At 70.5% G+C, this 56,413-nt stretch carries 55 protein-coding genes and 3 pseudogenes (2 of these 58 running past the window's edge); 16 read left to right on the forward strand and 42 right to left on the reverse strand.

Translation table 11 applies throughout. The features are described 5' to 3' along the window. From QFZ82_RS09130 to QFZ82_RS09185, 12 genes and pseudogenes are all read right to left on the reverse strand, one after another. Positions 1-558 carry the 5' portion of a 4'-phosphopantetheinyl transferase superfamily protein gene (locus QFZ82_RS09130; RefSeq protein WP_307712673.1) on the reverse strand. The gene continues 180 nt to the left of window position 1, outside the view, so the window shows 558 of its 738 coding nt (coding positions 1-558); it begins with the start codon at positions 556-558; the stop codon falls past the left edge of the window. A gap of 1 nt (position 559) precedes the next feature. Continuing rightward, the gene (locus QFZ82_RS09135; protein ID WP_307712674.1) at positions 560-1,465 is read right to left on the reverse strand and encodes a hypothetical protein; all 906 of its coding nucleotides are present in this window, start codon (positions 1,463-1,465) and stop codon (positions 560-562) included. Between the two features lie 21 nt (positions 1,466-1,486). Further along, a complete protein-coding gene (locus tag QFZ82_RS09140) occupies positions 1,487-2,377 on the reverse strand; it encodes a diiron oxygenase (protein ID WP_307712675.1) in 891 nt (296 codons plus the stop codon). A gap of 58 nt (positions 2,378-2,435) precedes the next feature. Beyond that, positions 2,436-3,488, reverse strand: coding sequence for a class I SAM-dependent methyltransferase (locus QFZ82_RS09145; RefSeq protein WP_307712676.1), 1,053 nt, complete (start codon positions 3,486-3,488; stop codon positions 2,436-2,438). Further along, positions 3,485-4,324: an SAM-dependent methyltransferase gene (locus QFZ82_RS09150; RefSeq protein WP_307712677.1), complete on the reverse strand. Its 840-nt coding sequence runs from the start codon at positions 4,322-4,324 to the stop codon at positions 3,485-3,487. The genes QFZ82_RS09145 and QFZ82_RS09150 overlap by 4 nt, the downstream gene beginning before the upstream one ends. Before the next feature lie 42 nt (positions 4,325-4,366). Then, entirely contained in the window at positions 4,367-4,879 is a 513-nt protein-coding gene (locus QFZ82_RS09155; RefSeq protein WP_307712678.1) for a MaoC family dehydratase, read from the reverse strand. 110 nt (positions 4,880-4,989) lie between these two features. Next, complete coding sequence (locus QFZ82_RS09160; RefSeq protein WP_307712679.1) at positions 4,990-6,162, reverse strand: PLP-dependent aspartate aminotransferase family protein; 1,173 nt, start codon at positions 6,160-6,162, stop codon at positions 4,990-4,992. 127 nt (positions 6,163-6,289) lie between these two features. After that, a complete protein-coding gene (locus QFZ82_RS09165; protein ID WP_307712680.1) occupies positions 6,290-7,735 on the reverse strand; it encodes an MFS transporter in 1,446 nt (481 codons plus the stop codon). Positions 7,736-7,884: 149 nt separating this feature from the next. Further along, a pseudogene (locus QFZ82_RS09170) lies at positions 7,885-8,109 on the reverse strand (BlaI/MecI/CopY family transcriptional regulator); the annotation flags it as partial. 182 nt (positions 8,110-8,291) lie between these two features. After that, positions 8,292-9,029 carry an alpha/beta fold hydrolase gene (locus tag QFZ82_RS09175; protein ID WP_307712681.1) on the reverse strand — a complete coding sequence of 246 codons (738 nt, stop codon included), beginning with the start codon at positions 9,027-9,029 and terminating at the stop codon, positions 8,292-8,294. Between the two features lie 90 nt (positions 9,030-9,119). Further along, on the reverse strand, positions 9,120-9,398 hold the full coding sequence (locus QFZ82_RS09180; RefSeq protein ID WP_307712682.1) for a heavy-metal-associated domain-containing protein: 279 nt from the start codon (positions 9,396-9,398) through the stop codon (positions 9,120-9,122). A 553-nt stretch (positions 9,399-9,951) separates the two neighbouring features. Continuing rightward, positions 9,952-10,206: pseudogene (locus tag QFZ82_RS09185) on the reverse strand (S-adenosylmethionine-dependent methyltransferase); the annotation flags it as partial. Positions 10,207-10,331: 125 nt separating this feature from the next. Here QFZ82_RS09185 and QFZ82_RS09190 point away from each other — a divergent pair. Beyond that, entirely contained in the window at positions 10,332-10,556 is a 225-nt protein-coding gene (locus QFZ82_RS09190; protein ID WP_373429408.1) for a hypothetical protein, read from the forward strand. A 422-nt stretch (positions 10,557-10,978) separates the two neighbouring features. On the opposite strand, the gene QFZ82_RS09195 is transcribed toward QFZ82_RS09190, so the two are convergent. The 7 genes from QFZ82_RS09195 to QFZ82_RS09225 all read right to left on the reverse strand — a co-directional run bounded on the left by QFZ82_RS09195 (position 10,979) and on the right by QFZ82_RS09225 (position 17,702). After that, on the reverse strand, positions 10,979-11,548 hold the full coding sequence (locus QFZ82_RS09195; protein ID WP_307712684.1) for a hypothetical protein: 570 nt from the start codon (positions 11,546-11,548) through the stop codon (positions 10,979-10,981). After that, the gene (locus tag QFZ82_RS09200) at positions 11,545-12,699 is read right to left on the reverse strand and encodes an ROK family glucokinase (RefSeq protein ID WP_307712685.1); all 1,155 of its coding nucleotides are present in this window, start codon (positions 12,697-12,699) and stop codon (positions 11,545-11,547) included. Before QFZ82_RS09200 ends, QFZ82_RS09195 begins: the two co-directional genes overlap by 4 nt. Positions 12,700-12,776: 77 nt before the next feature. Next, on the reverse strand, positions 12,777-13,640 hold the full coding sequence (locus QFZ82_RS09205) for an ATP-binding cassette domain-containing protein (protein ID WP_307712686.1): 864 nt from the start codon (positions 13,638-13,640) through the stop codon (positions 12,777-12,779). Continuing rightward, on the reverse strand, positions 13,637-14,701 hold the full coding sequence (locus QFZ82_RS09210) for an ABC transporter permease (protein WP_307712687.1): 1,065 nt from the start codon (positions 14,699-14,701) through the stop codon (positions 13,637-13,639). The genes QFZ82_RS09205 and QFZ82_RS09210 overlap by 4 nt, the downstream gene beginning before the upstream one ends. Continuing rightward, entirely contained in the window at positions 14,698-15,714 is a 1,017-nt protein-coding gene (locus QFZ82_RS09215) for a sugar ABC transporter substrate-binding protein (RefSeq protein WP_307712688.1), read from the reverse strand. The genes QFZ82_RS09210 and QFZ82_RS09215 overlap by 4 nt, the downstream gene beginning before the upstream one ends. A gap of 152 nt (positions 15,715-15,866) precedes the next feature. After that, a complete protein-coding gene (locus tag QFZ82_RS09220) occupies positions 15,867-16,862 on the reverse strand; it encodes a sugar ABC transporter substrate-binding protein (protein ID WP_307712689.1) in 996 nt (331 codons plus the stop codon). A gap of 120 nt (positions 16,863-16,982) precedes the next feature. After that, positions 16,983-17,702 carry a GntR family transcriptional regulator gene (locus tag QFZ82_RS09225; protein ID WP_307717668.1) on the reverse strand — a complete coding sequence of 240 codons (720 nt, stop codon included), beginning with the start codon at positions 17,700-17,702 and terminating at the stop codon, positions 16,983-16,985. A gap of 155 nt (positions 17,703-17,857) precedes the next feature. Between QFZ82_RS09225 and QFZ82_RS09230 the strand changes: the two genes are divergently transcribed. Continuing rightward, on the forward strand, positions 17,858-18,862 hold the full coding sequence (locus tag QFZ82_RS09230; protein ID WP_307712690.1) for a Gfo/Idh/MocA family oxidoreductase: 1,005 nt from the start codon (positions 17,858-17,860) through the stop codon (positions 18,860-18,862). A gap of 415 nt (positions 18,863-19,277) precedes the next feature. Here the strand turns inward: QFZ82_RS09230 and QFZ82_RS09235 are convergent, their stop codons facing one another. The 8 genes from QFZ82_RS09235 to allB form a co-directional block, all read right to left on the reverse strand. Then, positions 19,278-20,474: a cytochrome P450 gene (locus tag QFZ82_RS09235; protein ID WP_307712691.1), complete on the reverse strand. Its 1,197-nt coding sequence runs from the start codon at positions 20,472-20,474 to the stop codon at positions 19,278-19,280. 60 nt (positions 20,475-20,534) lie between these two features. Then, on the reverse strand, positions 20,535-21,710 hold the full coding sequence (locus QFZ82_RS09240) for a cytochrome P450 (protein WP_307712692.1): 1,176 nt from the start codon (positions 21,708-21,710) through the stop codon (positions 20,535-20,537). A gap of 257 nt (positions 21,711-21,967) precedes the next feature. Beyond that, positions 21,968-22,894 carry a DMT family transporter gene (locus QFZ82_RS09245; RefSeq protein ID WP_307712693.1) on the reverse strand — a complete coding sequence of 309 codons (927 nt, stop codon included), beginning with the start codon at positions 22,892-22,894 and terminating at the stop codon, positions 21,968-21,970. 104 nt (positions 22,895-22,998) lie between these two features. Beyond that, on the reverse strand, positions 22,999-23,610 hold the full coding sequence (locus QFZ82_RS09250; RefSeq protein ID WP_307717669.1) for a dihydrofolate reductase family protein: 612 nt from the start codon (positions 23,608-23,610) through the stop codon (positions 22,999-23,001). A gap of 95 nt (positions 23,611-23,705) precedes the next feature. Next, a complete protein-coding gene (locus QFZ82_RS09255; RefSeq protein ID WP_307712694.1) occupies positions 23,706-24,092 on the reverse strand; it encodes a hypothetical protein in 387 nt (128 codons plus the stop codon). Next, the gene (locus tag QFZ82_RS09260; RefSeq protein ID WP_307712695.1) at positions 24,089-24,373 is read right to left on the reverse strand and encodes a hypothetical protein; all 285 of its coding nucleotides are present in this window, start codon (positions 24,371-24,373) and stop codon (positions 24,089-24,091) included. Before QFZ82_RS09260 ends, QFZ82_RS09255 begins: the two co-directional genes overlap by 4 nt. A gap of 196 nt (positions 24,374-24,569) precedes the next feature. Further along, positions 24,570-25,700, reverse strand: a complete 1,131-nt coding sequence (gene alc / locus QFZ82_RS09265; protein WP_307712696.1) for an allantoicase — start codon at positions 25,698-25,700, stop codon at positions 24,570-24,572. Between the two features lie 4 nt (positions 25,701-25,704). Further along, positions 25,705-27,060 carry an allantoinase AllB gene (allB, locus tag QFZ82_RS09270; RefSeq protein WP_307712697.1) on the reverse strand — a complete coding sequence of 452 codons (1,356 nt, stop codon included), beginning with the start codon at positions 27,058-27,060 and terminating at the stop codon, positions 25,705-25,707. Between the two features lie 341 nt (positions 27,061-27,401). Between allB and QFZ82_RS09275 the strand changes: the two genes are divergently transcribed. Beyond that, complete coding sequence (locus QFZ82_RS09275) at positions 27,402-28,202, forward strand: IclR family transcriptional regulator (protein ID WP_177149093.1); 801 nt, start codon at positions 27,402-27,404, stop codon at positions 28,200-28,202. 193 nt (positions 28,203-28,395) lie between these two features. Here QFZ82_RS09275 and QFZ82_RS09280 read toward each other — a convergent pair whose 3' ends face one another. Together QFZ82_RS09280 and QFZ82_RS09285 are read right to left on the reverse strand one after the other, a co-directional pair. Then, complete coding sequence (locus QFZ82_RS09280; RefSeq protein ID WP_307712698.1) at positions 28,396-28,707, reverse strand: DUF5955 family protein; 312 nt, start codon at positions 28,705-28,707, stop codon at positions 28,396-28,398. A gap of 132 nt (positions 28,708-28,839) precedes the next feature. Further along, positions 28,840-30,783: a serine/threonine-protein kinase gene (locus QFZ82_RS09285; RefSeq protein WP_307712699.1), complete on the reverse strand. Its 1,944-nt coding sequence runs from the start codon at positions 30,781-30,783 to the stop codon at positions 28,840-28,842. Between the two features lie 170 nt (positions 30,784-30,953). On the opposite strand from QFZ82_RS09285, the gene QFZ82_RS09290 reads away from it, so the two are divergent. Both QFZ82_RS09290 and aceB read left to right on the forward strand, forming a co-directional pair. Further along, positions 30,954-31,574: a nucleotidyltransferase family protein gene (locus tag QFZ82_RS09290; protein ID WP_307712700.1), complete on the forward strand. Its 621-nt coding sequence runs from the start codon at positions 30,954-30,956 to the stop codon at positions 31,572-31,574. Between the two features lie 260 nt (positions 31,575-31,834). Beyond that, on the forward strand, positions 31,835-33,466 hold the full coding sequence (gene aceB, locus QFZ82_RS09295; protein WP_307712701.1) for a malate synthase A: 1,632 nt from the start codon (positions 31,835-31,837) through the stop codon (positions 33,464-33,466). A gap of 58 nt (positions 33,467-33,524) precedes the next feature. On the opposite strand, the gene QFZ82_RS09300 is transcribed toward aceB, so the two are convergent. Further along, positions 33,525-36,119: an MXAN_6230/SCO0854 family RING domain-containing protein gene (locus QFZ82_RS09300; RefSeq protein WP_307712702.1), complete on the reverse strand. Its 2,595-nt coding sequence runs from the start codon at positions 36,117-36,119 to the stop codon at positions 33,525-33,527. A 257-nt stretch (positions 36,120-36,376) separates the two neighbouring features. On the opposite strand from QFZ82_RS09300, the gene QFZ82_RS09305 reads away from it, so the two are divergent. Continuing rightward, positions 36,377-37,489, forward strand: a complete 1,113-nt coding sequence (locus QFZ82_RS09305; RefSeq protein WP_307712703.1) for an NADAR family protein — start codon at positions 36,377-36,379, stop codon at positions 37,487-37,489. Between the two features lie 28 nt (positions 37,490-37,517). Here QFZ82_RS09305 and QFZ82_RS09310 read toward each other — a convergent pair whose 3' ends face one another. Further along, complete coding sequence (locus QFZ82_RS09310; RefSeq protein WP_307712704.1) at positions 37,518-38,843, reverse strand: penicillin-binding transpeptidase domain-containing protein; 1,326 nt, start codon at positions 38,841-38,843, stop codon at positions 37,518-37,520. 1,174 nt (positions 38,844-40,017) lie between these two features. Here QFZ82_RS09310 and QFZ82_RS09315 point away from each other — a divergent pair. The 6 genes from QFZ82_RS09315 to QFZ82_RS09340 all read left to right on the forward strand — a co-directional run bounded on the left by QFZ82_RS09315 (position 40,018) and on the right by QFZ82_RS09340 (position 44,999). Beyond that, on the forward strand, positions 40,018-40,365 hold the full coding sequence (locus QFZ82_RS09315; protein WP_307712705.1) for a hypothetical protein: 348 nt from the start codon (positions 40,018-40,020) through the stop codon (positions 40,363-40,365). Positions 40,366-40,423: 58 nt separating this feature from the next. Continuing rightward, complete coding sequence (locus tag QFZ82_RS09320) at positions 40,424-40,897, forward strand: hypothetical protein (protein ID WP_307712706.1); 474 nt, start codon at positions 40,424-40,426, stop codon at positions 40,895-40,897. 597 nt (positions 40,898-41,494) lie between these two features. After that, positions 41,495-41,980, forward strand: a complete 486-nt coding sequence (locus QFZ82_RS09325) for a hypothetical protein (RefSeq protein ID WP_307717670.1) — start codon at positions 41,495-41,497, stop codon at positions 41,978-41,980. A gap of 14 nt (positions 41,981-41,994) precedes the next feature. After that, the gene (locus QFZ82_RS09330) at positions 41,995-43,494 is read left to right on the forward strand and encodes a hypothetical protein (protein WP_307712707.1); all 1,500 of its coding nucleotides are present in this window, start codon (positions 41,995-41,997) and stop codon (positions 43,492-43,494) included. Positions 43,495-43,505: 11 nt separating this feature from the next. Next, on the forward strand, positions 43,506-44,123 hold the full coding sequence (locus tag QFZ82_RS09335; protein ID WP_307712708.1) for a hypothetical protein: 618 nt from the start codon (positions 43,506-43,508) through the stop codon (positions 44,121-44,123). Positions 44,124-44,594: 471 nt separating this feature from the next. Continuing rightward, positions 44,595-44,999 (forward strand): restriction endonuclease fold toxin-2 domain-containing protein, encoded by a 405-nt coding sequence (locus QFZ82_RS09340; protein ID WP_307712709.1) that lies wholly within the window; start codon positions 44,595-44,597, stop codon positions 44,997-44,999. 73 nt (positions 45,000-45,072) lie between these two features. Here QFZ82_RS09340 and QFZ82_RS39715 read toward each other — a convergent pair. Next, positions 45,073-45,360 (reverse strand): annotated as a pseudogene (locus tag QFZ82_RS39715) (penicillin-binding transpeptidase domain-containing protein); the annotation flags it as partial. A gap of 22 nt (positions 45,361-45,382) precedes the next feature. Further along, positions 45,383-45,751 carry a penicillin-binding transpeptidase domain-containing protein gene (locus QFZ82_RS09345; RefSeq protein WP_307712710.1) on the reverse strand — a complete coding sequence of 123 codons (369 nt, stop codon included), beginning with the start codon at positions 45,749-45,751 and terminating at the stop codon, positions 45,383-45,385. Positions 45,752-46,047: 296 nt separating this feature from the next. Here QFZ82_RS09345 and QFZ82_RS09350 point away from each other — a divergent pair, with 296 nt between their 5' ends. Beyond that, positions 46,048-46,554, forward strand: coding sequence for a hypothetical protein (locus tag QFZ82_RS09350; protein WP_307712711.1), 507 nt, complete (start codon positions 46,048-46,050; stop codon positions 46,552-46,554). Between the two features lie 70 nt (positions 46,555-46,624). On the opposite strand, the gene QFZ82_RS09355 is transcribed toward QFZ82_RS09350, so the two are convergent. The 4 genes from QFZ82_RS09355 to QFZ82_RS09370 all read right to left on the reverse strand — a co-directional run bounded on the left by QFZ82_RS09355 (position 46,625) and on the right by QFZ82_RS09370 (position 49,772). Continuing rightward, positions 46,625-46,984, reverse strand: coding sequence for a hypothetical protein (locus QFZ82_RS09355; RefSeq protein ID WP_307712712.1), 360 nt, complete (start codon positions 46,982-46,984; stop codon positions 46,625-46,627). After that, the gene (locus QFZ82_RS09360) at positions 46,984-47,535 is read right to left on the reverse strand and encodes a DUF6232 family protein (protein ID WP_307712713.1); all 552 of its coding nucleotides are present in this window, start codon (positions 47,533-47,535) and stop codon (positions 46,984-46,986) included. The genes QFZ82_RS09355 and QFZ82_RS09360 overlap by 1 nt, the downstream gene beginning before the upstream one ends. Before the next feature lie 280 nt (positions 47,536-47,815). Further along, positions 47,816-48,682 carry a PhzF family phenazine biosynthesis protein gene (locus tag QFZ82_RS09365; RefSeq protein WP_307712714.1) on the reverse strand — a complete coding sequence of 289 codons (867 nt, stop codon included), beginning with the start codon at positions 48,680-48,682 and terminating at the stop codon, positions 47,816-47,818. 136 nt (positions 48,683-48,818) lie between these two features. After that, complete coding sequence (locus QFZ82_RS09370) at positions 48,819-49,772, reverse strand: fibronectin type III domain-containing protein (RefSeq protein WP_373429259.1); 954 nt, start codon at positions 49,770-49,772, stop codon at positions 48,819-48,821. A 275-nt stretch (positions 49,773-50,047) separates the two neighbouring features. On the opposite strand from QFZ82_RS09370, the gene QFZ82_RS09375 reads away from it, so the two are divergent. After that, the gene (locus tag QFZ82_RS09375; RefSeq protein WP_307712715.1) at positions 50,048-50,881 is read left to right on the forward strand and encodes a CAP domain-containing protein; all 834 of its coding nucleotides are present in this window, start codon (positions 50,048-50,050) and stop codon (positions 50,879-50,881) included. A gap of 120 nt (positions 50,882-51,001) precedes the next feature. Here QFZ82_RS09375 and QFZ82_RS09380 read toward each other — a convergent pair whose 3' ends face one another. The 5 genes from QFZ82_RS09380 to QFZ82_RS09400 form a co-directional block, all read right to left on the reverse strand. Beyond that, the gene (locus tag QFZ82_RS09380) at positions 51,002-51,427 is read right to left on the reverse strand and encodes a carboxypeptidase-like regulatory domain-containing protein (RefSeq protein ID WP_307712716.1); all 426 of its coding nucleotides are present in this window, start codon (positions 51,425-51,427) and stop codon (positions 51,002-51,004) included. A 161-nt stretch (positions 51,428-51,588) separates the two neighbouring features. After that, the gene (locus tag QFZ82_RS09385; RefSeq protein ID WP_307712717.1) at positions 51,589-53,121 is read right to left on the reverse strand and encodes a hypothetical protein; all 1,533 of its coding nucleotides are present in this window, start codon (positions 53,119-53,121) and stop codon (positions 51,589-51,591) included. A gap of 334 nt (positions 53,122-53,455) precedes the next feature. Next, the gene (locus tag QFZ82_RS09390) at positions 53,456-54,754 is read right to left on the reverse strand and encodes a HAMP domain-containing sensor histidine kinase (RefSeq protein WP_307712718.1); all 1,299 of its coding nucleotides are present in this window, start codon (positions 54,752-54,754) and stop codon (positions 53,456-53,458) included. Further along, positions 54,751-55,440 carry a response regulator transcription factor gene (locus QFZ82_RS09395; RefSeq protein ID WP_307712719.1) on the reverse strand — a complete coding sequence of 230 codons (690 nt, stop codon included), beginning with the start codon at positions 55,438-55,440 and terminating at the stop codon, positions 54,751-54,753. The genes QFZ82_RS09390 and QFZ82_RS09395 overlap by 4 nt, the downstream gene beginning before the upstream one ends. Before the next feature lie 53 nt (positions 55,441-55,493). Further along, positions 55,494-55,811, reverse strand: a complete 318-nt coding sequence (locus QFZ82_RS09400; protein ID WP_307712720.1) for a hypothetical protein — start codon at positions 55,809-55,811, stop codon at positions 55,494-55,496. A 31-nt stretch (positions 55,812-55,842) separates the two neighbouring features. Here QFZ82_RS09400 and QFZ82_RS09405 point away from each other — a divergent pair, with 31 nt between their 5' ends. Together QFZ82_RS09405 and QFZ82_RS09410 are read left to right on the forward strand one after the other, a co-directional pair. Further along, entirely contained in the window at positions 55,843-56,064 is a 222-nt protein-coding gene (locus tag QFZ82_RS09405; RefSeq protein ID WP_307712721.1) for a hypothetical protein, read from the forward strand. Positions 56,065-56,186: 122 nt separating this feature from the next. Beyond that, positions 56,187-56,413, forward strand: partial view of an IS1380 family transposase gene (locus QFZ82_RS09410; protein WP_307711945.1) — the 5' end (the start) only. It continues 1,150 nt past the right edge of the window; 227 of the gene's 1,377 nt are visible here — the first part of the coding sequence; its start codon is at positions 56,187-56,189; its stop codon lies off the right edge, out of view.

Raw genomic sequence — 56,413 nt, forward strand, 5'->3', positions numbered from 1 at the left:
GTCCTCGCGCTCCGGGTGGCGCTTGAGGATCCAGTCCTTGACCTGCTGCAGACCGTCACTCATGGCTGTGCTCCTTACGGTGTCGTGTTCATGAGGGTGGGCTGGAGTGTCCCGGGCGCCGGCGGCGTCGACGACCGGGGAGTCTCCGAGGATCGGTGCGGCGACGGCGACCGCGTAGTCGACGTCGTGGCTGATGCTCACCGTGATCTCGGTGATGCCGGAAGCGGCGGCCATCGCGGCGGCGGAGCGGCGCAGTTCGACAAGCGGCCAGCCGCCTTCCGAGCGCCGCACCACGATGTCCAGCCAGGGCAGGAACCGGTTGCGGACCCGCAGTGTCTTGAAGGCCGCCTCCTTGGCCGCGATGCGACCGCAGAGGCTCAGTACGTCGAGCCCGGTCGATGTTCGGCAGTCGGCCAGTTCGCCGGAATCGAGCATCCGGTCGAAGAACGCCTCGCCGTGGTCGGCCATGAGCCGGCGGACACGGTTGACGGACACGATGTCCATGCCGAGATTCGCCCAGCCCAGGCCGCCCGCTGCGGCGGTGGGGCGGGCCGGCACGTCAGGTCACCGGCCCGGCCGGCGCGAGTCGTGCCACGGCGGTACGGACGGCTTCGGCGGCGGTGGCCCAGTCGCCGTGCCGCCTGGTCAGTGCCGAGAGCCACCGTTCGAGACCGAAAGCGACGCAGCTGGTGAAGGCGGGGCCGCCGGTGTCGGCGAGGGTGATGGAACAGCGGTCGCCGAAGAAGTTGCGATGGGTGTTGACCGAGGCGATCGCCAGGTCCTCGTAGAGGAATTCGTGCTTGACGGGCGACAGGCGCTGGAGGACCGCCTTGGATCCGCCCTTGTCGAAGAAGGGGTCGCAGGCCGCCTCCTTGCGCAGCGGAAGGTCGAGCGCCTCCGCGAAGGCGGTGATCCGCTCGGTGAAGGTGCACAGGTGGTTCTCGGCGTGCTCCCGGCCGCCGATGGCCACGATCTCGCGCATACGGAAGCCGAGTTGGCGGCGCAGGCCCTCGTAGCGCTCCTCCTTGCGGAAGCACCAGCCGACCACGGTCACCAGAGTGTCCTCGGTCAGCTGCCGGCCCTCGTGGTCGAGGTAGACCGCGTAGCAGGAGGCGGAGGGCAGGCCAAGGGCTGCCGGCTGCAGGGCGTCGCAGGGGAAGCAGCCGGTGTCTGTACAGAACTGCGCCTCGTCACGGCGGTCGAGGTCGAGCGGCGCGGCGAGCACCGCCTGGTGCGGGAAGTTCTCGTAGTAGTCCAGGCGTGCCAGGTCCGCGGCGGGCAGCAACGGCGGCATGGTCATGGCCCGGGCCCCGGCATTGACGCCCCAGGACTCGAAGGTGTCGTCGAGCAGCCGGAGCAGCGCGGTGCCCTCGGGCCCGAGTGACGGAAGGCCGTGCGGAGTGCCGGGGGAAGTGGATGCAGCGGGGGAGCCCCGCTGTGCGGTCAGAGTCGTCGTGTCGGACACGGTGTCGATCCACCTCTCGGTTCAGACGACCGGCAGGGTGTCGTCGGAGAAGATCCCGGTCTTCAGGAAGAAGGCGAGCGGCTTGCGGATGGCCTTGCGCTCGTGAACCCGCCGGCGCTCGTCCTCGATGAGCGCGGTGCGCAGCGCCAGCGGGTCGGCAATACCGGCGTCGCGGTAGACGTGCGGGTTGTAGAGGGAGTTGACGCTGAAGACGACGTAGCGCTTCAGGTACGCCTCCACCTCGGCGAGCCGCTCGGCGCTCACCGCGTCCCGCATGCGCAGATACAGCAGGGAGACCAGTTCCCGGCCGAAGGCGATGTGGCGGGACTCGTCCTGGTGGTGGATGCGGTTGACCTCGCGGATGGTGTCGCAGAGGGCCGCGTCCTGCGCCATCCTGCTGTTGTAGTGGTCGACGAGCTCCTCGAAGAAGAGGATGCGCGCGAAGACGAGGAAGTTCTCGACCTCGGGCTCCCACACGGAGTCGGCCCGCATCGCAGTGGAGCCGTAGATCTTCCCGCCATAGCGGCGGCAGAACTCGGCAAAGAACCACATGTGTTCGTTCTCTTCGCCGATGAAGTGGTGGAAGAAATCCGAGGGGACCTCGAAGCCCGGCATGTGGATACGGCCGACCACCTCGATGAGCAGCTCACGGATGCCGTGCACGTTGAGGCTGTAGAAGTTGATGGACTCCCACTTGGCGAGCCGGCGCAGGGTCTCCTCACCGAGCTCGTCGAAGACGGGGGTGCCGTACGGGGTGAGCAGCTCGGGGCTCATCCACATGCGATCCTCGTCGAGACGGTCGGGCCACTGGAACTGCTGGTAGGGGTTGTAGTAGTCCTCGATGGACTTCTCGCTCAGCCTCTCCAGGACTTCGAGGAAGCGATCGGTGACGGGCAGGGCCGTTGCGGCCATGGTCTCTCCTGACTCGTACGTCGGTTGCGCACGGGCTTGGGACGGGACGGTGCGGCCGTCAGGGCCGCACCTCGTACACGGCGTTGACGGGCGTCTCGGTGGCCCTCCGCCAGCGGGTGAAGCCGGCCTCCTCGGCGATGGCGCGGAACGCCCTTTCGCCGGAGTGGTTGCCGAGGGCGTGCGGGCCGCGCTGAGCGACCGCGACGGGCAGGCACATGACCGCGGAGAGCGCCATGAACATCCGGGCCGCAGGAGTGCCGGAGTCGACGTCCGCGGGTGACACGTTCGATTCGACCAGCATCCAGGTGCCGTCGCTGTCGAGGGACTTGTGGACGTGCTGGGCAGCGGCGACCGGATCGCCCATGTCGTGCAGGCAGTTGAAGAAGGTCACCAGGTCGTAACCGGAACCGGGGTAGTCGTCGGCGGACGCGGTCTCGAAGACCACCCGGTCGGAAAGGCCCGCGTCGTCGGCCAGCTGACGGGCGATGGTGATGGCCTCCTCCGAGTAGTCGAAGCCGTAGACGGTCGCCTCGGGGAACGCCTTGGCGATGAGGAGGGTGGTGTGTCCGACGCCGCATCCCACATCGGCGACCCGGCCGCCGGCGGACAGCTTGTCGGTGACGTCGTGGAGGGCGGGCAGCCAGTCGGGCAGCAGCCGGTGCTGGTAGGTGGGCTCGAAGAAGCTGCCCATGCCGGTGTCGAGAGCCGGGTCGTGCTCGGCCCAGCCGACACCGTCGCCGGTGCGGTACGCCTCGACCAGCAGGTCCTCGGTGGCGTACAGCGCCTTCAGCGCGGTGAAGAACCCGGCCGCATAGGTGACGGCCGTGGGGTCGGCGAGCACGGGGGCGTGGGCGGCGGGCAGCACGTACGTCCCGGCGCTGGGGTGCCGTTCGACGTACTCGGCGCTGAGCTGGGCGTGCAGCCACTCCTCCGCGTACCGCTCGGTCGTGCCGGTGCGTTCGGCGAGCTGGGCAGGCGTGAGCGGGCCGTGTTCGGCGAGCGCCCGGTAAAGGCCGAGGCGCTCGCCGAGCGCCACACTGAGGCCCCGGACGGCGGCGGCCGCGTCGCCGATGATCCGCTGGTGGAATTCTGTGGTCGGGTTGTCGGTCATGAGCCGTTCTCCTTGCCGGTCGGCAGGTCGCAGGTGAACAGGAAGGAGCGGGGCACACCGGATACCTCGCGCGCGGGCACCGGGTAGGGCCAGCGTCCGAAGTCCGCGCCCTCCTCGCCCGGCTGCTTGACCTCGCGCACGTACCAGCCGCAGTCGCTGAGCAGCCGCTCGGGCTCCTCGGTCCCGAAGAGCCAGGGGTTGCCGTCCTCTTCGAGCGCCTTGAGGAACGGCCGTGACAACGGGTTCTGGAGGGCGGCCCGGCTGATGACGTCGCCGAGGAGGACCGATCCGGGGGCGCTGTGCACGGAGAGGGTGGTGATCAGAGCACGGACGGCGGCTTCGGGGAGGAAGAACAGCAAGCCCTCCACGACCCAGAGGGTGGCCTCGTCGGATCGCCAGCCGGCCTCCTTCAGCGGGCCGGTCCAGTCCTGGGTGAGGTCGACCGCGACGGCACGCCGTTCCCGGTCAGCCGGCGCGGGTTCACCGGCGAGCATCTCCGCCTTCGCCTGCAGCAGGGCGGGCCGGTCGAGCTCGTACACGGTGACCCCGGCGGGCCAGGTGAGCCGGTAGAAGCGGGTGTCCATGCCGGCGGCGAGGAAGACCACCTGGCGGATGCCCTGGTCCTCGACGGCTCGGCCGATGGCGCGGTCCAGGTAGGTGGTGCGGATGGCCAGGAACGGCACGGTGCCTGCGCCCGCGTACCGGTCCAGCAGTTCGAAGCCGATGGCGTCGGCAACGGTACGCGCGTAGGGATCGGCGAACAGCCGGTCCTCGCGCTCGGTTTCCAGGGCACGCGCAGCGGCGGTCCACTGGGCGGTGCGGGATACGGCCTCCACGAAAGGCCCCCTTCACTGTGTGGAATGAGCGGACGGTCGTGTTCAGCCGGCTTGTGCACAGGGGACCGGGTCCTCCGCCGCGGGCATCGACGCGGGGGTTGCGGCGGAGGAGTCGGCAGGGCGCCGCCGGAAGATGCTGTGCAGGATCATGCTGAACACGACCGTCCCGTCTTGGGCCACCAGCTCGCAGCGGGGCTGGACGATGCCGGTGGTGGGACTCATGAGCGAGGGACGCGAGCCGAGTACCTCCAGGCGGGCGGTGAGCACGTCACCGGGCCGTACGGGGCGGTGGAACCGGATCTCGTCGATGCCGGGTGAACCAGCGCAGGCGCTGTAGGCGAGCAGTCCGTCGACGTACCGCCGCATGAAGAGCGAGGCGGTGTGGAAACCGCTGGCGATGAGCCCTCCGAAGGGCGACTGCTTCGCCAGCTCGGCGTCGATGTGGAACGGTTGCGGGTCGAAGCGCCGGGCGAACTCCAGCACCTCCTCTTCGGTGACGGTGACGGTGCCCAGTTGATGGACGTCACCGGTGCGGAAGTCCTCGAAGTAGCGCATGCCGCGCCCCCCTTGAGCCGGAAGTGTGATTTCTGAGCCACCCCCAATCTACGAATCGCTCATTTATTTTGTCAATCCAAATCTATGACGGATTCGCGCCTGCTGGACACTCAGGTGGCGTCCAGCGCCTGCTCGATGTCCGCCCACAGGTCATCGATGTGCTCGATGCCCACGGAGATGCGCACAGCGCCTGGTGTCACGCCGGCTGCGGCCAGGGCGCGGCTGTCGAGCTCCCGATGGGAGGTGGAGGCGGGATGTGCGACGAGGGTCTCGACGCCGCCGAGGGACAGGGCGAGGCGGGCCAGCCGCACCTTCTCGATGAAGGCCCGGCCCGCTTCACGACCGCCACTCAGTTCGCAGGTGACCATGCCCCCTCCCCCACTCATCACCTTCCGCGCCACTTCGTGCGAGGGGTGCGACGCGAGCCACGGCCAGTGCACCGCGCTGACGGCGGGGTGCCGTTCGAGGCGCTCCGCTACGGTTTCGGCATTGGAGCAGTGCTGGCGCATCCGCAGCGGAAGCGTGGGCAGGCCGCGCAGAGTCAGCCATGCCGCGAACGGATCCGGTGTGGCGCCCAGCTCGACGGTGCGCGTCCACACCCGACGGTGCAGTTCCTCTTCCGCGAAGACGGCGACACCGCCGAGTACGTCCGAGTGCCCGGCCAGGTACTTCGTTGTGGAGTGCACGACGATGTCGGCTCCGTACTCGATCGGCCGACACAGCACCGGCGAGGCAAGGGAGTTGTCCACGACGCTCAGGACGCCGTGGAGTCGCGCGAGTGACAGCAGCGCAGCAAGGTCCGGTACCTGGCCGGTCGGGTTGGCAATCGTCTCCAGGAACAGCAGACGCGTCGTCGGTCGAACGAGAGCCTCCACCTCGGCAGCGTCGTCGCCCTGCACATAGTCGACCTCGACGCCGAATCGCTGGGCGAGATCGGAGAGGACCGAGAAGGTCCCGCCGTAGAGGCAGCGTTGCGTCAGCACGTGGTCGCCGGGTTTGAGCAGGGCGATCAGCACCCCGCTGATGGCCCCCATGCCGGAGGCGAAGGCGATGGCGGCGGTACCACCCTCGAGTCCGGCGACAGTCCGCTCCATCGCCCGCACCGTGGGGTTGCCCCGCCGCGTGTACACGTACGGGCCGTCCGGGCCGGCCATGGCGTCCGCCAAGGCCTCCGCCGAATCGAAGCCGAAGGACGACGACTGCACGATGGGCACGCTCAGCGGCCAACTGCCCTCATCGAAGGGTTCGTTCGCTACGTGCACTGCTCGTGTTCGTATGTCCATGTCCACTGTCCTCTCGGGGTTGATCACGCCAAACGGGAAAAGGGGCCGCCCGATGCCTGCGGTGAGACATCGGGCGGCCCCTGGTGTCGGACCTCTCCACTCCCCTGGCTGCACGGCAGCCCATCGGCTATACGCCGACCTGCTCACCGTGCGCGGCAGGGGCGGCCTGGGCGGCAGCCGCGGCCGACTTGTCACTCCGCATCACGAGCAGGGTGATCAGACCCCCGATCGCGGCGATCGCGGCGGCGGCGATGAACGCGGCACTGAAGCCGTCGGTGAGGGCGGGCAGGTTGCCGAGTTCCCCGGCGCCCTGGGACATGGCGAGCGCGGTCAGCGCGGCGAGGCCCAGTGCGGAGCCGACGTTGTAGGTGGTGTTGACGATGCCCGACGCGAGGCCGGCCTGCTCCTGCGGCGCTCCGGACAGGGCAGCCATCATCGCGGGGATGTAGGCCAGTGACATGCCCAGCGCGGCGACGAGCGAGGCGGGCAGGACGTCGACCAGGAAGGTGCCGGTCGGCTCCACGGCCGACAGCCATACGAGTCCGGCCGCGAGGACGAACAGACCGCCGGCGATCAGGGGCTTGGCCCCGAACCTCGCCAGCAGCCGGGCCGTGATCGCCGTCATGAAGATCATGAGGAGCACCGTCATGGGCAGCAGCGCGGCTCCGGAGGCGAAGGCGCCGTAGCCGAGGACCTGCTGCAGGTACAGGTTGAGGAAGTACCACATCGGGATCCACGCGGCACCGAGCAGCGTCATGGCCAGGTTGGCCGAGCCGAGGCGCGGAACACGCCAGATGCCGAGCGGCATGAGCGGCGTGCGAACCGACTTCTGGATCACGAAGAACAGCGTCAGCAGGGCGGCGGCGCCGACCAGTTGCAGGATCGTGCCGGTCGAGCCCCATCCGGCCTCGGGCGCCCGGACGACGGCGAACACGGCGAGCGCCAGACCGGCGGTGACGGCGACGGCGCCCAGGATGTCGACGGAGCCGCGGCGGCCCTCGACGGCGGGCAGCAGCTTCGTGGCGGCCAGGGTGGCCAGGCCGATGGGCACATAGATGATGAACACCCACGGCCAGCTCAGCCACTCGGTGAACACACCTCCGAGGAACACGCCCGCCGTGCCGCCGGCGGGTGCCGCGGCTCCGTAGAGCGCCATCGCCTTGCCGAGTTCCTTCGGGTTGTGCCCGAAGAGCATCATCAGCAGCGTCATCGCGGCGGGGGCGATGAGTGCGCCGCCCACTCCCTGCACGGCGCGGCCCACGACCTCGACCCAGGCCGTCTGGGCAGCCGCCGCGACGACCGAACCGGCAATCATGACAACCCAGCCGGCGTTGAAGACCTTGCGCGCCCCGAGAAGGTCCGACAGGCGCCCGCCGAGCAGCAGCAGACCGCCGAAGGCGATGACGTAGGCGTTGAACACCCACTGGAGCTCGCCCTGCGAGAAGCCCAGATCCTTCTGCATCTCGGGCAGCGCCACACCGATGATGGACGTGTCCATGATCACCATGAACTGCGCGGCCGCGAGCACTGCGAGTGCCCACCACCGCCGCGGATCGACCGTTGGCGTCGACATGATCCTGCCTCCCCTTTGTCTATACCCCTGGGGGGTACCTGTGAAGCGCACCATAACATACCCCCAAGGGGTATGGGAGAGCAAGAGGTCCCCCTCGATCCTCGAAGCAACGGGAGAGCGATGGCCGGACATCGACCGGCTCAGCGCCCGGCGTACGCCTCGCGGCGGACCGGGGTGTAGAGCCAGGCCCGTCCCTGCTTGATGCGCACCAGCCGGCCCTTGCCGAGAAGGATGCTGGTGACAGTCATGACGGTGCTGTAGGCAACAGGCCGGTACTTGTCGATGTCATCCACGACCTCGCGGACCGCAGCCGGACGGTTCCACGTCCAGAGGCGGTCCATGATCTCCGCCTGGAGATCCCTCAGCCGACGCATGGCCCCGTCTTCCTTCCGCCGAGCGGTAAGCGGCTCCAAAGTGGGCCCCTGGGACTCTCATCCTGGCTGCCGAAGCACCAGGCATAGCGGGTCAGGTCCATCGACTGGAGGTGGTGCCTCCGTGGATGGTGAGGTGTTCCGTGAGGAAGTCCCAGATGGCCGGTGACACAGCCCGCGCCAGGTCATCGGCGGTGCGCATGTCGGCGGACAGACCGACCTCCGCCAGATGTCCGCAGGGCAGCGTGCGAGCAACTGCAGCCGCCAGGGCCGCGGGATGCCGCACATCGACGCCCGGCATGATCTGCGTCGGCACCTCGGCCGAACAGAGGTCGTCGACACTCCGGAAGGCGCGGTCGCGACCGATGGCACAGGCAGCGGCGATGCTCTCGGGGTCCGACCGGGGTATGGCGTCCCGTACGAGGGCCGATGACAGGCGCCAGATGGGGCAGGAACGGCGCCCAAGCCGCTTCGACACCGCCCGTGATCACGCGTATGGCGAAGCTTTCGAGCATGGCCGCCTCTGCTTCGTTGCCCTCGTCGTCCTCGATGCCTTCGACGCTGATCACAACGGCGGCCCGCAGGCGTTGCGGATAGGCCAGGGCCGCGCGCAAGGTGATGGTGCCTCCGAGACCGCTGCCTCCGAGCGCCGCCTGCCGAAGGCCGAGGTGATCCATGAGCACGCCGACATCGTCGACGTACTGCGCCCAGGTGTGGCGCGCAGGGTCCACACACACGGAGCGTCCATAACCGCGCACGTGCGGCAGGACCACGGTGTACGTGTCCGCGAGACGGTGCGCCACGGGCAGCAGGCTCTGGCAGTCGGCGCCGCCGCCGTGCAGCAGGATCAGGGCCAGCCCACAGCCGAGGACAGCTGCGTGCAGGCTACAGTCATCGCTGCCGGTATAGACGAACTCGTGCATCTGAACCTCTGGTCGACGGTCTCCAGCGCCTCGAGACCGCTCTGCCGCCGGACCCGTATGCGGGGCCGGCGGCAGAGCGGGGCAGGCGCGTCAGGCAGCCCGGCCGGTCAGCTCGTATCCGGCGTCGTCGACGACCTTGGCGAGCAACGCGTCGTCGGGCTCGGCGGATGTGGTGACGGTGACCTGACCGGCGCCCAGGTCGACCTCGACGGACAGCACGCCGCCGAGAGCGCCGATCTCCTTGGTGAGCGTGGCCTTGCAGTGGCCGCAGGTCATCCCGGAGACGTTGTAGATGGTGCTCCGGCCTTCGGCAGGGGCACTCGCGGCCGCGCCGGTGGAGCAGCTTCCGTCGGTGGAGCAGCAGGACATGAGATTCCCTCCCAAAAAGCGAGCAATACCCCTGAGGGGTATTCAGGGCGACCTCGTCATGTATACCCCTACCCCGTATATGTGGCAAGCGTCAGACCGGGAGCCTCTGTCTGCCGATGCCGGCATAAAGCGTCCGACTCGGCCGTGTAGGCGGCGTATCCGCCTCTGTGCAGGGCCGCCAGATACGGCTCCTCAACGACCCGGACCTCTAGCTGAACCGTGCTCAGCGCGTTCGCAGCCGGCCAGCGGCTCCACGGACCAGGGAAGAATAACGGCGGTGACCGCTCGGGAGGCGCCCGCCCCGGGGGCGTTGCTTCGCTGGGGTGGCCCGCTTTCCCCAAATCGTGCAGAACCTGCAGGAGGCCGGCGGAGCGCGCGACCGCCCCGGACGAGCGCCGACGGCTCAAGGACCAGGCGCAGGTTCCGCGAGTAGATCAAGCAGGCCCGACCGCAGGGGTGACGAGGGCATCGACCCATGTGACAGGCCGAACCTGCGGCGAGTCCATGGCGCTCGACGCGACTCGCAGTGCCGCCGGTCGGAAGATGCCCCCAGTCAGCGCTCGGCGGCGTCCCTCCAGTAGTCCTTCAGCATCTCACCTGGCCACGTGGGCTGGGTGACAGTGCCTCGCGGCAGGAACTCTTCGAAGACCGCGACCAGGTCCACCACCAGGGTGCCGTCGTCGGCGTCGAGGTCGGTGACGTGCAGGTCCCGTCCGTCGACGCGGAGCAGCCTGGGGAACGAGGTCGCGAGCCGGGCCGGACGCCGGTGGTTGTGGTGCACGAGACGACGCGCGGGACCAAGAGGTGCCGTACGTTCTGCGCCTCACACCTGGTCACCCTTGAGGGAGCCGCCGCGTGAGCGTGACAGCGGCCACCGTGGCCGCCGAGAACGTCGCCCAAGTGCAACAGGGCGCCCAGTACAGCCCTACGCACATCCGCTCCACGTGGGGCGGAACCGGGAGCGTGGAGGACGCTTCCAGGGCGTTCGGGTTCTCGCGGGCGAAGGGCTACGAACTGATTCGTCGCGGGGAGTTCCCGTGCCGCGTACTGCGCATTGGCCGTGGGACACGTGTCGTCACCGCGTCCCTGCTCCGCGTACTCGACAGCGGAGAGCCGGAGTACAACGGTGCCCGTGCCGGACGCCGCACGCCGACGTAGCCCACCGCGCGCAGAAGCCCCGCCGGAGAATCCGGCGGGGCTTCGTCGTCTCACGCGCTCTCACGCAGGTCTCACAGACTGTGCGGACTCCCCCAGACGTTAAGGCCCTGACCTGGTATTAAGCGCCTGTCTTGGATCCGGTGGACGATCCTGGACGGTCGTTATGACCTGTGCCAGGTGGTGCCCAGCGAGGGGCCGAGGATGAGCACGGGGGCGTCGTCGGGACCGTCGATCCGGTACTGCAGGGTCTTCGGGGGCGTCTGCGTCTCACTCACGCGCCCCACGGTAATGAGTGGAACGACCCCATCCGGTCAGGGGGTCGTCCTGAACGGCCACTTACGGCCATCTCGGGTCCGTGATGTGAACACCGTGCGGAATCCCGGTGGGGATCGGCGCAGGGGAGGCGGGCGCCGGTGGATCCCCTACGGCGTCGCGGTGGACACGACGTACACCCAGGGCTTGGCCGGTTCCGTGAGGTCGACGGTGATGTCCTGGGTCGGGCGCGGGTCCTTGTTGGGGTGCGTGGTGCCCGCCCAGGCGCGGCCCTTCAGGCGGAAGTTCCAGCCGGCGACCTCGCTGTCGCGGTCGCTGATGGTCACCTTGCCGTCCCTAAGGGCGTCCCGGCTGGTGCCGACGCCCTTCAGGAACGTGTCCAGCCCGTCAGGGGTCGTGCGGAACTGCACGTACAGCCGGCTGGTCTTCCAGTTGCTGGTCTCGTAGTAGCCGACGCGCCAGGAGCCCTCCGGGATCGGCACCTCGAAGATGCGGCGCTTCATCAGCGAGGGCCACTTGTCGCGCAGGCCGGTGGCCGAGGACTCGGCCTCCTTGTCCCGGCCGCTGGCGCGGCTCTGCTCGGCGGAGATCACGAGGTAGCCGGCCGGGATGCCGACGAGCAGCACGATGGTGATCGCGGTCAGCCAGCGGCGCACCAGCATGTGCCGCCGGCCCTCGGGGGCCGGCGGGATGGACTGTCGGGTCAGCGTGGAGGTCATGACGGCGGTTCCTGGGTGGGACGGACGGAGCTCGGACTGCGCAGGGCCTGCGCGTAGCGCTCGTATCGTTCGTGCCGCTCCACCCGGCGTCGGTTCGCCCGGCGGAAGCGGCGTGCGACCAGGCGAGCCAGGTCGGCCGCACCGACCATACCCGCCTCGGGTCCGAGCTGGGCCTTGGCGATGCGCGCCTCCGGCCGGTAGCCGCGGCCCGTGAGGTGGCGGCGGAAGGCGTCCCGCGCGGGGCCGATGAGCAGGTCGTCGGCGGCGCTGACACCGCCGCCGATCACGAAGCAGGAGGGGTCGAGCGCGGCGGCGAGATTGGCGATGCCGACGCCGAGCCACTGGCCGATGTCCTGGAACAGTTCGACGCACATGGCGTCGCCCTCGCGGGCCAGTTCGGTGATCAGCGGCCCGGTGATGTCCTGGACGTTGCCGCCGACCCGGTCGATGATGTTGTACGCCACCGGGGAGTCGGCCGCGGCGAGTTCCCTGGCCTCGCGCACCAGTGCGTTCCCTGAGCTGTACTGCTCCCAGCAGCCGCGGTTGCCGCACGGGCAGCGGTGGCCGCCGGGCACGACCTGCATGTGGCCGAACTCACCGGCGACCCCGTACTTGCCGCGCTTTACCTGACCGTCCTCCAGGATGGCGCCGCCGATGCCGGTGCCGAGGGTGATCATGACGAGGTGGTCCTCGCCGCGGCCCGCGCCGAAGCGCCACTCGGCCCAGGCGGCCGTGTTGGCGTCGTTGTCGACGAGGACGGGGACGGCGAGGCGGGCGGACAGCGCGTCGCGCAGGGGCTCGTTGCGCCAGGCCAGGTGGGGAGCGAACAGGACCTTGGAGCGGTCGGCGTCGACCCAGCCGGCGGCGCCGATGCCGACCGCGTGGACGTCGTGGCGGTCGGAGAGGTCGAGGACCAGCTCGCAGATCGTGTCCTCGACCACCTTGGGGCTCTTGGACTTGTCCGGGGTCTCGGTGCGGACCTTCTCCAGGATGACGCCGTCGGCGTCGACGACCCCGGCCATCACCTTGGTGCCGCCGATGTCGATGCCGACGGTCGGCACCCGGGGTGCGCTGAGGTGGGAGCGCCGCTCGCGCGGACCGACGGTCTTGAGGACGGCGCCTCGCTGCGTGAAGTCGCGGTACGTGCTCAAGTCGTCCCTGCGGTTCGTCGTGGCGGTCCGGACCCGGACCCCGGTCCCGGGGCGGGCGGCGCCCGCCGCCCTCGATGCTAGTGCCCTGCCCGGCGTGCCTGCCGGTCACGGCCCTGGCCGGCGGCGGGCGGCTCCTTGACGTCATGGCCGCCGATGTGTGCCGGGGCGGGTGCGCGCTCCAGCTCGTGGCGCAGGTCCTCCAGCTCGCTGCCCCCAGCCATCTGGCGGGTGAGTTCGTCGAGCGTGACCGAGTCCTTGGTGTGGCTCGCCGCCATGACGCCGCGCTTGAGCAGGACGAAACGGTCACCGACGAGATAGGCGTGATGCGGGTTGTGGGTGATCAGCACCACGCCGAGGCCCGCATCGCGTGCCGCGGCCACGTACTTGAGCACCACACCCGACTGCTTCACACCGAGCGCGGCGGTCGGCTCGTCCAGCACCAGCACCTTGGCGCCGAAGTAGACGGCGCGGGCGATCGCCACGCACTGGCGCTCGCCGCCGGACAGCGTGCCGATCGGCTGGTCGACGTCCCGCAGGTCGATGCCCATGCGCAGCAGCTCCGACCGGGTCGTCTCGCGCATCGTCCGCACGTCGAGGCGCTTGAAGGGGCCCGTGCCCTTCGTCGGCTCGGAGCCGAGGAAGAAGTTGCGCCACACCGGCATCAGCGGGACGACCGCCAGGTCCTGGTAGACGGTGGCGATACCGCGGTCCAGCGCCTCGCGCGGGGAGTTCAGCGTGGTGGTCCCGCCCTCGATCGAGAAGGTGCCGGCGTCGTGCCGGTGCAGCCCGGCGATGATCTTGATGAGGGTGGACTTGCCCGCGCCGTTGTCACCGAGGACGCAGGTGATCTGCCCCGCGTGGACCTCGAGCGAGACGCCTTCGAGGGCGCGGATGTTGCCGTAGTACTTGCTGATGCCGTCGAGCTCCACCAGTGCGCTCATGAGGTCGCCTCCGCACGCTTGCGCACCCATGCGTTGAGCAGGGTGGCGAGAAGGAGCATCGCTCCGAGGAAGAACTTGAACCAGTCCGGATTCCACTCGGCGTAGACGATGCCCTTGCTCGTCATGCCGAAGATGAACGCGCCGACCGCGGAGCCGACCGCTGATCCGTAGCCGCCGGTGATCAGACAGCCGCCGATGACGGCCGCGATGATGTACGTCAGCTCGTTGCCCACGCCTTCGCCGGACTGCACCACGTCGAACGAGAACAGCAGGTGCTGGCCCGAGACCCAGGCGGCGAAGGCGACCCCCGTGTACAGCCCGATCCTGGTCCGGTCGACCGGGACGCCGACCGCGCGGGCCGCGTCCGCACCGCCGCCCACCGCGAAGATCCAGTTGCCGAAGCGGGTGCGCAGCAGGATCCAGGTGGCGAGGGCGACCAGGACGAACCACCACAGGATGGTGACCTTGAGCGTCACGTCGCCGAGGGTGAGCTCGGAGGCGAACAGCTTCCTGGCCGAGTCGAAGCCCTCCATGTCACCGATCGTCTTCGTCGACACGGTGCCGCTGATCAGCTTGGTGAAGCCCAGGTTGAGACCGGTGAGCATCAGGAACGTACCGAGCGTGATGATGAAGCTCGGCAGTTTCGTCCGGGTCAGCATGAAGCCGTTGAAGGCCCCCACGGCGAGCGTGACCAGCAGGGAGACGCCCACGCCCACCCAGACGTTCGCGGTCATCTGATAGCTGAACATCGAGGAGACGAGTGCCGAGGTGGTGACCAGGACGCCGGCCGACAGGTCGAACTCGCCGCCGATCATCAGCAGCGCGACCGGCACGGCCATGATGCCGAGCGTCGACGCGGCGTACAGGACGGTGGAGAAGCTGGACGCCTTCAGGAAGGAGTCGGCGAAGACGGAGAAGAAGACGAAGACGGCCACCGCGCCGACGACCGAGCCCAGCTCCGGCCGGCCCATCAGCCTGCGCAGCGGGGAGGTGCGCAGCAGCCGCTCGTCGGTTCCCTCCGGCGCCCTGCCGGGTGTGGCGGGTGGTGCGGTCGCGCTCATCGGGTCCCCCGATCGGTGTATTCCGCGAGCTCGGCGGCGTCCTTCTCGGTGATGATCTGCGGCCCCGTCAGCACCGGCCGGCCGCCGCCGAGGACATCGGCGTTGTACTTGTACAGCCACAGCAGGTCGACGGCCTCGTAGCCCTGGAGGTAGGGCTGCTGGTCCACCGCGAAGCCGAGGCTGCCGTCCTTCAGGCCGGCCGCGACCTTGGAGTTGAGGTCGAACGTGTCGATCTCGGCCTCGGACCCGGCGCTCTTCCTCGCCTGGACCGCGGCGTCGGCGAACGGCGCGCCGAGGGTGACGACCGCGTCGATGGACCGGTCGGCCTGCAGCTTGGCCTCGATGGACGCCTGGACGTCGGGCATGTTGGTGCCGTCGACGTACAGGTTCTGCATCCGGCCGCCGAAGGTCTTCGCCGCCCCGGCGCAGCGCTGCTCATGACCGACGTTGCCCTGCTCGTGCAGGACGCACAGTGCCTTCTTCTTCCCCCGCGCGTCGAGCTCCTCGCCGACGGCCTCGCCGGCGACGGACTCGTCCTGGCCGATGTGGGTCAGGGCGCCGAACGCCTTGGACTGCTCGGATCCGGAGTTCACCGTGATCACGGGGATGCCGGCCTTGCGGGCCTTGGCGACGGCCCCCTTCATGGCGTCGGGCTTGGCGAGGGTGACGATCAGCGCGTCGACCTTCTTGGAGATGTACGAGTCGACGAGCTGCGCCTGCTGCTGGCCCTCGTCGCTGTGGGCGTAGAGGAAGTTGATGTTGTCCTTGGCGGCCGCTTCCTTGGCTCCGCTCTGGACGATGTCCCAGAACGTGTCGCCGTCGCCCGAGTGGGTGACCATGGCGAAGGTCCAGCGCGGGGTCGTGACCGCGGCCTTGCCACGGGCGTTCTGCGCGGCCTTGCGGGCGTCCTCGGCGCGCTTGCCGCCGGTGCTGCTGCACCCGACCAGGGTCGCTCCGAGTACCGCTGCGAGCACCGCGCCCAGTGCGCGTACCCCTGTCCTTGCCCGTGCCACGACGCCGTGCCCTTCTTGCCGTACTCGCTGCGCTGCCCTGTGGGGCCGGGGGCCGAAACGACCTGACCCGGCCGCCCAAGTATGTGTCACGCCTGGTCGGCGGGTCGGCATCGGGTGCGCCGCGGCCGTCGGCGGAGCGGAGCACGGACGCGTCATCGGGTGCCGTCTGCGGTGAGCTTCTCCAGCGCGGGGACGTCCTTCTCGGTGACGAGCGCGGGACCGGTCAGGACGGGCTTGCCGCCGCCGACGACGTTGCGGTTGACCTTGTTGAGCCACAGCCCGTCGACGGCGAGGTACCCCTGGAGGTAGGGCTGCTGGTCGACGGCGAAGGCGATCTCCTTGGCCTTGAGCGCCTTCACCACGTCGGCGTTGAGGTCGAAGGTGTTGATCTCCGCGTCCGAGCCGGCGCCGTCCTTCGCCTTCACCGAGGCGGCGGCGAAGGGCGCCCCGAGGGTGACGACGGCGTCGATGTCCTCGGCGCTCTGCAGTTTCGCCTCGATGGAGGAGGTGGTGGCGGGCATGTTGGTGCCCTCGACGTTGAGGTTCTCGACCGTGCCCTCGAAGGTCTTCTTCACACCGGCGCAGCGCGCTTCGAGCGAGACGTTGCCCTGTTCGTGGATGACGCAGAGCGCCTTCTTCCTGCCGCGCTTGTTGAGCTCCTCGCCGACGGCCTCGCCCGCGACCGACTCGTCCTGGCCGATGTGGCCGAGCGTCCCGAGGTCCTTGGAGAACTCTGCGCCCGAGTTGATGGTGACGACGGGGATGCCGGCGGCGACGGCCTTCCTGACGACGTCGCTCACCGCCTCGGGTTTGGCGAGGGTGACGACGATGCCGTCGACCTTCTGGTCGATGTACGTCTGGACCAGCTGCGCCTGCTCCTTGCCCTCCGGGTTCGCCGCGTAGAGGAACTGGACGTTGTCCTTGCGGGCCGCGACCTTCGCGCCGCTCTGGACGATGTCCCAGAAGGTGTCGCCCTGGCCCGAGTGGGTCACCATGGCGATCTTCATCCGGGGAGTCTTCGCGGCCTCGCCGCCCCCCTCGGCGGAGGGCTTCCCGTTGCCCTCCTTGCCGCCGGAACTGCTGCATCCGGCGACGACGACAAGGGCACTCGCGGCGAGCAGGGCTGCTGCCGTGCGGGTTCTGCGCATCGTGGGTCCGCCTCCTTACCCGGCCGCCGGGTTGCGGCTGGGTGAGTTTCTACGGTGACCCCGCGAGCCCGTCAAGACTTTGTCCGAACATTCTTACGCGACGTGCCGCGCCGGACACCTCTAGGAACGGACCAGGAGCTGGAACTCGAAGGCGTAACGCGAGGCCCGGTAGACGTGCGACCCGAACTCGACCGCGCGTCCCGTGTCGTCGAACGTGGTGCGCTCCATCGTGAGCAGCGGCGCTCCCGCCTCCTCGCCCAGCAGCTCCGCCTCCCCCGTGTCGGCCGCGCGGGCGCCCACCGACTGGCGGGCGCTGTGCAGGGTGATCCCGGCCGCGCGCATCAGCCGGTACAGCCCGGTGGACTCCAGATCGGCCGTGTCGCAGTCCAGCAAGCCGGCGGGCAGGTGATTGCGCAGTCGGGCCATCGGCTCTCCGTGGGCATAGCGCAGCCGCTCGACGAACCGGACCTCGCTGCCCTCGGCGACGCCGAGCGCGGCAGCGACCTGGGCGCTCGCGGGCTCGACGATGTTGGTCAGCACGACCGTGGCCGGCCGCTGACCGGCCGCCGCCAGGTCGTCGTAGAGGCTGCTGAGCTCCAGCGGGCGCCTGACCTGGCTGTGCACGACCTGGGTGCCCACACCCCGGCGGCGCACCAGCAGCCCCTTGTCGACCAGGGACTGGATGGCCTGCCGGACGGTGGGCCGGGACAGGCCGAGCCGGCCGGCGAGCTCGATCTCGTTGCCGAGCAGGGTGCCGGGGGTCAGCGCCCCCCTCTCGATCGCCGCTTCCAGCTGCTGCGCGAGCTGGAAGTAGAGCGGGACCGGGCTGGTGCGGTCCACGCTCAACGCGAGCGAGAGGGACGGTTCCGACTCGTGACTGGGCTGCTTGGGCACGTGGGCGAGCGTAGTCGCACGCCATGTTGACGGGAAGTCGTGAGGTTCGGTTGTCAGGACAAACGCTTGACAGGCGGCGGTGCCGCCTCCATTTTTGGGCCATGCGCATCGGACTGATCGGCACGGGACGTATCGGCAGCTTTCACGCGGGGGTGCTGAGCCGCCATCGTGAGGTGGGCTCACTGGTCGTGGCGGACACGGACGCGGCGCGTGCCGTGGAGACGGCGGACCGCTGCGGCGCCACCGCGGCACCCAGCGCCGACGAGGTCTTCACCTGGGGCGTGGACGCGGTGGTGATCGCGTCGGCCACGGCCGCGCACGCCGATCTGATCGCCCGCGCGGCACGTGCGGGACTCCCCGCCTTCTGCGAGAAGCCGATCGCCCTGGACCTGCCGGGGACGCTCCGGGCGCTGCGCGCGGTGGAGGAGGCGGGCACGGAGCTGCAGCTCGGCTTCATGCGCCGCTTCGACGCGGGGTACACAGCGGCCCGTGAACTGGTGCGCTCGGGCCGGCTCGGCCGGCTGCACACCGTACGGGCCATCACCTCCGACCCGGCGCCGCCGCCGGCCGCGTACCTGCCGCTGTCCGGCGGGCTGTACCGGGACTGTCTCGTCCACGACTTCGACATCCTGCGCTGGGTGACGGGCCGCGAGATCGTCGAGGTGTACGCGGCGGGATCGGACGCGGGGCCGGCGATGTTCCGCGAGGCGGGCGACGTGGACACCGCGGCGGCGCTGCTCACGCTGGACGACGGGACGCTGGCGACGGCGACCGCGACGCGCTGCAACGGCGCGGGGTACGACGTCCGGATGGAGCTGGCCGGGGAACTCGACCAGGTCGCGGTCGGGCTGGACGACCGCACGCCGATCAGCTCGACGGAACCGAAGGGCCTGCCGCCGGTGGACAACCCCTGGCCGGGCTTCCTGGAGCGGTTCGCCCCGGCGTACGAGGCGGAGCTGGACGCGTTCATCCGCCTGGTGCAGGGCGAGGCGGACAACGCCTGCGACGGGCGCGAGGCACTGACGGCGCTGCGGGTGGCGGAGGCGTGCGAGCTGTCGCGGCGGGAGCGGCGGCCGGTGCGGGTGGAGGAGATCCCGGCGGGCTGAGCCCCCCGGCCCTCCCCTCGGTCTGGGGCTTCGCCCCAGACCCGGCACCGCGCTGCGCACGGTGTCCTCAAGCGCCTCCTACGGCCTGGCGGCGTGGGGCCCGGACGGGCCGGATTTCGCGGCGCGAAATCGGCCCGCTGGGGGCACCGGCGCGGGTTCGGGGCGGAGCCCCAACGCGGACGCTGCGCGAAATCAAGCCCCGCTGGGGGGCACCTCCCACGCCCGAAGGGCGTAGGGGGAGATTGGGGTGGGGCACTTGGGGCAGAGCCCCGACGAGCGCGCCACGCAACCCAGCCTCGCTGGGGGCACCCCCCGCCCGAAGGACGTAGGGCGAGTTCGAGGCGCGGGGCTCGGGGCGGAGCCCCGACGGGCGCGTCGCGCACCGGCCCGGGGCCCGGGGGGAGCGCCCCCGGGGTTACCAGCGGACCGGGAGGGATTCCGGGCCGCGGATCAGCATGCCCGTGCGCCACGCGAGCGCGGCCGGGTGCGCGTCGAGGGTGAGATCGGGGCAGCGCTCCAGCAGCGAGCGGATGGCGACACGGGCCTCCAGCCGCGCCAGCGGCGCCCCCAGGCAGTAATGGATGCCGTGGCCGAAGGCCAGATGGCCCCGGGTGTCGCGGCGGATGTCGAAGCGGTCCGGCTCGGGATAGCGGGCCGGGTCCCGGTCGGCGTCCGCGAGGGCGACCAGGACCAGCTGTCCCCCACCGGGGATGACCGTGCCGCCGATCTCGTAGGGCTCGACGGTGAAGCGGTACGTCGGGGTCTCCACGGGCCCGTCGTACCGCAGCATCTCCTCCACTGCCCCGTCCATCAGCGAGAAGTCGGCCCGCAACGCGGCGAGTTGCTCAGGGTGGGTGAGCAGCGCGAGAACGCCGTTGGAGATCAGGTTGACCGTCGTCTCGTGGCCGGCGATCAGCAGCAGCCACGCCATGCCCATCAGCTCGTCCCCGCCGAGCCGGTCGTCGTCCTCCCCGTCTGCGCGGTGGATGAGCGCGCTCATGAGGTCGTCGCCGGGCTTCTCGCGCTTCTCGGCGAGCAGCCCGTCCAGATACCGTGTCAGCTCCCCCGCCGCCGCCTGCCGCTCGGCACGGTCGGTCGAGGCCAGAGCGGTGTTGGACCAGCGCCGGAAGGAGTCCTGGTCGAGGAAGGGCACGCCCAGCAGTTCGCAGATGACGGCGATGGGCAGCGGAAAGCAGAACGTGTCGACGAGGTCGGCGCTGCCCGTGGGTCCCATGCGGTCCAGCAGTTCGTCGGTGATCCGCTGTACGCGCGGGGCCAGTTGCTCGACGCGCCGCATGGTGAACTCGCGCGCCACGAGCCCCCGCAGCCGCGTGTGCCGGGGCGGGTCGGCGCCGAGCATGGTGATGCCGGCCGACAGCTGCGAGGCGCCGAGGTCGGGGGCGGCGTTGCGCCACTCCTTGGACAGGGCGTCGTCGGCAAGGACGGCGCGCCCGGCCTCGTAACCGACGACGAGCCATGCCTCGTGCCCCTCGGGCAGCCGGACCCGGTGGACGGGGCCCCGCTCGCGTAACGCGGCGTAGACGGGATAGGGATCGCGGGTGAAGTCCGCGCCGAGCGCGGCGAGATCAACGGTGGCGGCTTCGGTGGTCACGGCGTTCCTCTCACATCGTCAGGTGTGGTGTGCGCGGTGCCGGGGCCGTCGGTCAGCGGCCTACCAGCGCACCGGCAGGTGGCGGACCCCGCGCATCAGGAGGCCGGGGAGCCACTCGTACGCGGAGGACTCGTCGAGGACGAGGTCGGGGCAGCGCTCCAGCAGCGAGCGGACGGCGACACGGGCCTCCAGCCGGGCCAGCGGCGCGCCCAGGCAGAAGTGGATGCCGTGGCCGAAGGCCAGATGGCCCCGGGTGTCCCGGCGGATGTCGAAGCGGTCCGGCTCGGGATAGCGGGCCGGGTCCCGGTCGCCGGCGGCGAGGCCCACGAGGACCGTCTCGCCGGGCGGGATGACCGTGTCGCCGTACGGGACGGGGACGACGCTGAAGCGGACGGTGGCGTTCTCCACCGGACCGTCGTAGCGCAGCATCTCCTCCACGGCGCCGTCGAGGAGCGAGAAGTCGGCTCGCAGCGCGGCGAGCTGGTCGGGATGGGTGAGCAGCGCGCGCATACCGTTGGAGATCAGGTTGACCGTGGTCTCGTGTCCGGCGATGAGCAGCAGATAGGCCAGTGCGCGCAGTTCGGCGGCGGAGAGGCGGTCGCCGTCCGTGGCGCGTGTGGACAGCAGGGCGGAGAGCAGGTCGTCCGCGGGACCGGCGCAGCGCTTGTCCTCGATCAGCTCGTCCAGGTAGCCGCGCAGCCGGTGGACCGCGTCCGACTCGCCCTCGGCGCTGGTGGGGGCGACGATCGCGTTGGACCACTTGCGGAAGTCGTCGCGGTCGGCGGCCGGGATGCCGAGCAGCTCGCAGATGACGATGATCGGCAGCGGGAAGGCGAGCGCGTCGACCAGGTCGCCGCGGCCCGCCGGCAGCATCGCGTCGATCAGTTCGTCGGTGATCTGCTGGATCCTCGGGCGGAGCGCCTCCACGCGCCGGCCGGTGAACTCCCGGGCGACGAGCTTGCGCAGCCGGGTGTGGTCGGGCGGGTCGAGCACCAGCAGGTTGGGGCCGATGACCTCTTCGTCGAGCATGGTCACGCCGACCGTGGCCGGCGACTTGGACAGCCGCGCGTCGGCGAGCGCCGCCCGTGCCTCCTCGTGGCCGACGATCAGCCAGAACAGGCCGCCGTCGGTGCCCCGCACCTGATGAACGGGCCCCGCCTCACGCAGTCGCGCGTAGTACGGATACGGGTCCGCCGTGAAGTCCGCACCGAACTCGGCGAGATCAACGATCGTCATTCGCCCAGCCTACGGCGACTTCTGCGGACCGTCCTCGTCCAGAAGCCCGGCGTCATGGGCCGACAGCGCGATCCGGACACGGTTGTTGAACCCGGGTTCGGCCGGAATCCGCGACGCGTGGCCTTGACTGTCGGCACGCGCCTGTGCGGCGACCGCATAGTCCGGTGCCGCTGAGGCGGCGGCGGCCGGGCCGCGCGGGCGGCCCCGCGGCCGGCGTCGACCGCGGGGCGGCGCCGGCGGCTGCGGGCACGCCGGACCTAACGCTCCTCGCCGCCCGCCGCACGGCGGCCCCACGTCGTGCCCGTCAGGACCAGGGCCGCGCCCAGCAGGCCCGGCGCGCCCAGGTGTTCGCCGCCGATCGCGATGCCGGCCGCCGCGGCCCACAGCGGCTCGGTGCCGAGCAGGAGGCTGACGCGCGACGGCGAGGTGCGGCGCACGGCCCACATCTGCACGAAGAACGCGAACAGGGTGCAGAACACGGACAGGAACAGCAGTCCGGCCCACTCCCCCGGTCCGAAGCCGACCGCCACGGACCACGGCGAGGCCCCCGCGCCCGGGACGGTCGCCAGCAGGGCGAACACGGCCACCGCGCCGCCCAGTTGGACGGTGGTCAGCGACAGCGCGTCCGCGCCCCGCACCGCCTTCATCCTGGCCATCGCCAGGACGTGGACGGTGCGCGCGAGAGCGGCGAGCAGCATCAGCAGATCGCCGACGGAGGGCGTGGTGAAGCCGCCGCCCTGGGTCAGCAGCACCACTCCGGCGACGGAGACGCCGGCCGCGGCGACGAAGGAGCGTGAGGGCCGCTGCCGGGTCACGGCCGCTTCCGCGAGCGGGGTGAAGATCATGGTGAGGCTGATGATGAGCCCGGCGTTGGTGGCCGAGGTGTGCACGACCCCGTACGTCTCCAGCAGGAAGATCCCGCTGAGGACGAGCCCGAGCAGTCCGGCCCCGCGCCATTGGGCCGCGCTCAGCGCGCGCAGCCGTCGCCGGCCCGCGACCACGAGCACCGGTACGACGAGTACGAAGCGCAGGACGAGCACGGCGACGACGGTGTGCGTGGTCGTGATGCCCTTGGCCGCGAGGTAGCTGGCGCCCCAGACGACGGCCACGAGCAGGACGGGCAGATCGGTGAGCCATGCGCGGCGTGGTGCGAGCGCGGGGGCGGGTAGGGCGATCGACGACACCTTGGGTCTCCAACGTCTCCGGCGGACAGGCGTGGCGGAGGCGTCGGCGGCTCGCTCACGGAGCGATCACCGTACCGGGGCGAGACGTGTGGGTGCTACATGTTTCAGACGTAGCTGCCGTACTCGGGGCGGCCGGCGAGCTCGTAGGTGTGGATGGCGATGCCGGAGCCGGTGGTCCTCCCGTCGACGTGCCGGAAAGCAGTGGGCGTCGCGCCGTCGGCGAACAGGCGCAGCCCCTTGCCCAGCACGACCGGGAAGCTCAGCAGGTGGAGCGTGTCGATGAGGTCGTGCGCCATGAGCGATCGGGCGAGGGCGCCGCTGCCGTGCATCTGGATCTCGCCCTCGGTGCGCTCCTTCAGGCCGGTGACCTCCTTGACCAGGTCGCCGCGGATGATGCTCGTGCCGGACCAGTCGGCGGTGTCGAGGGTGGTCGAGACGACGTACTTCGGCAGGGCGTTGAGCTTCGACGCGATCGGGTTGGCGGGGTCGGTCTGCAGGGGCCAGTAGCCGGCGAAGATCTCGTACGTCCGGCGGCCGAGCAGGAAGGCGGTGGGCCGCTCGAAGACCTCGTCGACGAACCGGCCGAAGTCCTCGTCCCCGTACGGCACGCTCCAGCCGCCCTGGTCGAAGCCGCCGCGGCGGTCCTCGTCGGGGCCGCCGGGGGCCTGGTAGACGCCGTCGAGGGAGACGAACTGGGTGAGGCTGAGCTTTGCCATGACGGTGCCTGCGCTTTCGGAGCCGGTGGTCTCGGTCATCAGGGCAGACCGCACAGGGACCGAAAACTCATCGGCCGCCCTTCTCGGTGCGTCCGTCAGCGGTTGAGGTCCATCACCGGCACTCCGAGTCCGTCGTACGCGTCAGGAACGACGGTCGCCACCAGCGCTCCTTCGGGGCGGCTGATCGTCGGACGGGCGGCGTGTACCGCGGCCGCGACTCCGAAGGGGACACCGCCCGCATGCAACTGCGCCAACGCGTGCGCGCACTCGTAGTCGGCGTCCAGAGTGTGCAGCGTGTCGAGGATCCCGACGCAGTCGATGACTCCGGGCCGCTGCCGCTCGGCCTCCAGGGCGCTGACGATCGGGACCCAGAGCCTCACGGATCCGTCACCTGCGGCGATGTGGATCAGGCCGGACACCTGCTTGTTGCCGCCGAGCGCCAGGAGGGTCTCCGTGTCGAGCACGAAGTGGTCCAGGTTCACGCGATGTCACCGATACCGGCCGCTCGCAGGGCGTCACGGTGGGCCGCCTGGGCCGCGCGCATCCTGGCTCGCAGGTCACCGGACTCCGCCTCGTCCACGCGATGCCCGAACTCCGTCTCCAGAAAAGCGCGCGTGCGCTCGGCACGCTCCTTCAGCTCTTCCGGCGTGAGCGTGGACTCGGCGAACTCCGCGAGCAGGGACCGCATCGTCGTCCCCTGGGCCCGTGCGACGGCCGCGAGCCGGTCGCGCGTTCTGGAGTCGACCTTGATCGTGGTGTCCATGCCGGGGAGTATACCGACCGGAATACCCATGGGGCAGTGCTTTGCGTACGGACGCCATGGGGCTCGGCGTGGCCCCGGGCGCCGGCGTGACACGCCGCGCCAGGCGTGCGTGCGGGGCGCACCGTTGCTGTCGGCCGGTGCGCCCCGCGCGCGGGGGCGGGGAGGGTGTCGTGCCTGCCCGCCCCTCGGCGGACCGTCAGCCGCCGAGCTCCTGGTGGCGGGCGGCCAGCCGGGCCGCGCCCTGGTCGGTCAGGGAACCGAACAGGCGCAGGCGGGAGATGCCGCCGTCGGGGTAGATGTCGATGCGGGCGTGGGTGCCGACCGCCGGGGCGTCCAGGACGAAGCGGTGGTTGGTGTCGGGCTGCAGGCGGGTGCGCGGCAGTACCTCGCGCCATTCGCCGCTCTCGCCGTCGCGCACGGACAGGGCGGCCCAGCCGGCGCTGTTGCCCTTGAGGTAGGCGGTGTCGATCTCGACGGCGCGGATCTCGGACTGCTCCACGAGCTGGTAGCGGATCCAGTCGTTGCCCTTGTCGCGGCGGCGGCGGGTCTCCCAGCCGTCGTCCATCTTGCGGGAACGGCCGGGCTGGATGGTGTTGGTGGCCGGCGAGTAGAAGCGGTCGGACGCGTCCTCGACCTGCCCGCCGTTCTCCAGCGCGACGAGGTCGAACGTGGAGAGCGCGGCGAGCCACGCCGGGTCCGGTGCGACCTCGCCGTACACGCGCAGGCGGGCGATGCCGCCGTCGGGGTGCTGGTTGACGCGCAGGTGTGTGAAGCGCTGCTCGGCGTCGACGGCGAAGCCGTTCGCGGCGTGGCCTCCGACGGCCGTGCGCGGGACGAGCGTCGTCCACTTCACGTCTCCGGAGAGCAGTTCCTCGGGCGAGGGGGACCCGGCGACCGAGGTGCCCTCGACGGACACGGCCTGCGGGTAGTTGCCGCGGAAGTGGGCGGTGTCGACGACGATGCCGCGTACGACGCCGGGAGCGCCGAGGCGTATGAGCGCCCAGTCGTGGTCCTCGTCGGTGGGGTGGGGCTGCTCGGCGGAGACACCGCGGCGGCGCCGGGTCTCCCAGCCGTCCATGATCTTGCCCTTGTGGCCGAAGTGCTCGGGGTCGAACTCGGCGGCCTCGGGCTTCAGCAGGTTCTCGCGCTCGGCGAAGAACTCGTCGTTGGCGGCGATGACACCGGCGCCGAGACGGCGGTCGGCGAGGTCGGCGTACCGGGTGAAGGAGAACCCCGACGGTCCGGGGGTGCGGTAGTCGGCGTACGGGTCGCCGCCGCCGTACGGACTGGCGTCACCGGTGTAGGAAGGAAGGGAGGAAGAGGACACGGTTTCAGTTGTTCCTTTCGAGCAGCCGGCCCGTCGGCTCGGCCAGGTTGCCGTTCTCCACGATCCGCTCGCCGCGCAGCCACGTCGACCGGACGACGCCGTGCAGGGTCTTGCCCGCATAGGCGGTCACCTGGTTGCGGTGGTGCAGTTCGGCGGGGTCGACGGTGAACGTCTCGTCGGGGGCGAGGACCGCGAAGTCGGCGTCGCGGCCGGCCTCGATGGCGCCCTTGTCGCTCAGGCCCGCCAGCTTCGCGGGGGCGAAGGACATCCAGCGGACGACGTCGTCGAGGGTGTGGCCGCGCTTGCGGGCCTCGGTCCAGATGGCGGGCAGGCCCAGCTGGAGCGAGGAGATGCCGCCCCACGCGGATGCGAAATCCGGGGTCTTGAGGTCGGTGGTGCACGGGGAGTGGTCGGAGACGATGCAGTCGATGACACCGTCGGCGAGGCCCTGCCAGAGCAGGTCCTGGTTGGCGGCCTCCCGGATCGGCGGGCAGCACTTGAACTCGGTGGCGCCGTCGGGGACTTCCTCCGCGGTGAGGGTGAGGAAGTGGGGGCAGGACTCGACGGAGACCGCCACGCCCCTGCGCCTGGCGGCGGCGATCAGCGGCAGCGCGTCGCTGGAGGACAGGTGCAGTACGTGCACCCGCGCGTTCAGCCGCTCGGCGTGGGCGATCAGGCCCTGGATCGCGGTGTTCTCGGCGTCGCGCGGCCGGGAGGCGAGGAAGTCGGCGTACTTCGGGCCGCTGCGCCGGGGGGCCGAGGCCAGGTGGTGCGGGTCCTCGGCGTGCACGATGAGCAGGCCGCCGAAGCCGGCGATCTCGGCCATGGAACGGGCGAGCTGCTCCTGGTCGAGCTCGGGGAACTCCTCGACGCCCGAGGGCGACAGGAAGCATTTGAAGCCGAAGACGCCGGCGTCGTGCAGCGGCCGCAGGTCCTTGACGTTGTCCGGGATCGCACCGCCCCAGAAGCCGGTGTCGACGTGGGCCTTCGGGCGGGCGACGTCCTGCTTGGTGCGCAGGTGCTCGACGGTGGTCGTCGGCGGGAGCGAGTTGAGCGGCATGTCGAGCAGGGTCGTGATGCCGCCGGCCGCGGCCGCGCGGGTGGCGGTCCAGAAGCCCTCCCAGGCGGTGCGGCCGGGGTCGTTCACATGGACGTGGGTGTCGACGAGGCCGGGCAGCAGCGCGTCGTCGCCGAAGTCCTCCAGACGGGCGCCTGCCGGGACCTCGGCGTCGTACGGCCCCACCGCCGCGATCTTCCCGTGGGCGACGGCGACCGTCGCGGCGCGCGTGCCCTCCGGGGTGACGACGCGCGTCGAGCGCAGCACCAGGTTCACGTCCACGGTCCCGTCCACGTCGGACACCAGCTCCCCTCACATGCATCAACGCAGGCGCACGCCGAATCTGCTTCGACGGGCCAGAAATTCAACGAACTGTTGAAGAAGTCTTCACTTCCGATGGACGCCCGTCAAGACCCGCCCGCGCCGGACGGCACGCTTGGACGTTTCCACAAAGTGGAAGTAGAATTCCACTGTCATGTGGGTCGCTTCGCCCAACGGAGAGGCCGCCGGCCTGCCCGAAAAGCCCGCTGACACCCGGACAAACGGGCCCTGACCGGCAAAGACGCCTCGACGGGAGCGATGTGCCCCACGCACACGCCCGGTAGGCTGCTGACTTGCCCTGCCTGCCCGAAAGGACCGCCGACGTGCCGACGTCCAGCGCCAGCACCACCGACGCAGCCAAGCCCGCCGCCAGTGGCGGCGTGCAGTCCCTGGAGCGCGCCTTCGACCTGCTCGAACGCATGGCCGACGCCGGTGGCGAGGTCGGGCTGAGCGAGCTGTCCGCGAGCAGCGGGCTCCCCCTGCCGACCATCCACCGGCTGATGCGCACGCTGGTGGCCTGCGGGTACGTACGGCAGCAGTCCAACCGCCGCTATGCGCTCGGCCCCCGGCTGATCCGGCTCGGCGAGTCCGCGTCCCGGCTGCTCGGCACCTGGGCGCGCCCCTACCTCGCCCGCCTGGTCGAGGAGACCGGCGAGACGGCGAACATGGCGCTCCTGGACGGCGACGAGATCGTGTACGTGGCGCAGGTGCCCTCCAAGCACTCGATGCGCATGTTCACCGAGGTCGGCCGACGCGTCCTGCCGCACTCCACGGGCGTGGGCAAGGCACTGCTGGCGCACACCCCGGCGGACGAGGTACGGGCGCTGCTGTCGCGCACCGGCATGCCGGCCGCGACGGAGAAGACGATCACGACGCCCGAGGGCTTCCTCGCCGCGCTCGAACAGGTCCGCCGGGCGGGGTACGCGGTCGACGACAACGAGCAGGAGATCGGCGTGCGCTGCCTCGCCGTCCCCGTGCCGAACTCCCCGACGGCGGCGGCGATCTCGATCTCGGGCCCGGCGGGGCGGGTGACGGAGGCGGCGACGGAGAAGATCGTGCCGATCCTCCAGGAGGTCGCGCACGACCTCTCCACGGCCCTGGCGAGCACGTCCCCCCAGTCCTGAGCGCGCGCCCGTCCCCGTCGGGGGCTGCACGCACCTGACGCACCCGTCGGGACTCCCCCCTAGCCCCGCGCCTCGAACGCCGACGAGACCGGCATGCCCGGGCAGGTCCCGGGCGAAGCCCCCGCCAAGAGCATCACGGGCCGGGGGCGGAGCCCCCGGTTCGGGGAGGGCGGCGGCGCGGACGCCGCCGGTATCAGACCTTCCGTCGCGGCGGCACGTCGCCGAACGTGTCCACCGCGTTCCTCACCTGCATCAGCGCCGGCGACAGCGCGCTCACCGACCCGATCGCGCCCGCGATGAGCAGCAGCGAGCGGCGCATGCGCGGGATCTCCGGGTCGCCCGCCGCGATCATCGCGGCCAGAACGGCCAGTTCGTCCTCGGCGATCGCCCGGTCGCCGAACTCCGCACGGTACCCCGCCAGTTCACGCCGGAGCTGCGCGACCGCAGCACGTAACACCGCCGCTCTCGGATCCTCGCCGCTCCCTGTCACCCGCGTCTGCCCCACGCTCTGCAACAAAGCCCAGCCCCTCGCACGTCCTTGTGCCCGCGACCGCGTTCCGCCGGACGGCGAAACGTCCGCGGGGTGCGGGCCAGTTAACGCCATCCGGCCCGCGACGCGCCACAGCAAGGACAGAATTCAGGACGAAGGGGCGGGATCGATCGCGTTACGCCACACGATGACATCGAGCGTGATGAACTGACTGGGATCGGTGTCGGGCGACTTCCCCTGATAGGTCACCACACCCGCGTGCCCCGAATCCGTCAGCACGCAGAACTTGGCGCCCTTCGACAGGACGTCCAGATCGATGCTCGTCGCGTAGCGCGTCTCGTTCCGGCAGGTGTCGAGACTGGCCGTCTGGCCGCTGCGCAGCAGGATGTACCGGCCGTTCTCCGTCCGGATCTGCTCACTGATGTCGCTGTAGTAGACGTCCGAGGGCGAGTCGTCGTCGACGGGCTTGACGGGATCGTCGTCGAGGGTGAGGTGGTACTGGTCCACCAGGTTGATCCCGGTGTACGTCTTCGGCGTCGGGTCGGCGACCGGCTCGTCCGGCGGCGCGTCGACACCGCTGCCGCCGTCACCCTGTTCCGAGGGGGTGCCGTCCGGCTTCGGGGTCGAACTCTGCTTGTCCGAACCGCTCTTGTCCTGGCTCTGGTTCGCCTTGCCCTTGTCGTTGCCGGACAGGGCGAAGTACGTACCGCCGCCGACGGCGACGCCCAGCACCAGCGTGACCGCGACGGCGATGGCGAGATTGCGCGCCGTCTTCTTCTTGGGCGCGGCGGGAGCCGTCTGGCCGGTGGCGGCGGGGTTGTAGGGGGCGGGGCCGCCGGACTGCGGGTGGGCGGCCGTCTGCGGATAGCCGTACCCAGGGCCCTGCGCGCCGGGCTGCGGGTAGCCGTACGTCGGCTGGGCGTGCGGCTGCGGCTGGGTGCCCGGCTGCGTGTGAGGCTGCGCGTGGGGCTGTCCGTACGGGCCCTGCGGACCGGAGGGGGCGTGCGGCTGCGTGGGCGGCTGCGGCGCGGGGCCGAACCCGGGCGGCGGCGTCGACGGCGCCGCGTGCGCGGTGGGCATGTGGGTGGGTGCCGCGGCCGGCTGCGCGGGGGGCTGCCCGGCAACCGGCGGCTGCCCGGCGACCGGCGGCTGCCCGGCCGGCGGGGTCGCGGGCGGCGCGGGTGCGGCCTTGCGGGTGGTGATCTCGGCGGCGACCACGCTCGGCAGCCACTCCTCGGGACGGCGCAGCACCGTCTCGCCGTTGGCCGCCTGGCAGATGCTCAGGATCTCGGCGACGGAGGGGCGGCCCGCGGGGTCCTTCACCATGCACCGCGTGACCAGTTCGCGCAGCTGGTCCGGGAGTTCGGTGAGATCGGGCTCCTCGTGGACGATCCGGTAGAGCACCCCGTGCGAGGTGCCCTCGCCGAAGGCGGCCCTGCCGGTGGCCGCGTAGGCCGCGATCTGGCCGAGGGCGAAGATGTCGGTCGCGGGTGTCACATGGCTGCCCGCGGCCTGCTCCGGAGCCATGAACGAGGGCGTGCCGATGGTGACACCGCTGCTGGTCAGCGAGGTGGCGTCGGCGGCGCGGGCGATGCCGAAGTCGATGACCCGCGGGCCGTCGGCGGCGAGCAGGACGTTGGCGGGCTTGAGGTCGCGGTGGACGATGCCCGCGCCGTGGATGATCTGCAGCGCCTCGGCGATGCCGGCGACGAGCAGCAGCACGGTCTCCACCGGCAGCTTGCCGTGCTGGGCGACGGCGTCGGAGAGGGAGGGACCGGGCACGTAGGCGGTGGCGAGCCAGGGCTGTTCGGCGTCCGGGTCGGCGTCGATCACGGGTGCCGTGAACAGGCCCTGCACGCGCTGCGCGGCCTGCACCTCCTGGGCGAACCGGCGGCGGAACTCGGCGTCCTGGCCGAAGTCGGGCCGGATCACCTTGATGGCGACCGGCCGGCCGCCGGGGGTGTACGACAGGTAGACCTTGCCCATCCCGCCGGCGCCGAGGCGAGCTGCGATCTTGTATCCGGCGACCGTCTTCGGATCGTCCTCACCCAGCGGCTGGAACACCGCTCTCTGGTGCGCGCGCCCACTCATCGACTCTCGATCCCCCATGGCGAACCTCAGTATTGGAGGTGAACCTTATCCAAGGTCACCCCATGCTCTCCACGTCGGACGGCCGGGGTGGGCCGCGCGGTTGCAGCCCGCGCGAAATGCCCGGATGCGCCGGCCGGCCCTCGTGCCCCGAAATGGACCAAGGAGTCCTCATGTCACACCCTCAGCCGCACTCCGGTCCCCAAGCGCCCGTCGTCGCGGGCCTGTTGCTCGCGGCGGGCGGCGGGCGGCGGCTCGGGGGCCGGCCGAAGGCGCTGCTGACGCACCGCGGCAGGCCACTGGTGGAGCACGCCGTACGGGCCCTCCGGGAGGGCGGGTGCGGCCCCGTTCATGTCGTGCTGGGCGCGGCGGCCGACGCGGTGCGCGAGACGGCGGACCTGGCGGGGTGCACGGTGGCCGAGAACCCGGACTGGGAGAGCGGGATGGGCTCGTCGCTGCGGGCGGGGCTCGCCTCGCTGCCCGCCGAGGGCGTGGACGCGGTGCTGGTCCTGCTGGTGGACCAGCCGGGCATCGGCGCGCGGGCGGTCGCGCGGGTGCGGGCCGCGGGTCTGTCGCGTGCGGCGCTCGCGGCCGCGGCGTACGGGGGCGAGCGGGGCCATCCGCTCGCGTTCGGCGCGGACCGCTGGGCGGACATCGCGGCGAGCGCGGTCGGGGACCGCGGGGCGCGGGCGTACGTGGCGGCGCACGAGGGCGAGCTGACGCTCGTGGAGTGCGGGGACGTGGCGGAGGAGTACGACATCGACACGCCCGGGGACCTGAGGCACCTTGAGTGAGCGGCGTGGCACTGAGCGACACGTTCTGTCGACCCGGAGAATCTCGATATCAACAAACCATTGAACTTCCACCATGCGGTAACTAGTATCCACTGTTCAGAAGCGCCTGACCATCGAAGGGCGCCCCTCGGCCGTACCCCGGAGCCTTGGCACTGAGTGCCACGCTGTGCCGCCCCGGGCGGCCGCCCGGCGCCCCCTCGTGAAGCCCGCGACGCTCGCTAGAAGCTCGCTGAAATGCTCGCTGAAGGAAGTGACAGCTCATGTCCGCACCAGCGCCGTCCCCGCTGGCCATCGTCGAAGCCGAGCCCCTGCCCCGGCAGGATGAGGTCCTGACCGACGCGGCCCTCGCCTTCGTGGCAGAGCTGCACCGGCGGTTCACGCCCCGGCGTGACGAGCTGCTCGCCCGCCGCGCCGCCCGTCGCGCCGAGATCGCCCGCACCTCCACGCTGGACTTCCTCCCGGAGACCGCCGCCATCCGCGCGGACGACTCCTGGAAGGTCGCCCCGGCGCCCGCGGCCCTGGGCGACCGCCGGGTGGAGATCACCGGACCCACCGACCGCAAGATGACCATCAACGCGCTCAACTCCGGCGCGAAGGTCTGGCTCGCCGACTTCGAGGACGCCTCGGCCCCCACCTGGGAGAACGTGGTCCTCGGCCAGCTCAATCTGATCGACGCCTACGAGCGCCGCATCGACTTCACCGACCCTCGGTCGGGCAAGTCCTACGCCCTGCGCCCCGCCGAGGAGCTCGCGACCGTCGTGATGCGCCCGCGTGGCTGGCACCTCACCGAGCGCCACCTGCGGGTCGACGGCACCCCGGTGCCGGGCTCCCTGGTCGACTTCGGCCTGTACTTCTTCCACAACGCCCAGCGCCTGCTGGACCTCGGCAAGGGGCCGTACTTCTACCTGCCGAAGACGGAGTCGCACCTGGAGGCCCGCCTCTGGAACGACATCTTCGTCTTCGCCCAGGACTACGTCGGCATCCCGCAGGGCACCGTCCGCGCGACCGTCCTGATCGAGACGATCACGGCGGCGTACGAGATGGAGGAGATCCTCTACGAGCTGCGCGACCACGCCTCCGGCCTCAACGCCGGCCGCTGGGACTACCTGTTCTCCATCGTCAAGAACTTCCGTGACGGCGGCGAGAAGTTCGTCCTGCCGGACCGCAACGCGGTCACCATGACCGCCCCGTTCATGCGCGCGTACACCGAACTGCTGGTCCGCACCTGCCACAAGAGGGGCGCGCACGCGATCGGCGGCATGGCGGCGTTCATCCCCTCCCGCAAGGACCCCGAGGTCAACAAGGTCGCCTTCGAGAAGGTCAAGGCCGACAAGGACCGCGAGGCCGGCGACGGCTTCGACGGCTCGTGGGTCGCCCATCCGGACCTGGTCCCGATCGCCATGGCGTCCTTCGACGCGGTGCTGGGCGACAAGCCCCACCAGAAGGACCGCCTGCGCGAGGACGTCTCGGTGGCGCCGGGTGACCTGATCGCCATCGACTCCCTGGACGCCAGGCCCACCTACGAGGGCCTGCGCAACGCGGTCCAGGTCGGCATCCGCTACATCGAGGCGTGGCTGCGCGGCCTCGGCGCGGTCGCCATCTTCAACCTGATGGAGGACGCGGCGACGGCGGAGATCTCCCGCTCCCAGATCTGGCAGTGGATCAACGCGGGCGTGGTCTTCGAGCACGCCGGAAGGACAGTGCGGGCCACCCCGGAGCTGGCCCGCAAGGTCGCCGCGGAGGAACTGGACGCGATCCGCGCGGAGCTGGGCGAGGAGGCGTTCGCCGCCGGCAAGTGGCAGCAGGCGCACGACCTGCTGCTGAAGGTGGCGCTGGACGAGTCGTACGAGGACTTCCTGACGCTGCCGGCGTACGAGCAACTGGTCGGCTGACACCACCCGTTGACGCACCCCGCCCCCGGTACCGCACAGCACCGGGGGCGGTGGCGTGTCAGCGCGGCGCGAGGGCCGTGACGACGTCCGAGGCGGCGATCAGGCGCACGCGCGTCGCGTCCTGCGCGTACGGGTACACGGCGAACACCTCCCCGCCGTCGGCCACGTCGACGTCGCCGCGCAGCAGGAAGGCCAGCCGGGGCCGTGCCGACGGCTCGGCCGCGTCCCTCTCCGGTGAGCCGATGCGGGCCGCGAAGGCGGCCACGTCCTCGCCGTCCCGCCGCGCGTACACGCTCCGCGAACCGTCCGTGTGGCGCAGGACGACGGTGGCGGCCCGCGCCGCGGCCTGCCACACCGCGAGCTCCCCCATGCCGACGCGGGCGCCGGACGCGAACAGCTCCGTGAGCCGGTGGGAGAGGGTGGCCAGCGCGTGCGCGTGCCGCCACACCGCGTGCTGCGTGCCCGTGACGCCCTTGACCACGTCGAGCCAGCGCATGGTGCGCGCCTGCACGTCGACGATCAGCGGCACGCAGGCGCGGCTGCTGCCGGTGAGGTCGAAGCGCTGCTCCACCGCACGCGCGTCCAAAACGGGGCCCTCGTTCCCGGGCGCGTCCCGCACCATGAGCCCGGCGAAGGCGTCCGCCAGGTCGCCGAAGGGGACGTTGTTGTACGAGTAGACGACCGCGACGACGTACCGCACTCCGGCCTCGGCGAGCCGCTCCAGGTCGAGGTCCACGAACTCGGACGCGCCGAGCGGGGGCGGGGCGTCCTGGAGGTCGCCCGAGTGCACGGCCGCCGTGCCCTCGTACCGCAGCCTGGTGTAGTCGCACTCGCCGATGTGCCGCCAGTCCGCGGCGAACATGGCCGCCGACAGGTCGAGGTCGGTGCGGCCTGATGCGGGACTCTCCATCCAGTGCAGGAACAGGCGCAATGTGGTGCCGTCCGGGACGGCGAGTTCGCTGCCGCGCGGAAGGGTCACCAGGGCCCGCGACGCGGTCCGTTCGGTGAACGGCGCGACGACGCCGTCCAGCGCCGCGTCCACGACCGCGACCTCCACGGGCGCCGCTTCCCCGGCGCGGCGCAGCATCTCCGCCGTCAGCACGCCGGCGACCGACCGCACGAGCTCGGTGGAAAGCGGCGGCCTGCCGTCGTCGGTCACATGGGCCCGCGCTGCCGCGCCCTTGGGGAAGAACACCCGTACCGTGCGCTCGCGCGTACGGGTGCGGATCGCACCGAGCGCGGAGAGCACCACGGCCGGCGCCACGCGCCCGACCACCCGCTCCAGCGCGGCGACGACGGCGCGGCCCTCGTCCCCGTCACCGGCGAGGCGCAGCAGGTGGTCGAGGCGGCGGACGAGCTCGCCCGGCCGCCGGCCGAGCAGGGTGAGCGCACGGCCGAGGTCGCGGTCCGCGAGAGCGGCCTCGACCTGGCCGCCCCAGGTGCGCACGGTCACGGACGGGCCGGTGACGTCGATGCCGTCGACGCCGACGGCGGCCTTGCGCAGGGCGAGGGACAGGGCGTCGTCGCCGAGCGCCGTGCCGCGCAGCGCGGCGAAGGCGACTGCCGCGCGGGGGTACCGGTCCGTGTGCTCGAAGGGGTGGAGCAGTTCCGCGGCGTGGATCCAGGCACGCCGGTACCGCCGCATGTCCTGGGCCGCCTGCGCCGGGTCGAGAGCGTCCAGGGCCGACAGCAGGGCGCGGCGCAGGGGACGAGGTACGCGGGCGAAGCGCGGCATCCGTACGAGCCCCGCGTCGCCGCCGGAACGGACCGCGAGCACCCGCAGCACGTCGGTGGCGGTGTCGATCAGACCGGTGGCGAACGGCAGGGTGGCCGGCAGGTCCGCGGGGTCGGCGAGCAGCCAGGCGACGAGACGGGCCTTGGTCTCGCGGCCCGGCACCGTGGCGGGCAGCCGGTCGAGTCCGTCGCGGGTCCGGGCGGCCAGCAGGGCGTCCAGGTCGTCGGCGTCCTGCGGGGTCAGGGCGCCGGTCCGGGCGAGCAGCGTGTCCAGTTCCCGGGCGGCGTCGCGCTGACGGTCGCTCAGATCCCCGCCGTACGCGAGCAGTCGCAGCCGGTGGGGCCGCGCGGGGCGGCGGGAGAAGATCCGGCGCGGGCGCTGGGGGCGCAGGAACGGATCGGCGGGGTCGATACGCCGCTCGCACACCGGGCAGGCAGAGAAGTCGGCGCCGTCGAAGCAGGTGCCGCACACGAGGTGGGCGCAGGGCGCGACGGGCACGACCGAGTCCACCGTGCCGCACAGCACGCACGGCTGCTCGGGCCGCTGGAACAGCACCGTGAGGACGCGGTCGACGTAGTGCGCGTACGTGTCGCGCGGCGTGCTGTCCGGGAAGCCGCGCAGCAGGGGCTCGTGCTGCCGGTCGGCGCCGGTCTCCCGGTCGATGTCCTGGAGCAGCGCCCGGCCCGTCGCCCCGAGGGCCCGGGCGTCGAGCGCCGCGAACGCGGCGCGCAGCGGGGCGGCCACGAGATACCCGCGCTCGACGAGATCGGCCTCGAGCAGCGCGGTGCCCACGTGCCCGGCGGGCTCGGATACGTCCCCGCCCTCCGGCAGGTAGACGGCCCCGCGCCGCGCGAGGAGCACGGCGGCGAGGCTGCGCGGAGTGGTGGTGGCACGGCTGGTGGCGGTGGTGCCGGACACGTCTGGTTCTCCCCCTCCCGGATGACCGGGTGCTGCGCGGGGCGGGAAGTGGGCACGCTGTTTCGTCAAAGGAAGTTGATGAAGGAAGCACACCCGGGAGCCGCCCCGCGCGTCACGAAGGTAACAGGGGGCCGAGGTACTGATCATCCGGTTTTCCGGCCGGTCATCCGTCTCTCCGGCCGGTCCTCTGCCCGCGCTTCCGTGCCGGGGACTCACCCCGTGCCCCTGTGCCGGCGAGGAACCTGCACAATGGCGCGATGATCGGCAGACGGGTCACCCATCGCATGGCGGACGGCGTCCGCGTCCCCGGTACGTGGCGCCATGCTTTCATCCGCAACGGCGACTACTTCCTCACCGACCTGTTCATCTACGCGGACGGGCTCGTCGACTGCTGGGGCCTGGTCACCCTCGACGAGTTCGAGCAGAAGCTCCGCAGCGGCTGGGTCGCCACCGAACTCCCCGAAGGCGCCCGGGCGTCGGGCCACGACCTGGCGGGCTGGACGTGCCACGAGCCGCACACCTGGCTCACCCCGGAGGTGATGCTCGCCGAGGTCCGGGACACGATCGACCAGCTCAACGGCCGCCCCGACTCGACGGACCGGTGCCTGGCGGCCGTCGACGCGTTCCTCGCCGACCGGACCGAGGAGAGGCGCGCCGACGTCCGGGCCGCGTACGACGCCATCCCGGTCACCCAGCGGCGCTACGCCCTCGGCGACATGGACCGCAGAGACGAACCGCTCAAGGTCCTCGTTGCGGGACCGGGCGGGCGCACGGACGAGTGGCCGGACGACCCGGTGACCCAGGAGGAGTACGACGACGCGATCGCCTTCCTCGAGGACCGGGCCCGCTGGATCACCGAACGGTCCTCCCGCGTCCCAGCGGACGGCCCGGCGACGCCGCACGCCCCGGGCATCCACGTCCCCCACACGTACCCGCTGAAGCCCTCGGACGCGCAGAACAAGAAGTCGCTGCGGACCGACTTCCCGGCGCCGGTCGACATCGACGGCGTCACGTATCCCTCGGCGGCGCACGCGTACTGGGCACTGTCCACGGCGGATCCCGCTGCCCGCACCGCGATCACGAATGCCGACACCGCGGCCGCGGCGGCCCGGCTCGCCGCCGAAGCCCCGCAGCGCGACGGCTGGGAGCACACCCGCACCGCGGTCATGCACCGCCTGCTGCGCGCCAAGTACGCCCAGCACCCCGACCTCGCCGACTTCCTGCTGTCGACCGCCGACGCGACTCTCGTCTACGCCGACGCGGACTCGGCCTTCTGGGGCGACAACGCGGGCCGCGGCCGCAACTGGCTGGGGCGCCTGCTGGAACTGGTGCGGTCGGAACTGCACGCCCGGCGGGCGGACTTGGGGTAACGCGGTCGGGGTAGTCGATTCGGCTGCTTCAGGACACGGACGCCCTGATCCGATCGGCCACAGCGACCGCCGGTCGGACATCGCCCTTCGCGCTGCCGGGATCTTCCACCCGAACAGCGATCGCGATCACCCGGCCCTTCTTGTCCCCGACATACGACAGGCACCATGAGGTCGGCTCGGCATCGTACGTCCGGTCGGGCTGGACCCAGCCGGTGATGCGGCCGGCACCGGCAGAGGTCTCGAGCGCAGACCGCAGTTGGTCGGCGGTCCTACGGCTGATGACCTGGCGCCGTGGCACAGGACTGCGCCGTGGCCCCACCACAGTTCCGTCGCTGAGGACGATTCGGTCGACCATCGTGGGGGCCGTCCGTCGGCCGCCGTTGGCGATGGCCGCCATGACCTCCGCCATCCTGAGGGGTGTGGCACGCACCTCACCCCATCCGATGCCGGAAAGAGCCACTTGGTAGTCCCTGCCACCCTCCGTGGGGAAGGTGCTCGTTGCTTCCAACAGGGGCGTGTACAGGGCCTCGTCGTTGAAGCCGAAGTTCTCGGCCGTCCGGGCGAGGGTGTCTTGCCCCAGTTCTACGGCCATGGCGGCGAAGACGTTGTCGCACGCGTGCCGCAGAGCGGTCCTGATCGAGGCATCGGCGCACGAGGCCGCGTCGGACGCGAGTTCGGTCGTCGTCTCGGGCAGTGTGTACGGCAGGGGCGCACGTGTCGGATCGTCGACCGATCCGTAGAGCCCCTCCTCGAGCGCGGCCGCCGCAACGACGAGGTAGAAGGTGTGGCGTGGCGGTACAGCGTCACGCACCGCCCTGTTGAGCATCGGCTTGTCGCTGTCGTCCTGCAGTTCCTTCCACGCCTTCTCGTCCGAAGGCGCATTGCCGCTGAAGCGCGAGGGATCGTACGACGGTGTGCTGACCAGCGCCAGGATCCGGCCGGTGTCCGAATCAACAGCCACCGCGGCGCCCCTTCTGCTGCCCAGGGCCCGGGCCGCGGACTCTTGGGCTTCAGGCCTGATCGTGGTCACCACATGGCCGGAGCCGCCGCCGGCTCTGACACCCGCGGACAGTTCGTCGTGGTAGATCGCTTCAAGGCCCGTCCGGCCGTAAGCCATCGACCGATATCCGGTCACGGCGGCGTACAGCGAACCAGCCTCGTAAGTCCGCCGGTAGGGGACCTTGGGGTGTCCCGACGGCTCCGCCCCGGTGACCGGTCGGCCCGCGACGATGATGTCTCCCAATCCTTCGACGGGGCGAGGCACGTCCTGCGTAGCGCCGGGCGGCGTCTCCTTGCCCTTGGCACCGCTCCCGCCGTCGGAGTCCGCCCCCGCGGTGCAGCCCAGAGCAAGCACGGGAAGAAGTGCGTACAACGTCGCTAAGCCCGCTGTGCGTCGACTGATCGGCCTCATGGTGATCACCTTATCGAGCCGCGTACCCCCTCCTGCGGGGTCGGAGGAGGTCGCCGTCGAAGGGGGCACTTGCACAAGGGGACTTCGGCACCTGGTCACGGGACAGTCCAGGGCCGGAGCCGGCAGGACGGGACTGGACTGGACCGCCGGCTGCGGCACGCGCCGCTCCTGCTCGTAGCTCGCGATCGTCGACGCCGAGTAGCCCGTCATCGCGCCGAACGCCCCCCGTCGTGCTCCGCCCACTCCCGGAACCGCTTCAACTGCCGTCCGAACACATGCAGGATGCCCGACCCCGGGCCTCACCCGTCACCACGCGCACCCCCTTCCCCGCTCCCCTGTCCGTACTCGTACCCGTCCCCGACGCCGAGCCCCTGCTCGTCCTCAATGGTCATCCGCACCACCACCTCCCGCGTGCAACGCCGTCAGCCGTCTCCCCGTCACGCCTCACCCCGCGTACAGCCACCCGGCCCCCGCGTACACACCCGCCTCGTACCGCCTCGCACCCCACCAACCCCCCGCCCGATCAAAAGTACGCACCCAACACCCCAGTTCGCCCCGTGAAGCCCCCAAACCACCCCATCGCGCGACACCAACCCGCACCCGGCGCTCATGCGCCCGCGGCCTGCTCGTAGCCGACTTGCAACTGCTGTCCTCCAACGTGGAATCACTTACTACTAGCCGTCAGATCCACTGGTACCGACGGGCGTTTGCCGCCTCGACACCTGGCTCGCAGGCGCAAAATCGGTCATGACCCTCACGGAACGATGTGGCACCCTGAAGGGGTGTGCACTTGTGTTCGCACTCAGCACAAGCGCCAGGTCACGGGGGACGAGAGCGATGTCATTCGCAGCGGAATGGGCCGGCCTCAAGGAGGCGGCGCTCGCGCGGCAGCAGGCAGCTACACAGATGCAACTCAACCAAGCGCCGTCAGGAGGTGACCACCCCAGCGGCGCCGGTGCTCACGGCGACGGCTACTCCGTCAATGCCGCATCTCTCGACGGAAGTTCCCACCTGCTCATGGCGATCGCCGGTCTCCTCCACGAGGGCCGCATGGACGGCGAGAACGCGACCCAGGCCCGCGTCCCCCGCAGCTGGACCAGGCAAAGGAGGCCCTGCGGTGAGCAACGCCACGAGGCCGGAAGTGCCGGCGCGCGGGGCCGGCCCCGCGCCCGCCGGCCGGATCGGTACTGCCGTGTGTGCCACGTTGCTCGTGGCAGTGCATCTGGTCACGGCGTACCTGCTGCTTCTCGCGTACGCAGCCGAGCCGGCGGGGCCGTGGGACACGGAGACTGTCTCCCACTCCGAGTTCGCTGCCGGCACCGCCCTGGGCCTGACCGTCGTCGCCGCTCTGCTGACACTGCCGTTCGTCAAGGCACGGTGGTTGCGGCGGTGGTGGTTCGCCGTCCCAGCGATGTTTGCTCTCGCAGCCGTCCTACGGCTGACGCTTCTGGCACCGCAAGCCTGAGGGCACGCCGCTGACGGGGGCTCCCGGGTCGGGACGCGCTGCGTACCCTGAATCAGCCGTGAACCAGAGGAACACAGTGGCCACCGAGCGCAATATCCGCACCAACATCGGCTTCTACCCCCCTCAGGAGGACAGTGGCGCCTGGCGCTCCACCCTGCCGTCGCTGGAGCATGCTCTCCGGCAGTCGTTCCCCGACCCTGTCATCGAGCATCAGATCTCTCCACTACACGGCGAGCAGGTACTCGAGTTCGAGATCACGCTGGCTCCCGACGTGTGGATCACCGGCACCTCATCCATGGAAGGTCCCGACTACGCCTACGTCACCCTCGTCGATGTCACCGCCGACGAGGCAGCCGTCTTCGCCACGTGGCTGCGTGACTCGTTCGTGCCGGCACCGGATCTCGTCCGATTCGTCAGCAGCCTCGCCATGGCCAACGGCGAGGAAAGCCCGTGGATCCTTCCGGCCACGGGTGGCAGCGAAGAGGTCGTGGCGGAGATCCGACGGCACATCGACACCTTCGACACCTTCTGACCTCCCGGCCCCGTCATCAGAACGTCGGATCCTCACTGTTTCCACCACGGTCGCCACGATTGCGGCGACCACTCTCACGGGCGTCGCCTTCGGCGCCATCGAGGCAATCACGATCGATGTGACCGTCGCCCAGCCGCTCAGGATGGCAACTGCAGTGGACGACATGGGGAAGCGGCGAACATGGGAGCTGCTGCAGAGCGAGGAATCCAAGGTACCTGTGCCGCCCAGGGTTCCCAGGGACCACGAGCTCATCTCGGGGGACCCGGTCTACTTCGGTAAGCGCACCACCACGATCGGCTATGACGAGCGCACCCTCGGGAACTCACAACGCGTGGCACGCGAATCGGGGAAGCACGACGTGATCGTCCATGGCACCAATCAAGGCGTCTTCCTTCCAGGCCGAATGAACGTCCACGTGGCAGATCTCGGCGGTCAGTCACGCCTTCTCCGTGAGACGCATACACTGCACCGCCTCGGCCCGCGAATGCACTTTCGGACAACTTTGCCGGCGTGACCACCCTCAACACGAAAACGGTGAGCTTCGCCCAACGTCACATCTAGCATGGCAAGTTGATGCAGATGGGCACGGGGGAAGCAATGATTTTCAACGACGAATGGGCACAGCTGAAGTCCGACGCGCACGAGCGGCAGTCTGCGCAGATGCGACTCAACACAGTCGGCGCCCACGCCGGTGGAACAGGGGCGGAGGGCAACGCCGACCTCGTGGTCCACCAGGATGACCTTGGCCTGGTCGGCAACGAGGCGTTCCGGATTCACGGTGAACTGCAGAAGAAGGCCGACATCACCGGCGCGGGCATGGGGAAGGACGGGTCCGGCTCGACGGCTCAGGCGGCAGCCGAGCTGCAGGCCCGGAACCTCGCTGCAGGCGGCGAGCTCCTCAGCACACTTGAGATCTGGAGTTCTAAGGTCAAGACAGTGCTCCAGATGTACGCCCACATATCGAACCACCTCGACTTCTCGAAGAGGTTGCACGCCAACGACGAGGCCGAGATAGCCGCTTCACTCAGGCATCGCGACGGCTCCGCGGTCTCGGTGTCCGACATCTCGAAGTACGTCAAGTAACGGGGAGCAGGGACATGGGCGTGTTCACCTACACCGACCTCATCGAGGTGAACCTCGGGAAGCTGGGCGAGGCCGCCGATCATTGGAAAGCCATGGCCGACGGGCTCGAGAAGTTGCGGTCCGACGTCTACAGCGGTCTTGTACAGCTCTCCGACAGGGCCAAATGGGCCGGGTTGAACGCAGGAGTCACCAAGGACTTCGTCCGCAAAGCGGCGAAGGAGGTCTGGGATCTCCACCTGGAGGCCACGAGCATCTGGAGCGTACTGGAGGACGGACACGGCGAACTGACCCGCATCCAGCGACGTGCCAAGGAGCTTGCTACCGAAGCCCGCAGAGGGAATCCGGACAGGGCGGATCCGGACCCTGGCCTGTTGGTGATCGACGGCGGCAATGGGACGGTAAAGGTGATGGAGGCCTTCTGCGATGCAAAGGGGACCTCGCAGCGCACCAAGGACATGATGCAGTGGTACGCCGACACCCTCACCGGATTGGTCTCACATGCAGCGGAGATCGATGCTGCCATCGCGCGGGCGCTGAAGAGGAGCCATGGCGGCGACCCGTACAACGCAGGTCACGCGACGTACACATCTCTCGACGAGGACCAGCTGCCGCGCGCTGTCAAGCTTGCTTCTCTGGGCGACGACGCGAACAAGGCCCAGCGCGCCGAGCTGCAGCGGCTTTGGCAGTCGCTCAGCCCGCAGGCACGGGCGGAATTGTGGAACGGGCACAAGGACAATCTTCTGGCCGCCGGCGTGTTTTCCCCGACTGTCAAACAGGTCTCCCCGGATCAAGGGTCGGGCCCGCACGGGTCGGAGAAGGCCGGCCCGGCGGAACGCAGGACGCGGGAGAAGATGAATCTGATCTCGGAGGGCGCCGACTGGGTCGGCATGAGCGATGCCTCACGTCACATGGCGCACTATCTGGGCAACACGGGGAACGACATGGATCTCCCCGTCGACAAGATGATGGACGACGACGAGGGGTTCCGGAACTACGTCGAGGACGGCATCAGGGAGCAGCAGGACGGCTGGCGTGAACGGGCGTTGGAGGAGTTCAGGAGGAACGGAGGCCAGCCGGTCGCGATCCCTGTGGAGACCGAGAACCGTCGCGACTACAGCTTCCAGGAGGACGTCAACGAGAACTGGTACTACGCGGTCGGCTCGACAAGGTCGAACGTGACCGGGGTGGTCACCGTGGTTCCCGACGCGAACGGCCAACCTCAGGTAGGCCTCGATTACCAGGTCAACGCCTGGGACCGCTACAACTGGGACAAGAACAAGGGCGTGACGATCGACTTTCCAGGGGGGTACACCATGGGTATCCCGGACGGGGAGATGGCACGTCTGCACACCGTCGGTATCGCGCAGGAGTTCGACATGGCGGGCAGTAGCTCGGTCAAGCACTACGACCTGGGCAGCGCTGCCCCCAATGAAGACCCGCTGCCGAAGCCTGATGAGCCAGGGCGGGAAGGCGGGCGTACGGACCCGGGGCGCGAGCAGCAGGAAGGCCGGTGAACCGCCCCCGGATGAGCATGTCCACCAACGGGTCCTCCGGCAGGACGTCTGCGCGCAACCGCGTGCTGATCGTAGGCACAGTCCTTCTCGCGGTTGTGGGAATTGTCGTGGGCGGCATCACCCTCATTGCCGACCGGACATCGTCGAAACAGGCGGAGAAGGAGAGCGCCTGCTGCTGGCGGCACGGTGTGACGCCTGACTGGATGAGTGAAGAAATCGGCATCCGTATCCCCAAGAGGGCATCAGACCTCAGAGCCGGCTACAAGACCGGAAGCCGCTACGACACAGGGCTGCTGGTCTTCACCCTTCCCACCCGGGACGCGGACGAGTACACGTCACGGCTCATCCGGGAAGGCACCAGGATGATCCGGAACTTCCACCCGGAGACACAGGACTACCGGTCGGCGGACGGCTTCGCCCACCTCAGGCTGCAGGAGCCGGAGACGCTCGTAGAGGGGCTGCGGAAGATCAGCATCTGCCCCGACGACCTGGAAACGCCAGAAGGCAGGTATCTCCGGCGCTGCATCGACCTCTTCGCGCACGAATTCAAGCCGGGCGACACTCGGATCTACATCAAGTCCACGGTCGAGCCGGGCGCGAGCCCGGCCGCTTCGACGGCCCGCGGCTGAGCACGGGTACTCGTCACCCCGGCCGCCCTCGGCATACACGGGGACGTCGCCGGGTCTTGGCGCCAGGCCGACTCCCCGATGCAGCGGTTCCTGGAAGACGCGCAAACCTACTCCGGCACTGCCGGCAAGGCTCACACCGGTGAGGCCGCCGACGCCTTCCGCGCGTACGTCAAACACTTCGCCGGTCTCACGTGCCCGCCGGCCAAGGCGGAGGCGGACGAGCCCCTGGTGACCAATCTGATCGCTGCTGTTCGCAGCTTGCCAAGGCATGCGACCGGTACGCGGATCACGTCGAGGCGGCGAAGGAGAAGATCCGGCATCACCAGAACGACCTGTTCAGGACCTGGGTAACGTGGCACACGCGCTGGACTCGTCAGCGGAGCGTGTCAGACTGCCACAGCCCGAGGGGCCGACGGCTCCCGGCCTCCCCGGGTTCCGTTCCTGCCGCCGCCCATCCGAATGCCCATACCCGTGCCGATCAGACTGGCCTCCTTCACAGGTGGGCCCCCGGCGCTGCTGCCCGCCGTCAATCCCGTCGACCCAGGCATACCCGTCGCCGACCCGATTCCGCCCGCGCCCGGTACCAGCCGTCTGCTCACCGCCTCGGAACAGCAGCAGTTCCGTGCCTGGGCGAGTCCTCTCACACCGGGCGGACTGGCCGGCGGTGGCGGTCCGCACAGCCCGGACAACGCGTACCAACTGCGCATCGCGGGCTACCCCGAACGTGAGGTCCCGCTGGCAGGCCGTAAACGCGGCCTGATGGTCGACGGCGTACGTCCGGCCGACGGTCACCTTGTCGAGGCGAAGCACGTCCGGGACCGGACTGCAAGAAGAAGAGCTTCCGGTCCCTCGACAGAGTCGAAGAGGACGCCCTGATCCGATCGGCCACAGCGACCGCCGGTCGGACATCGCCCTTCGCGCTGCCGGGATCTTCCACCCGAACAGCGATCGCGATCATCCGGCCCTTCTTGTCCCCGGCATACGACAGGCACCATGAGGTCGGCTCGGCATCGTACGTCCGGTCGGGCTGGACCCAGCCGGTGATGCGGCCGGCACCGGCAGAGGTCTCGAGCGCAGACCGCAGTTGGTCGGCGGTCCTACGGCTGATGACCTGGCGCCGTGGCACAGGACTGCGCCGTGGCCCCACCACAGTTCCGTCGCTGAGGACGATTCGGTCGACCATCGTGGGGGCCGTCCGTCGGCCGCCGTTGGCGATGGCCGCCATGACCTCCGCCATCCTGAGGGGTGTGGCACGCACCTCACCCCATCCGATGCCGGAAAGAGCCACTTGGTAGTCCCTGCCACCCTCCGTGGGGAAGGTGCTCTCTTATGAGCATCGGCTTGTCGCTGTCGTCCTGCAGTTTCTTCCACGTCTTCTCGCCCGAAGGCGCATTGCCGCTGAAGCGCGAGGGATCGTACGACGGCGTGCTGACCAGCGCCAGGATCCGGCCGGTGTCCGAATCAACAGCCACCGCGGCGCCCCTTCTGCTGCCCAGGCCCCGGGCCGCGGACTCTTGGGCTTCAGGCCTGATCGTGGTCACCACATGGCCAGAGCCGCCGCCGGCTCTGACACCCGCGGACAGTTCGTCGTGGTAGATCGCTTCAAAGCCCGCCTGGCCGTAAGCCATCGACCGGCATCGTGCCTGAGCTCAAATCGCTGCACAGAATGGTGAATTGGCCCATGGGGGGAAGCGGTGGTCTTCAAACGGCATCGTCCGGCTCTCGCCATGCTGCACTGGGACGTCGCCGTCGAGGGGGGACCCACCCAAGGTGACGTCGGTCGCCTGGTCACGGGACAGTCCAGGGCCGGAGCCGGCAGGACGGGACAGGACTGGACCGCACAACAGGCTGGGAATACTCACCTGGACGACGACGCCGACTTCTCGGCTCGCGGATCCGCAGGTCCTCTGAGAGGTGACTTGCCATGGCTTCTTCTCCCCTGCCCGGCTCCATCGTCCTGACCCAGATAGGCGGCCTGTCCGGAAAGTTGGTGTGGCTGCTCCAGGCCCTCAACGGAGACCTGAGCCGCTGGACGCATGTGGCGGTCGCCCTGGACGACGGCACCGTCTTCGAGGCCCAGCCAGGTGGGGCTGTCATCAGCCCCTGGTCGAAGTACGAGCACCGACAGCATGCCGTCGTCCCCTGGGAGCTGCGGAGCGACCAGCGGGACGCCGTCGTCGCCGAGGCCCGGAGCCGGGTCGGCACCGGCTACAACTGGACGACGTACTTCTACCTGGCGGCCTACCGCCTCCGGCTGCCACTGGCGACCCGCTTCCTGCGCTCGCGCGTGGCGCGTTCGGACAAGATGATCTGCTCACAGGCGGCCGACGACATCTACCGCACCTGCGGCATCCACCTGTTCGACGACGGGCGGCTTCCCTTCGACGTGACGCCGGGAGACCTCGCACGCCTGCTCGACGGCCGCAGATGACCACGGGACAGGGCCGCCGGGCAGAGGACGGATCCACCCGACGGCCTCGGTGCCGGTGAAGCGGCGCTCTCTACTTGGCGCCCAGCAGCTCCATCAGGCTGTTGGCCGCGTCGAGGACCGGCTGTCCGATCGCGCCGACCGTCGCGGCGATGCCGGCGATGGCCAGGAGGGCGCGATTGCGGATCTGCGGCTGCGCCGTGGCATCGGCCGTGACGTCCGGGAGGGAGTCGTCGAGGACCTGGGCGCTCGCGGGCGGGAGCTTGTCGCGGAGCTCCTCGACCAGCCGGAGGAGCTCCTCGACGGCCGCCTGGACAGCGGGAGACACGGGCGGGGCGGCTGCGGCAGCCCCTTGGTTCTTGACGATGCCGGTGTTGCCGCTGCCGCCGTGCATGTTGACGTTGTCGCCGAAGAAATAGCTGTCGCCGCTCATCAGTTGGCCACCCCCACGTTTCCTGTACCGCCGTACATATTGACGTTGTCCCCGAAGTAGTAGTTCCTCGGGCTGATCGTGATGGTGTCCACCCTCACCTGGAACTCGGTGTCGGGATGCTCGATCGCGTACGCGATGCGCCCGACGAGGTGGTTCAGGTGCTGCGGGTCTCTGCTGGTGACCACGGCGGTGGACGGGCCGGACGTCTCCACGGCCAGTACGTAGTGGGACGGCGCCGCCAGAACGGAGATCATCTCGACCAGGGAGTAGATCAGCGCGGCCAAGGTGCCGAGCCAGACGAACGTGACGATTCCGCCGCCCGCTTCCCGGCTCGCGAAGGCGGCCATGCCGCCGAGGATCGTGAGGGCGATCGCCACGGCGAGTGTGATGCCCAGGTTCTTCAGGAAGCGCAGGACCGCTTCCTTGCGTTTGGGGTGGAGAGTGAAGGTGTACACCCGCGCGATGTTCTGCAGGGGATAGGCGGCACCGCCCACCCACAGCAGCCGTTTGGTGACCCGTAGATCGATGCCGCCGACAAACTGTGGTGGCACGGGAGGTAAGGGCGGTGTGGCTTGCGGCGAGTGCTGCGCGGGGACGTGCGGCACGCCGGGGGGCGGTGCAGAGGGCGGTGCCCCCTGAGTGGCCTCCTGCGTGGCATGCCGCGGTACGCCCTCCGGCTCGCCGGTCGACTCCGTCGTCTGCATCGGTTGTCTGTCCCCTGAGGTCCGGGCGATGTGCCTGATCACTGAGTGATGACCATTAACCACGCAGCGCGTTGTGGAGGCAAGCCGGATTTCCCCGCCAAGTGTGCGGCTGTTGTGGAGAGTTGACTCACCCGATCCGCGTGCCCGTCCCCGTCACCCGTACCCGCCTGTCCCCCGCGCGCAGCTCCACCGTCAGGACGCCGGGGCGGCCCATGTCCTCGCCCTGGTGGAGCGTGAGCACCGACGCTTCGGGGACAAGGCCCAGTTCCCGCACGTACGCGCCGAACGCGCCTGCCGCCGCGCCCGTCGCGGGGTCCTCGACCACGCCGCCCACAGGGAACGGGTCGCGTACGTGGAAGACGCGATCCGACTCCCGCCACACCAGCTGCACCGTGGTCAGGTCGAGGCGGCGCATCAGGGCTTCGAGGCGGTCGAAGTCGTAGGCCAGGTCGGCCAGTCGTGCACGGGTCGAGGCGGCGAGCACGAGGTGGCGGGCGCCGGCGAAGGCGATGCGGGGCGGGATCGCCGGGTCCAGGTCGGCGGCGGGCCAGCGCAGGGCGGCCAGCGCCTCGGTCAGGTCCGCGTCGGCGATCCCTTCGCTGTGCGGCTCGACCGTGGTGAGCGTGGCCCGGAGCGTCCCGCCCTCCTCGCTCACCGTCACCGGCACGGTCCCCGCCCGCGTCGCGAACACCAGGTCCCCGGGCCCGATGCGCTCGCCCAGCGCGACGGCGGTGGCGACGGTGGCGTGCCCGCAGAAGGGCACCTCGGCCCTGGGGCTGAAGTACCGGATGGTGAACGCCCGCCCGTGCTCCCCGCCGAGCCCCTGCGGCGGCGCCGTCAGGAACGCGGACTCGCTGTACCCGACCTCGGCGGCGATCGCGAGCATGGCGGCGTCGTCGAGCCCTGCCGCGTCGAGGACGACCCCTGCGGGGTTGCCTCCGGCCGGGTCGTCGGAGAAGGCGGTGTAGCGCAGGACTTCGTGCGTCGTGGTCATGATCGGCGGAACGAGGGGCCGGAGAGGTTTGTTCCCGGCCGGGAGCCCGCGCCCCGGCCTCGCCCGGCGCCCGGCCCGCGGTCGCGGTCGCGGACGGCGTCGAGTTCGCCGATCGCCCCGGCTGCGCAGAGGCCCCCTACTCCACCACCACCGTCCGCTGTGCCGAGAAGTCCCCCCACCTGCCGTCCGGCAGCTTCGCGCGGAGTTTGATGCTGTAGCGGGTGCCCGGGGGGTCCGTGATCGTCATCGTGTACGTGGCTGTTCCCGCCGGTGGCTCCGCCCCCCAGACGATCGTCGTCGCCGGGCGGCCGTTCAGGTACAGCCGGTGCTCGCGCACCGGGGCGCCCGTGCGCGGGGGCGTCCAGGACAGGTCGATCGCTCCCTTGCGGGCCGTGGCCCTCAGGGACGTCGGGGCCGTGGACGGGGTCTTGTCGCCCGGGGCCGGTGCGGTGGTGAGGTCGACCGGGGCGCTGTCGGGGGACGAGTTCTCGGCGGCGTCGCGGGCGCGGACCGTGAACGTGTAGACCGTGCCCGGGCGCAGGCCCGTCACGCGGGCCGTCGTACGGGTGCCCTGCACACTGTGGACGCGGGAGTCCTCCTGATAGATGTCGTACGACGTGACGCCCGTGTCGTCCGTCGAGGGGGCCCAGGTCAGGGTCACGGCCCGGCTGCCGTCCACCGTGCCGCGCATGCTGCCCGGGGGCGTGGGCGCGCCGCGGTCGTCGGGGGCCGCTGCCGGGGTCGTCACCGAGACCGCCGTGCTCGGGCCGGAGAGGTTCCCGGCCGCGTCGCGGGCGCGGACAGTGAAGCGGTACGCGGTCCGGGGGCTCAGGCGGTCGACGTCGACCATGTGCTTGGTGGCGGGCAGCGTCCTGACCCGGGTGCCCTTCTCGTAGACCTCGTATCCGGTCACCTCCTCGTTGTCCGAGGAGGTCTCCCACATGACGTGGACGGTGGTGGCGCTGCTCGCCTGGGCGGTGACCCCGGCGGGGGTGGTGGGGCGTTCGGTGTCCTCGGGGTCGCCGGCGCACGCGGCGAGCGGCAGGGCGGCGAGGCAGGCCAACGCGGCCATGGTGGGGGGACGTCGCACGGTCGGGCCTCCGCGGGCGGCAGACTGACGAGCATTGGTCCAGACCTGTATGGCACACCTCCCGGCCGCCTTCAAGCCTTGCGGCGGGACGTACCTTGCCTCAGCCTCAAGGCTTTCTTATGGCTTCTTGAAGATGCGCGTCCGGCGCACCATCCGGAGCCGGTCCCCCCTACGCTCTCGTGCAACCCCCCACGAATCCCGGTGGGCGCGGTCGCGCCTGCCGGGATCTTTCGTTGGACCGACCATCCTTCGAACCGTCACCGAGGTGCCTTCGCATGGGTTCCCACAGAGCCGCCCGCAAGCCGTCCCGTTCCCACGCCCGGCCCAAGGGCGCACCACGGGCGCGGGGCATCGTTCTGACCCTCGGCGCGATCACGGTCGCGGCAGGCGCAGGTGTCACCGCCTTCTCGGGCGGGGACCAGGGCAGGCAGGCGGACCGGGTGACGGCTGGCGGCGCCGACACCGCGAGCGGCTCGGCCGACGAGGTCGCGGGTGGCGTCGCCACCCCTCTCGCGTCTCCCTCGGCGACCGGCAGCGCGAGCCCGTCCCCTTCGCACAGCCCGGTTCCCGCCAAGCCGGCGAAGTCCGAGAAGAGCGCGAGCCCCAGCGCATCGCCCGAGCGGTCGGCGGCGGCCGAGCGCGCGGCGAGCAGGGACAGGAGCACGCCGACGAACACGCCCGCCACCACGGCCGGGACGAGTCGGGCGGCCGGTGACAGCGCGCCGAGCGGCCCCGAGGCGCAGGTCCTCGCGCTCGTCAACAAGGAGCGGGCCGCCGCCGGTTGCGGACCGGTCACCGCCAACGACCGGCTGACGCGGGCCGCGGACGACTACAGCGACGTCATGGCCGACTCCGGCGTGATGTCCCACACCGGGCCCGACGGCTCCACCATGACCAGCCGCGTCGAGGCGGCCGGGTACGCCTGGTCCACGCTCGGCGAGAACATAGCCCAGGGGCAGCCCGACGCCGCGTCCGTCATGGACGCGTGGATGAACAGCCCGGGCCACCGCGCCAACATCCTCAACTGCTCCTTCGAGGAGCTGGGCGTCGGCGTCCACGTCGGCGACGGCGGCCCGTGGTGGACGCAGAACTTCGGCGCGAGCCGGTAGACGGCAGGGGCGGCCCCGGCCGGGCGTACTGCCGCGCTTGCTCCCCGGGGTGTTCGCAAGGGACGCCCGGCGGCCAGTGAGCCGCCCGGCAATGACCGGATCCCACGGCGTCCCGCGCCGTCAGCGCAGGCCCGTGTCGCACCTGACCGTCACGTCCGCGTACATGCCGGGACGGACGGTGACGTCGACAGCCTTGCAGAATTCCGTTCCAGGTACTTCGGCCGTCACGGTGTACTCGTCGGGGCGCACAGAGACCCGGAAGCGGCCGTCCGGCCCCGCGCGCGCCGTCGCGGCAACGTCATCCGTGGTGCGGTCGCGTACGTGCACGCTCGCCTTGGTCGGTTCCCCCCGGCACTCGTCCTCGCGCTGCTCCGGGGCTCCCTCGACGGGGCACACGGGCCACAGGACGACGACACCTGCCACTCCCGACGCGGCGTCCCTCGGCCCGGTGCCGGGCCCCTGGTGCGGCGAGTCCGCGCAGGAGGCGAGTGCCGCCGGCGCCATCAGCGATGCGGTGGCGGCCACGGTCAGGACACGGGAACGCACCGTGCTCCTCCTCAAGCCCGAACCGTCCGTGCGACAGCTCGCAAGCCGTTGTACACCTCCACTGTAGGAGGGCATGCGCCACACACCATGCGGGCGAAAACAAGGGCGGAGGGGCGACGCAGCGCCCCTCCCGCCTCAACGGTGGTCCGGTCTCTTGTCGCCTAGCAGTAACCGAGACGTCCGATCCTCGAACCCCACATGGACGTGCTCACGTGCCGCTCGTTCACGAGCCAGGCACGCTGGCCGACCGCACAGCCGCTGACGGCCACCGGGTCGATGGTGACCGCCGAGTAGTCGCCCCAGCGCTCGACGGGGGCCGACGACGGATTGTAGGGGCCGGTCGCCACCGCGAAGGTCACGCCCCCAGTGACGGTCGTGGAATCGGTCGCGAACCGTCCGCTGCCCTTGACCGCGGCGTGGTGGAGGCCGGAGCCCACCGCGTCGGTCGACGACCAGGTGAAGAACATGCGTCCGATGGGATTGGCCGCGGTGCCGCCGACCGGGGAGCCGACCACCGCGGGGTTGAAGTCGTCCGAGTCACCGGATTCGAAGACGAACCCGGACGCGGTCAGGGCGTTGGTGCCGGTGTTGATCTGGTACCACTTCGGCGTCGGGCGCGAACCGGCCGCGATGGTATGGATGTTGAGGAGCTGGTTGCCGATCTGGGTGCTGGCGTTCTGGAAACGGGCGTCCGACGAGTCCAGCCGGTCGGCGAATCCGGGCTGGCGCGCGTCCGGAGGTGCGGAGAACGCCGGCACCGGCACGTTCACCGGCGCGGCGATGCTCGCGTTGCTTCGGCCAAGGCCCGTGGCCCGGAACAGCCTCAGGGCCCCGGAGGGGCTGCCCGTCAGGAGGAAGGCGTTGGCGTTGTTGTCCTCCACGATGGGAGGCGCCACCGAACCCACCGCTCCGAGGTTGAAGTACTGGAACGTGGTGGCGCGCCCGTTGTAGATGTCCGCCTTGGCGAGGCCCAGCACACGCGTGCGGAGGTAGGCGGTGAGGGACGAGTTGAAGACGTTGCCCGTGATGATCAGGGCGTCCTGGTCCATGCCCAGCTGCGGGAAGTCGAAGAAGTCGGTGCCCTCCGGGAGGTCGAACCGGTAGCGGAAGTAGGAGCCGGTCGGGTCGGACGTCGTGGACACGGCGATGAAGAGGTTCTGAACCGAGGGGTTGGTCGGCTCGGGGAGCGCCTCGGCGACGATGACCCATCGGTTCCACTTCTTGTCGTACACGACCCGTGGATCGAAGATCATCGTCGTCGTGTAGCTGAAGAAGCTGGCGAACGACACGTTCAGCACGTTGGCGCCGTTGGCCTTGTTGAAGACGCCGATGCCCCTGCCGTTGGTGATCTCCACGAAGTGGTTCAGGCCGACGGCGCCGTGCGTGTCCGGTGGGCGGACGCCGGTGCTGCCCTGGTTCAGGCCCTCGAAGCCGAACTGGCCCGCGGGCGGCGCCAGGGGAGCGGAAGACCGTGAGCCACCGACGCTCGGACGCTTCTGCGGAGGAAGCTCTCGGGCCGTGGCACGCCGCTCTTCTGTGTCGGTGGAGAGCGGCGCAGGGGGCTGTCGTCGGTCCTCGGACTCGAGGTTTCCCCTGGGCGTCACGGCCTTCGCCGGGGGCAGCCGGATGTGGTCGGTCGCCACCACGGCGTCCCCGTGGTCCTGTGCCATGGCGCTCGGAGACGTTTCGGGCATGCCGAAGCCCAGCGTGAGTGCTGCCAGCACAAGTGGCAGGACTCGACGAACGCTTCGTCTGGTCGTCAAGATGACCCTCTTTTCCTGATGCACAGCCACAAGGCCGATGTCGGAAATCCCGGGCCATCATGAAGAGGACGTGCAGCCGGTCGACGTACTGAAAGGCCGGGACACGCCGAACATCACCTGCTTGCCGCGCCCAACGGGAAACGGCCTCGCGGGACGCCCCGCTCCGCCGCCCACAAGCTCGCGCAGCTGCTCGACCGGCAGATCGCGGCGCTGACCGCGGGCGGCTGCCCCCGAGCCGGTGGGCGCGAGCCGGTGGGCCCGCTCCTCAGGCACGCGCCAGCGCGAACGACACCCGCACCCGCGCCCCGCCCATCGGGGCGCGGGTGATGTGCAGTTCGCCGTCGGCCGTGTGCGCCGCGCGGGCCACGATGTCCAGGCCCAGGCCGGTGGAGCCGCCGACGCTCACGCCCCGGGTGAGCGCGGCCTCCGGGTCCTCGACTCCGGGGCCCGCGTCGTCCACGGTCAGCAGCACGTGCCGGTCAGTGCGCTCCACCCGTACGGCGAAGGCCGTGCCCTGCGGAGTGTGCCGGAACACGTTGCCGATGAGGGCGTCGACGACGGCGGCGAGGTCGTCCTCCGGGAAGAGCACGGGCGTCGGCCGCGGGGTGAAGAAACGTTCGCAGAGACGGTCCTGCTGCGTGGCGAGGACGGACCAGAAGTCCAGTCGCAGCGCGACCACCTCGGTCACCTCGCACGGCCGCCCCGGTGCTCCGTGGGAGGCGGTTGTGGCGGCGAGCGGGGTGCGGGCCGCGGCGATGATCGAGTCCAGTTCGCTCTCCAGCCGGCCGACGGCCTCGGTGATCCGCCGCGCCCCCGGCGTACCGCTCATGAGGTCCGCCTCCAGGTAGAGCGCGGTCAGCGGGGTGCGCAGCCGGTGCGAGAGGTCGGCGACCATCTCCCGTTCGACGGCGAGCAGTTCGACGACGCGGTCGGCCATGGTGTTGAACGCGACGCCGGCCTCCTGGAGTTCGGGCGGGCCGTCCGGTTCCACGCGTACGTCCAGGTCCCCGGAACCCAGGGCGAGCGAGGCGCTCTTGAGGCCGCGCGAGGAGCGGACGACCCGGGCGCCGAGGCGGTCGGCGACCAGCACCGATCCGCCCACCAGCCCGAGTGCGAGCAAGGACATGACGCCCCACGACGCCCCTACGCCACGGGAGAGGTCCGCGGCCGGCACGTACGCCTCGACGACCGCGACCCGGCCGCCGGGCAGGACGACGGGCTGGAGGTAGACCCAGCCCTCGGGGATGTCCATGGCCAGGGTCTCGCGCTTGCGTACGGCGCGCTCCAGCGCCTCCTTCGGTGCGTGCGGGCTGCCGACGAACTCTCCGCCGGGGAGACGCACGGCGAGTTGGTCGCGCAGGTCCAGCTCCGCCACGGCCTGCTGTACGTCGGACCGCCTGGTGGTCAGCGCGAGGACGGGGGACAGCGCGCCCGCGCGCTGTTCGGCGGCGGTGGTGACGCGGTCCCTGGCCTGTTCGCGTACGAGGAGGGCGAGCGGGATGAGGAAGGACAGCGCGACCATGGAGGTCACGGCGAGGGCGATGCCCGCGAGTGCTCGTCTCACGGCGAGGCGACCAGTTTGATGCCGATACCGCGCACGGTGTGCAGATAGCGCGGTTCGGAGGCCCTTTCGCCCAGTTTCCTGCGCAGTGCGGAGAGATGGACGTCCACCGTCTGGTCCTCCAGGTACGGCTGTTGCCACACCTCGGCGAGGATGCGCCGGCGGGACATGACCTGGTCCGCGTGGGCGGCGAGGTAGGCGAGCAGGTCGAACTCCCGCCGGGTCAGGTTCAGCTCGCGGCCAGCGAGGTGCGCGGTGCGGGCGAGCGGGTCGATCCTGAGGTCCGCCACCTGCACGACCGGCTGCTGGTCGCGTTCCTGCGCGGGCGGTGCGGAACGCCGCAGCACGGCGGCTATGCGGGCGGCGAGCTGGCCGCCGGAGAAGGGCTTGACCATGTAGTCGTCCGCTCCGGCGTTGAGGAGCCTGATGACCTCCGTGTCGTCGTCGCGCGCGGTGGCGACGAGGACGGGTACGCGCGATATGCCCCGGATCATGCGCAGGACGTCGAGACCGTCCAGATCGGGCAGTCCGAGGTCGAGCACGACGATGTCGGGCAGGGCCTGGGTGACTTCGCGCAGCGCCTCGAATCCCTGGTGGGCGGTGCGGACGGCGTACCCGTGCCCGGTGAGCACCTCGATCAGGGCGGCACGGATCACGGGGTCGTCCTCGACGACAAGTACGCAGGCCATGGGCAGGCACGTTAGCCGGTCCGTCACTATGGTGTCGTGTCCCGCCTCCTGCGTTACCTGCTGATCTGGCTGTCGTGCACCGCGGCCAGCGTCACGGCTGTCATGATCACGATCCACTTCGTGGTGGGCTCCACCCGCCCGACCGCGCCGGTGGCGCAGTCGGCGCCGAAGGACTTCGCGGCCGCTCCGCACGCCTCGGCGTCCGCGCGCCCGAGCCCGTCGCCGAAGCCCAGGCCGAAGCCGACCCGCACGGCGACGCCGAGTCCTTCCCCGACGACGGTGAAGCCGCGCCCGGTGACTCCGGCGCCCGCGTCCCGGACGACCACCGCGCCGCCGCCGACGGAACCGGCCGAGCCGTCCGGGGAGGACACGGGCGACTGGTGCGAGGAGGGCGGTTCGGGCGTGCACACGATCTCGTCGCGCGGCGGCAAGGCGACGGTGCGCTACGGCAGCGGCGGGGTGTGCCTCATATCGGCCGTGCCGAACCAGGGTTTCACCGCGAGTACGACGCAGAGCGCGCCCGAGACGCTGACGGTGACCTTCGACGCGACCGGGCACCGCTCGCAGATCACGGCCACGACGGAGCCCTCGGACCGGGCGAGCGTGCAGGAGACGTCCTACTAGCCTCGCGCTTTCATGAAGCCTGGTGTCCGACGGGTGGTCAGACAAACGAAAAGTGCCTCTGACCAGCAAGAATGAGGATTGTCGAGGTCCTTGTTCCTGCCAACGTCGGAGGCACTTCCCAGGTGAAGAAGCGTATCGGGTCCTACCCACGTGTCCGTGTCGAGGGTGGTGGCCGGGCGGTGGTCTCGCAGGCGGGAGGCGTCCTGCTGGTGGAGACGGCCCGTAAGACCGGGCTGGACCAGGCGATATCGGCGGCTCTGGCGCCGTGGTGCAAGTCGCGGGCGGTGCACGATCCGGGGAAGATTCTGCTGGATGTGGCCCTGGCGGTCGCGCTCGGCGGGGACTGTCT

The organism is Streptomyces sp. V4I23, assembly GCF_030817975.1.
Classification (GTDB): domain Bacteria; phylum Actinomycetota; class Actinomycetes; order Streptomycetales; family Streptomycetaceae; genus Streptomyces.

What these genes read in the sequence shown, in the direction of transcription:
- QFZ82_RS09290 (WP_307712700.1), top strand. Translation starts at nt 30,954, where the DNA reads ATGTCACACCCTCAGCCGCACTCCGGTCCCCAAGCGCCCGTCGTCGCG.
- QFZ82_RS09140 (WP_307712675.1), bottom strand. Translation starts at nt 2,377, where the DNA reads ATGGCCGCAACGGCCCTGCCCGTCACCGATCGCTTCCTCGAAGTCCTG.
- QFZ82_RS09305 (WP_307712703.1), top strand. Translation starts at nt 36,377, where the DNA reads ATGATCGGCAGACGGGTCACCCATCGCATGGCGGACGGCGTCCGCGTC.
- QFZ82_RS09230 (WP_307712690.1), top strand. Translation starts at nt 17,858, where the DNA reads ATGCGCATCGGACTGATCGGCACGGGACGTATCGGCAGCTTTCACGCG.
- QFZ82_RS09375 (WP_307712715.1), top strand. Translation starts at nt 50,048, where the DNA reads ATGGGTTCCCACAGAGCCGCCCGCAAGCCGTCCCGTTCCCACGCCCGG.
- QFZ82_RS09385 (WP_307712717.1), bottom strand. Translation starts at nt 53,121, where the DNA reads ATGCCCGAAACGTCTCCGAGCGCCATGGCACAGGACCACGGGGACGCC.
- QFZ82_RS09210 (WP_307712687.1), bottom strand. Translation starts at nt 14,701, where the DNA reads ATGAGCGCGACCGCACCACCCGCCACACCCGGCAGGGCGCCGGAGGGA.
- QFZ82_RS09260 (WP_307712695.1), bottom strand. Translation starts at nt 24,373, where the DNA reads ATGGACACCACGATCAAGGTCGACTCCAGAACGCGCGACCGGCTCGCG.
- aceB (WP_307712701.1), top strand. Translation starts at nt 31,835, where the DNA reads ATGTCCGCACCAGCGCCGTCCCCGCTGGCCATCGTCGAAGCCGAGCCC.
- QFZ82_RS09250 (WP_307717669.1), bottom strand. Translation starts at nt 23,610, where the DNA reads ATGGCAAAGCTCAGCCTCACCCAGTTCGTCTCCCTCGACGGCGTCTAC.
- QFZ82_RS09155 (WP_307712678.1), bottom strand. Translation starts at nt 4,879, where the DNA reads ATGCGCTACTTCGAGGACTTCCGCACCGGTGACGTCCATCAACTGGGC.
- QFZ82_RS09195 (WP_307712684.1), bottom strand. Translation starts at nt 11,548, where the DNA reads ATGACCTCCACGCTGACCCGACAGTCCATCCCGCCGGCCCCCGAGGGC.
- QFZ82_RS09220 (WP_307712689.1), bottom strand. Translation starts at nt 16,862, where the DNA reads ATGCGCAGAACCCGCACGGCAGCAGCCCTGCTCGCCGCGAGTGCCCTT.
- QFZ82_RS09145 (WP_307712676.1), bottom strand. Translation starts at nt 3,488, where the DNA reads ATGACCGACAACCCGACCACAGAATTCCACCAGCGGATCATCGGCGAC.
- QFZ82_RS09175 (WP_307712681.1), bottom strand. Translation starts at nt 9,029, where the DNA reads ATGCACGAGTTCGTCTATACCGGCAGCGATGACTGTAGCCTGCACGCA.
- QFZ82_RS09165 (WP_307712680.1), bottom strand. Translation starts at nt 7,735, where the DNA reads ATGTCGACGCCAACGGTCGATCCGCGGCGGTGGTGGGCACTCGCAGTG.
- QFZ82_RS09350 (WP_307712711.1), top strand. Translation starts at nt 46,048, where the DNA reads ATGGCTTCTTCTCCCCTGCCCGGCTCCATCGTCCTGACCCAGATAGGC.
- QFZ82_RS09325 (WP_307717670.1), top strand. Translation starts at nt 41,495, where the DNA reads ATGATTTTCAACGACGAATGGGCACAGCTGAAGTCCGACGCGCACGAG.
- QFZ82_RS09395 (WP_307712719.1), bottom strand. Translation starts at nt 55,440, where the DNA reads ATGGCCTGCGTACTTGTCGTCGAGGACGACCCCGTGATCCGTGCCGCC.
- QFZ82_RS09330 (WP_307712707.1), top strand. Translation starts at nt 41,995, where the DNA reads ATGGGCGTGTTCACCTACACCGACCTCATCGAGGTGAACCTCGGGAAG.
- QFZ82_RS09285 (WP_307712699.1), bottom strand. Translation starts at nt 30,783, where the DNA reads ATGAGTGGGCGCGCGCACCAGAGAGCGGTGTTCCAGCCGCTGGGTGAG.
- QFZ82_RS09345 (WP_307712710.1), bottom strand. Translation starts at nt 45,751, where the DNA reads ATGGCTTACGGCCAGGCGGGCTTTGAAGCGATCTACCACGACGAACTG.
- QFZ82_RS09205 (WP_307712686.1), bottom strand. Translation starts at nt 13,640, where the DNA reads ATGAGCGCACTGGTGGAGCTCGACGGCATCAGCAAGTACTACGGCAAC.
- QFZ82_RS09355 (WP_307712712.1), bottom strand. Translation starts at nt 46,984, where the DNA reads ATGAGCGGCGACAGCTATTTCTTCGGCGACAACGTCAACATGCACGGC.
- QFZ82_RS09365 (WP_307712714.1), bottom strand. Translation starts at nt 48,682, where the DNA reads ATGACCACGACGCACGAAGTCCTGCGCTACACCGCCTTCTCCGACGAC.
- QFZ82_RS09240 (WP_307712692.1), bottom strand. Translation starts at nt 21,710, where the DNA reads ATGACGATCGTTGATCTCGCCGAGTTCGGTGCGGACTTCACGGCGGAC.
- QFZ82_RS09180 (WP_307712682.1), bottom strand. Translation starts at nt 9,398, where the DNA reads ATGTCCTGCTGCTCCACCGACGGAAGCTGCTCCACCGGCGCGGCCGCG.
- QFZ82_RS09335 (WP_307712708.1), top strand. Translation starts at nt 43,506, where the DNA reads ATGAGCATGTCCACCAACGGGTCCTCCGGCAGGACGTCTGCGCGCAAC.
- QFZ82_RS09160 (WP_307712679.1), bottom strand. Translation starts at nt 6,162, where the DNA reads ATGGACATACGAACACGAGCAGTGCACGTAGCGAACGAACCCTTCGAT.